The sequence below is a fragment of the Streptomyces sp. NPDC000345 genome (assembly GCF_042898825.1).
GTDB lineage: Bacteria > Actinomycetota > Actinomycetes > Streptomycetales > Streptomycetaceae > Streptomyces.
Map to the genome: position 1 here is coordinate 115,344 of NZ_JBIAZE010000013.1, position 56,204 is coordinate 171,547.

The 56,204-nt window shown below is 74.0% G+C and carries 53 protein-coding genes (2 of these 53 cut by a window edge); 28 read left to right on the forward strand and 25 right to left on the reverse strand.

Annotated elements, in window-relative coordinates; translation table 11 throughout:
* Positions 1–375, reverse strand: partial view of a hypothetical protein gene (locus ACFY30_RS28445; RefSeq protein ID WP_390847996.1) — the 5' portion only. 207 nt of this gene lie to the left of the window's left edge; only the first 375 of its 582 coding nucleotides appear in the window; the start codon lies at positions 373–375; the stop codon falls past the left edge of the window.
* Between the two features lie 265 nt (positions 376–640).
* Here ACFY30_RS28445 and ACFY30_RS28450 point away from each other — a divergent pair, with 265 nt between their 5' ends.
* The 5 genes from ACFY30_RS28450 (at position 641) to ACFY30_RS28470 (ending at position 5,200) form a co-directional block, all read left to right on the forward strand.
* Positions 641–1,657, forward strand: coding sequence for an Acg family FMN-binding oxidoreductase (locus tag ACFY30_RS28450; RefSeq protein ID WP_390847997.1), 1,017 nt, complete (start codon positions 641–643; stop codon positions 1,655–1,657).
* A gap of 146 nt (positions 1,658–1,803) precedes the next feature.
* Positions 1,804–2,874, forward strand: coding sequence for a zinc-dependent alcohol dehydrogenase family protein (locus ACFY30_RS28455; RefSeq protein ID WP_390847998.1), 1,071 nt, complete (start codon positions 1,804–1,806; stop codon positions 2,872–2,874).
* Between the two features lie 19 nt (positions 2,875–2,893).
* Positions 2,894–3,568 (forward strand): helix-turn-helix domain-containing protein, encoded by a 675-nt coding sequence (locus ACFY30_RS28460; RefSeq protein ID WP_390847999.1) that lies wholly within the window; start codon positions 2,894–2,896, stop codon positions 3,566–3,568.
* Positions 3,569–3,680: 112 nt separating this feature from the next.
* A complete protein-coding gene (locus tag ACFY30_RS28465) occupies positions 3,681–4,121 on the forward strand; it encodes a pyridoxamine 5'-phosphate oxidase family protein (protein ID WP_390848000.1) in 441 nt (146 codons plus the stop codon).
* Positions 4,122–4,369: 248 nt separating this feature from the next.
* Complete coding sequence (locus ACFY30_RS28470; RefSeq protein ID WP_390848001.1) at positions 4,370–5,200, forward strand: universal stress protein; 831 nt, start codon at positions 4,370–4,372, stop codon at positions 5,198–5,200.
* A 167-nt stretch (positions 5,201–5,367) separates the two neighbouring features.
* Here the strand turns inward: ACFY30_RS28470 and ACFY30_RS28475 are convergent, their stop codons facing one another.
* The 6 genes from ACFY30_RS28475 to ppdK all read right to left on the reverse strand — a co-directional run bounded on the left by ACFY30_RS28475 (position 5,368) and on the right by ppdK (position 15,611).
* The gene (locus ACFY30_RS28475; RefSeq protein WP_390848002.1) at positions 5,368–6,939 is read right to left on the reverse strand and encodes an oleate hydratase; all 1,572 of its coding nucleotides are present in this window, start codon (positions 6,937–6,939) and stop codon (positions 5,368–5,370) included.
* Between the two features lie 710 nt (positions 6,940–7,649).
* Positions 7,650–8,063, reverse strand: coding sequence for a hypothetical protein (locus ACFY30_RS28480; protein WP_390848003.1), 414 nt, complete (start codon positions 8,061–8,063; stop codon positions 7,650–7,652).
* A gap of 43 nt (positions 8,064–8,106) precedes the next feature.
* Positions 8,107–9,321 carry a globin domain-containing protein gene (locus tag ACFY30_RS28485; protein ID WP_390848004.1) on the reverse strand — a complete coding sequence of 405 codons (1,215 nt, stop codon included), beginning with the start codon at positions 9,319–9,321 and terminating at the stop codon, positions 8,107–8,109.
* Between the two features lie 80 nt (positions 9,322–9,401).
* Complete coding sequence (gene adhE, locus ACFY30_RS28490) at positions 9,402–12,089, reverse strand: bifunctional acetaldehyde-CoA/alcohol dehydrogenase (RefSeq protein ID WP_390848005.1); 2,688 nt, start codon at positions 12,087–12,089, stop codon at positions 9,402–9,404.
* A gap of 107 nt (positions 12,090–12,196) precedes the next feature.
* A complete protein-coding gene (locus ACFY30_RS28495) occupies positions 12,197–12,910 on the reverse strand; it encodes a CBS domain-containing protein (protein WP_390848006.1) in 714 nt (237 codons plus the stop codon).
* Positions 12,911–12,926: 16 nt separating this feature from the next.
* Positions 12,927–15,611, reverse strand: a complete 2,685-nt coding sequence (gene ppdK, locus ACFY30_RS28500) for a pyruvate, phosphate dikinase (RefSeq protein WP_390848007.1) — start codon at positions 15,609–15,611, stop codon at positions 12,927–12,929.
* A 220-nt stretch (positions 15,612–15,831) separates the two neighbouring features.
* Between ppdK and ACFY30_RS28505 the strand changes: the two genes are divergently transcribed.
* The 4 genes from ACFY30_RS28505 (at position 15,832) to ACFY30_RS28520 (ending at position 20,008) form a co-directional block, all read left to right on the forward strand.
* Positions 15,832–17,550, forward strand: a complete 1,719-nt coding sequence (locus ACFY30_RS28505; protein WP_390848009.1) for a GAF domain-containing protein — start codon at positions 15,832–15,834, stop codon at positions 17,548–17,550.
* A 608-nt stretch (positions 17,551–18,158) separates the two neighbouring features.
* Positions 18,159–18,878 (forward strand): CBS domain-containing protein, encoded by a 720-nt coding sequence (locus tag ACFY30_RS28510; protein ID WP_390848010.1) that lies wholly within the window; start codon positions 18,159–18,161, stop codon positions 18,876–18,878.
* 31 nt (positions 18,879–18,909) lie between these two features.
* Positions 18,910–19,512 carry a hypothetical protein gene (locus ACFY30_RS28515; protein WP_390848012.1) on the forward strand — a complete coding sequence of 201 codons (603 nt, stop codon included), beginning with the start codon at positions 18,910–18,912 and terminating at the stop codon, positions 19,510–19,512.
* Positions 19,513–19,810: 298 nt separating this feature from the next.
* Positions 19,811–20,008 carry a hypothetical protein gene (locus ACFY30_RS28520; protein WP_390848013.1) on the forward strand — a complete coding sequence of 66 codons (198 nt, stop codon included), beginning with the start codon at positions 19,811–19,813 and terminating at the stop codon, positions 20,006–20,008.
* A gap of 124 nt (positions 20,009–20,132) precedes the next feature.
* Here the strand turns inward: ACFY30_RS28520 and ACFY30_RS28525 are convergent, their stop codons facing one another.
* Positions 20,133–20,354 (reverse strand): hypothetical protein, encoded by a 222-nt coding sequence (locus tag ACFY30_RS28525; protein ID WP_390656713.1) that lies wholly within the window; start codon positions 20,352–20,354, stop codon positions 20,133–20,135.
* A 15-nt stretch (positions 20,355–20,369) separates the two neighbouring features.
* Complete coding sequence (locus ACFY30_RS28530) at positions 20,370–21,098, reverse strand: CBS domain-containing protein (RefSeq protein ID WP_390848014.1); 729 nt, start codon at positions 21,096–21,098, stop codon at positions 20,370–20,372.
* Between the two features lie 280 nt (positions 21,099–21,378).
* On the opposite strand from ACFY30_RS28530, the gene ACFY30_RS28535 reads away from it, so the two are divergent.
* The 5 genes from ACFY30_RS28535 to ACFY30_RS28555 all read left to right on the forward strand — a co-directional run bounded on the left by ACFY30_RS28535 (position 21,379) and on the right by ACFY30_RS28555 (position 27,964).
* Positions 21,379–22,254, forward strand: coding sequence for a universal stress protein (locus ACFY30_RS28535; RefSeq protein ID WP_390848015.1), 876 nt, complete (start codon positions 21,379–21,381; stop codon positions 22,252–22,254).
* A gap of 88 nt (positions 22,255–22,342) precedes the next feature.
* Positions 22,343–24,712 carry a glycoside hydrolase family 65 protein gene (locus ACFY30_RS28540; protein WP_390848017.1) on the forward strand — a complete coding sequence of 790 codons (2,370 nt, stop codon included), beginning with the start codon at positions 22,343–22,345 and terminating at the stop codon, positions 24,710–24,712.
* Positions 24,713–25,012: 300 nt separating this feature from the next.
* Complete coding sequence (locus tag ACFY30_RS28545; protein ID WP_390848018.1) at positions 25,013–25,915, forward strand: universal stress protein; 903 nt, start codon at positions 25,013–25,015, stop codon at positions 25,913–25,915.
* Between the two features lie 76 nt (positions 25,916–25,991).
* Positions 25,992–26,888 carry a universal stress protein gene (locus ACFY30_RS28550; RefSeq protein ID WP_390848019.1) on the forward strand — a complete coding sequence of 299 codons (897 nt, stop codon included), beginning with the start codon at positions 25,992–25,994 and terminating at the stop codon, positions 26,886–26,888.
* A 59-nt stretch (positions 26,889–26,947) separates the two neighbouring features.
* Positions 26,948–27,964, forward strand: coding sequence for an Acg family FMN-binding oxidoreductase (locus ACFY30_RS28555; RefSeq protein ID WP_390848020.1), 1,017 nt, complete (start codon positions 26,948–26,950; stop codon positions 27,962–27,964).
* 324 nt (positions 27,965–28,288) lie between these two features.
* On the opposite strand, the gene ACFY30_RS28560 is transcribed toward ACFY30_RS28555, so the two are convergent.
* On the reverse strand, positions 28,289–29,164 hold the full coding sequence (locus tag ACFY30_RS28560; protein ID WP_390848021.1) for a universal stress protein: 876 nt from the start codon (positions 29,162–29,164) through the stop codon (positions 28,289–28,291).
* Positions 29,165–29,457: 293 nt separating this feature from the next.
* Here ACFY30_RS28560 and ACFY30_RS28565 point away from each other — a divergent pair, with 293 nt between their 5' ends.
* The 9 genes from ACFY30_RS28565 (at position 29,458) to ACFY30_RS28605 (ending at position 37,818) form a co-directional block, all read left to right on the forward strand.
* Positions 29,458–30,282 carry a universal stress protein gene (locus ACFY30_RS28565; RefSeq protein ID WP_390848022.1) on the forward strand — a complete coding sequence of 275 codons (825 nt, stop codon included), beginning with the start codon at positions 29,458–29,460 and terminating at the stop codon, positions 30,280–30,282.
* On the forward strand, positions 30,279–30,458 hold the full coding sequence (locus ACFY30_RS28570; RefSeq protein WP_390848024.1) for a hypothetical protein: 180 nt from the start codon (positions 30,279–30,281) through the stop codon (positions 30,456–30,458). Before ACFY30_RS28565 ends, ACFY30_RS28570 begins: the two co-directional genes overlap by 4 nt.
* 116 nt (positions 30,459–30,574) lie before the next feature.
* The gene (locus tag ACFY30_RS28575) at positions 30,575–31,900 is read left to right on the forward strand and encodes a transcriptional regulator (protein WP_390848025.1); all 1,326 of its coding nucleotides are present in this window, start codon (positions 30,575–30,577) and stop codon (positions 31,898–31,900) included.
* A gap of 56 nt (positions 31,901–31,956) precedes the next feature.
* On the forward strand, positions 31,957–33,477 hold the full coding sequence (locus tag ACFY30_RS28580; protein ID WP_390848026.1) for an aldehyde dehydrogenase family protein: 1,521 nt from the start codon (positions 31,957–31,959) through the stop codon (positions 33,475–33,477).
* A gap of 16 nt (positions 33,478–33,493) precedes the next feature.
* Positions 33,494–33,862, forward strand: coding sequence for a DUF779 domain-containing protein (locus ACFY30_RS28585; protein ID WP_390848027.1), 369 nt, complete (start codon positions 33,494–33,496; stop codon positions 33,860–33,862).
* A gap of 10 nt (positions 33,863–33,872) precedes the next feature.
* The gene (locus ACFY30_RS28590) at positions 33,873–34,886 is read left to right on the forward strand and encodes a zinc-dependent alcohol dehydrogenase (RefSeq protein ID WP_390848028.1); all 1,014 of its coding nucleotides are present in this window, start codon (positions 33,873–33,875) and stop codon (positions 34,884–34,886) included.
* 66 nt (positions 34,887–34,952) lie between these two features.
* Positions 34,953–36,068, forward strand: coding sequence for an NAD(P) transhydrogenase subunit alpha (locus tag ACFY30_RS28595; RefSeq protein ID WP_390848029.1), 1,116 nt, complete (start codon positions 34,953–34,955; stop codon positions 36,066–36,068).
* Complete coding sequence (locus tag ACFY30_RS28600) at positions 36,065–36,394, forward strand: NAD(P) transhydrogenase subunit alpha (RefSeq protein ID WP_390848030.1); 330 nt, start codon at positions 36,065–36,067, stop codon at positions 36,392–36,394. Before ACFY30_RS28595 ends, ACFY30_RS28600 begins: the two co-directional genes overlap by 4 nt.
* A 5-nt stretch (positions 36,395–36,399) precedes the next feature.
* The gene (locus ACFY30_RS28605; protein ID WP_390848031.1) at positions 36,400–37,818 is read left to right on the forward strand and encodes an NAD(P)(+) transhydrogenase (Re/Si-specific) subunit beta; all 1,419 of its coding nucleotides are present in this window, start codon (positions 36,400–36,402) and stop codon (positions 37,816–37,818) included.
* Positions 37,819–37,872: 54 nt separating this feature from the next.
* Here ACFY30_RS28605 and ACFY30_RS28610 read toward each other — a convergent pair whose 3' ends face one another.
* The 5 genes from ACFY30_RS28610 to ACFY30_RS28630 form a co-directional block, all read right to left on the reverse strand.
* Complete coding sequence (locus tag ACFY30_RS28610) at positions 37,873–38,121, reverse strand: TOBE domain-containing protein (protein ID WP_390848032.1); 249 nt, start codon at positions 38,119–38,121, stop codon at positions 37,873–37,875.
* Between the two features lie 650 nt (positions 38,122–38,771).
* Entirely contained in the window at positions 38,772–39,770 is a 999-nt protein-coding gene (locus ACFY30_RS28615; RefSeq protein ID WP_390848033.1) for an Acg family FMN-binding oxidoreductase, read from the reverse strand.
* 110 nt (positions 39,771–39,880) lie between these two features.
* Positions 39,881–40,162 (reverse strand): SHOCT domain-containing protein, encoded by a 282-nt coding sequence (locus ACFY30_RS28620; RefSeq protein ID WP_390848110.1) that lies wholly within the window; start codon positions 40,160–40,162, stop codon positions 39,881–39,883.
* Positions 40,163–40,342: 180 nt separating this feature from the next.
* Positions 40,343–40,693, reverse strand: coding sequence for an OsmC family peroxiredoxin (locus ACFY30_RS28625; RefSeq protein ID WP_390848034.1), 351 nt, complete (start codon positions 40,691–40,693; stop codon positions 40,343–40,345).
* A gap of 239 nt (positions 40,694–40,932) precedes the next feature.
* Positions 40,933–41,805, reverse strand: a complete 873-nt coding sequence (locus ACFY30_RS28630; protein ID WP_390848035.1) for a universal stress protein — start codon at positions 41,803–41,805, stop codon at positions 40,933–40,935.
* Between the two features lie 169 nt (positions 41,806–41,974).
* On the opposite strand from ACFY30_RS28630, the gene ACFY30_RS28635 reads away from it, so the two are divergent.
* The 4 genes from ACFY30_RS28635 to ACFY30_RS28650 all read left to right on the forward strand — a co-directional run bounded on the left by ACFY30_RS28635 (position 41,975) and on the right by ACFY30_RS28650 (position 45,090).
* Positions 41,975–42,790 (forward strand): universal stress protein, encoded by an 816-nt coding sequence (locus ACFY30_RS28635; RefSeq protein WP_390848036.1) that lies wholly within the window; start codon positions 41,975–41,977, stop codon positions 42,788–42,790.
* A gap of 94 nt (positions 42,791–42,884) precedes the next feature.
* The gene (locus ACFY30_RS28640) at positions 42,885–43,190 is read left to right on the forward strand and encodes a DUF1876 domain-containing protein (protein ID WP_390848037.1); all 306 of its coding nucleotides are present in this window, start codon (positions 42,885–42,887) and stop codon (positions 43,188–43,190) included.
* 47 nt (positions 43,191–43,237) lie between these two features.
* The gene (locus tag ACFY30_RS28645; protein ID WP_390848038.1) at positions 43,238–44,137 is read left to right on the forward strand and encodes a DUF1918 domain-containing protein; all 900 of its coding nucleotides are present in this window, start codon (positions 43,238–43,240) and stop codon (positions 44,135–44,137) included.
* A gap of 95 nt (positions 44,138–44,232) precedes the next feature.
* On the forward strand, positions 44,233–45,090 hold the full coding sequence (locus tag ACFY30_RS28650) for a universal stress protein (RefSeq protein WP_390848111.1): 858 nt from the start codon (positions 44,233–44,235) through the stop codon (positions 45,088–45,090).
* Positions 45,091–45,117: 27 nt separating this feature from the next.
* Here the strand turns inward: ACFY30_RS28650 and ACFY30_RS28655 are convergent, their stop codons facing one another.
* The 7 genes from ACFY30_RS28655 to ACFY30_RS28685 all read right to left on the reverse strand — a co-directional run bounded on the left by ACFY30_RS28655 (position 45,118) and on the right by ACFY30_RS28685 (position 51,839).
* On the reverse strand, positions 45,118–45,783 hold the full coding sequence (locus ACFY30_RS28655) for a DUF4389 domain-containing protein (RefSeq protein WP_390848040.1): 666 nt from the start codon (positions 45,781–45,783) through the stop codon (positions 45,118–45,120).
* A gap of 21 nt (positions 45,784–45,804) precedes the next feature.
* A complete protein-coding gene (locus tag ACFY30_RS28660) occupies positions 45,805–46,506 on the reverse strand; it encodes a CBS domain-containing protein (protein WP_390848041.1) in 702 nt (233 codons plus the stop codon).
* Positions 46,507–46,789: 283 nt separating this feature from the next.
* Positions 46,790–47,653, reverse strand: a complete 864-nt coding sequence (locus tag ACFY30_RS28665; protein WP_390848042.1) for an oxaloacetate decarboxylase — start codon at positions 47,651–47,653, stop codon at positions 46,790–46,792.
* Positions 47,654–47,819: 166 nt separating this feature from the next.
* Positions 47,820–48,692 carry a potassium channel family protein gene (locus ACFY30_RS28670; RefSeq protein ID WP_390848043.1) on the reverse strand — a complete coding sequence of 291 codons (873 nt, stop codon included), beginning with the start codon at positions 48,690–48,692 and terminating at the stop codon, positions 47,820–47,822.
* A gap of 111 nt (positions 48,693–48,803) precedes the next feature.
* Positions 48,804–49,781, reverse strand: coding sequence for a pyridoxamine 5'-phosphate oxidase family protein (locus ACFY30_RS28675; protein WP_390848044.1), 978 nt, complete (start codon positions 49,779–49,781; stop codon positions 48,804–48,806).
* 15 nt (positions 49,782–49,796) lie between these two features.
* The gene (locus tag ACFY30_RS28680; protein WP_390848045.1) at positions 49,797–51,209 is read right to left on the reverse strand and encodes a nicotinate phosphoribosyltransferase; all 1,413 of its coding nucleotides are present in this window, start codon (positions 51,207–51,209) and stop codon (positions 49,797–49,799) included.
* A gap of 36 nt (positions 51,210–51,245) precedes the next feature.
* Positions 51,246–51,839 carry a hypothetical protein gene (locus ACFY30_RS28685; protein WP_390848046.1) on the reverse strand — a complete coding sequence of 198 codons (594 nt, stop codon included), beginning with the start codon at positions 51,837–51,839 and terminating at the stop codon, positions 51,246–51,248.
* 374 nt (positions 51,840–52,213) lie between these two features.
* On the opposite strand from ACFY30_RS28685, the gene ACFY30_RS28690 reads away from it, so the two are divergent.
* Complete coding sequence (locus ACFY30_RS28690) at positions 52,214–53,755, forward strand: AAA family ATPase (protein ID WP_390848047.1); 1,542 nt, start codon at positions 52,214–52,216, stop codon at positions 53,753–53,755.
* Between the two features lie 112 nt (positions 53,756–53,867).
* On the opposite strand, the gene ACFY30_RS28695 is transcribed toward ACFY30_RS28690, so the two are convergent.
* The 3 genes in view from ACFY30_RS28695 to ACFY30_RS28705 are tightly spaced (each overlapping or abutting the next) and all read right to left on the reverse strand, a layout consistent with a single transcriptional unit that may run on beyond the window.
* Positions 53,868–54,524, reverse strand: coding sequence for a potassium channel family protein (locus ACFY30_RS28695; protein ID WP_390848048.1), 657 nt, complete (start codon positions 54,522–54,524; stop codon positions 53,868–53,870).
* On the reverse strand, positions 54,521–55,180 hold the full coding sequence (locus ACFY30_RS28700) for a potassium channel family protein (protein WP_390848049.1): 660 nt from the start codon (positions 55,178–55,180) through the stop codon (positions 54,521–54,523). Before ACFY30_RS28700 ends, ACFY30_RS28695 begins: the two co-directional genes overlap by 4 nt.
* Positions 55,177–56,204: the 3' portion of a cation-translocating P-type ATPase gene (locus ACFY30_RS28705; protein ID WP_390848050.1), read on the reverse strand. Its footprint extends 1,768 nt past the window's final position; 1,028 of the gene's 2,796 nt are visible here — the last part of the coding sequence; the start codon falls outside the window, past its right edge; the stop codon is at positions 55,177–55,179. Before ACFY30_RS28705 ends, ACFY30_RS28700 begins: the two co-directional genes overlap by 4 nt.

Genomic DNA, 56,204 nt, shown 5'->3' on the forward strand with positions numbered 1-56,204 from the left:
GGCGTCCTGCCAGACGGTGACCCGGGATCCGGCGTCGAGGCCGGCGTCCACCAGCGTCCGGCCCGTGCGGGTCGAGCCGTCGGACGCCGTCCAGCGCACCTTCGTCATCCGGCGGTCGGACGTCCCGCCGAGCGTGGCGGTGCCGAGCGGGACGTCGGTCAGGAGCACGGCCCGGACCGGCTGACGTTCGGCTCGCTGCTGTGCGAACACCTCGTCGGCGGCGTGAGCGGTCACCAGTCCGGCGGCGGTGCCGCCCACGGCGAAGACCGTCCACACGGCCAGCACGATCCAGGACTCGACGACGTCGTCGCGCCGCCGCAGCGGGTTGCTTCGCCACCGCCACAGCCGTTTCCTCGCGCACTTGCCTGCGGGCATCGGTCCGCACCTCCTCCTCGTCGTCGTGACAGTTTTGAAGGTGACAGCCGCAGCCGTGCCGGGACATGGGCCGACCAGGGGTGCGAGCAGGGCCGCCCGGGACCGACTCCACCGCCGCGAAGGGCCGTTCAGCCCAGGAGAGCGCGTGGGCCGCCGGGCACCCCGCCCGGGACCTTCGACCCCTGCCGGGGGCGGGACGGGGCGCCCATGCTCGGAGGAGAGAAGGACAACCGGCCGTCCGACGCCCACGCGCGAGGAGGGCATCATGGAGAGCACATCGTTCGGCGCCGCGCTCCTGGAGACCTGTGTCTCCGCCGCGGTGGCCGCGCCCTCGGTCCACAACACCCAGCCCTGGCGGTTCGCACTGGACCCCGAGACGGTGACGTTCGAGGTGCGTGCCGACCCCGGACGGGGCATGCGGCACATGGACCCCACGGGCCGGGCCCTGCTCCTGTCCGTCGGGGCCTGTGTGTTCAACCTCCGGGTCGCGCTCGCCCACTTCGGTTGGTCACCGGTCACCCGTCTGCTGCCCAGCCCCCGTGACCCCGCCCTGCTCGCCACCGTGCGGCCGGCGGGGCTCACGGCCCGGCGGACGGGGGAGCGGGACGCGGACCTCTACGAGGCGATCTGGCGCCGGCACAGCAGCCGCTTCCCCTTCACCAGCCGGCCGCTGCCCGCCGCGGTGCGCCGGGAACTCGCCGCGGCGGCCCTCGCGGAAGGCGCCTCGCTGCGCTTCACCGAGGGGGCGGACACGCTGCGTCTGCTGCGGCTGACCGCCGAGGCCGAACAACGCAACCGCCTCGACGCGGACCGGGCGGCCGAGGCCCGCCACTGGGTGCACCGGGACCTGGAACCGGCGCCCGACACGGGTCTGCCGCGCACGGCACTGGGACCGCAGGACGCCCGGGAGAGGATCCCGCTGCGGGACTTCACCGCCCAGCGCCACCGTGAACGGCTGACCGCACGGCCCTTCGAGGCGGCCCCGGTCGTCGCCGTGCTGACCACCGGCCACGACCGCCGGGTCGACTGGCTGTGCGCCGGACAGGCCCTGGAGCGGGTGTGGCTCGTCGCGACGGCCCACGGACTGCGCGCGTCGGTGATGCACCAGGCCGTCGAGTGGGCCGACCTGCGCGACGCCCTGGTCGCCGTCCCCGACGGCACCGCGCATCCGCAGCTGCTCCTGCGCCTCGGCTACGGACCGGAGGGGCCGGCCACCCCGCGCCGTACGGCGGGCCGGGAGCTGCGGCCCGTCACCCGGACGCCGGTCTCACCGGCGTACTGACCGGGTGCGGTCCCCCTCCGCGGCGGCGGTGAGGCCCGAGCGGCCGCCGAGGGGGGCCGGACGGCCCAAGCGGATCCGGCGAACAACGGACAAGCTGTATGTATCGGGCCATATCTGCAGTCGCGCAGAGGACGGTGAGGAGTGTCATGAAAGGCTTCGTCTTCCACGGCCCCGGGCAGTCCGCCTGGGAAGAGGTCCCGGACCCCGCAGTCAAGGAACCCACCGACGCCATCGTCCGGGTCGGCGCCGTCACCATCTGCGGGACGGACCTGCACATCCTCAAGGGCGACGTGCCCGAGGTCCGCCCGGGCACGGTCCTGGGACACGAGGCCGTCGGCGAGATCGTCGAGGTCGGCGCCGACGTCCGGACCGTACGTCCGGGCGACCGCGTGCTGGTCTCCTGCATCAGCGCGTGCGGACGCTGCCGCTACTGCCGCGAGGCCGCCTACGGCCAGTGCCGCGGCGGCGGGGGCTGGATCCTCGGCCACCTGATCGACGGGACCCAGGCCGAGTACGTCCGTGTCCCCTTCGCCGACCTGTCCGTGCACGCGCTGCCCAGCGCGGTCGAGAGCAAGGACGCCGTCCTGCTGGCGGACATCTTCCCGACCTCCTACGAGGTCGGCGTGCTCAACGGGCGGGTGCGCCCGGGCGACACCGTCGCCGTCGTCGGGGCCGGCCCCATCGGCCTCGCGGCGATCGCCACCGCCCGCCTGTTCGCGCCCGAACGCATCGTCGCCGTCGACCTGGCCGCGTCCCGGCTGGAGGCCGCCAAGCGGCTCGGCGCCGACGCCGTGGCCGACGCCCGCGAGGACCCCGAGCAACTGATCGCCGACCTCACCGACGGGCTCGGCGCGGACGTGGTCATCGAGGCGGTCGGCGTGCCGGAGAGCTTCGAGCTGTGCACCCGCATGGTGCGCCCCGGCGGCCACGTCGCCAACGTCGGCGTCCACGGCAGGCCCGCCACGCTGCACCTCGAGGACCTGTGGATCAAGAACGTGACCATCACCACCGGTCTCGTGGACACCCACTCCACACCCACCCTGCTGCGCATGGCCGCCGCCGGCCGGCTGCCCACCGCGCAGCTGGTCACCCACACCTTCCCGCTGGAACAGATGGAGGAGGCGTACGACGTCTTCTCCCGGGCCGCCGACACCGGCGCCCTCAAGGTGGTGCTCGGCGAGCAGCCGCACGACGAGGTCGCCGTCCGGGCGGTCTGACGAGAGGACGTGAGGGGCCATGGCCGAACAGACACGGGCGAACGTGACGGGCGGCGCGCCCTCGGGCGACCTGGGCCGCCGGCTCGCCGCACGCCGCGTCCAGCTCGGGCTGACACGGGAGGAGGCGGCCGCCCGGGCGGGCATGGCCCCCAGCTATCTGGCGCACCTGGAACAGCACCCCGACGCCGCGCCCGGCCGCGGCGCGCTGCTCACGCTGGCGGCGGCGCTGCAGACCACGGTCTCGGCGCTCACCGGAGGCGACACCGATCTGCCGCCCGGTCGTGAACAGGCCGGGCGCGCACCCGAGTTCACCGAGCTGAGCAAGGCCGAGTGCGCCGTCCTGCTGTCGTCGCACGGTGTCGGAAGGATCGCGGTGCCCACCGCCCTCGGGCCGGTGATCGTCCCCGTCAACTACACCGTCGTCGACGACACGATCGTCTTCAGGACCGCTCGCGGCGCCACGCCGTCCCTGGCGTCCGGCTGCCCGGTCGCCTTCGAGGTGGACCGCATCGACGACGCCTTCAGCGAGGGCTGGAGCGTCCTGGTGCGCGGGTACGGGCGCACGGTGACCGACCTCGCCGAGGAGCGCCGGCTCGCCGAACAGGCGTACAGCGCGCCGTGGACCGGCGGCCGGCGCGACGTGTGGGTGCGCATCGAACCGTACGCCGTCACCGGGCGCCGCATCGCGGCCTGAGCGGGGTCTCTCTCAGGAAGCCGGGGACCGATGGTCCCTGGCCGGGGGCGTCCCCGTCACCTGACGATGGACCGTGAGACACCGCTCTGTCACGTGAGAGACGAGAAGGCCGATGGACGCCAACGACGGATTCCGCGCACTCGACCGGCACGAGTGCCTGCGCCTGATGGCCGGGGTGCCGGTGGGACGCATCGTGTACACACGGCAGGCGTTGCCCGCCGTCCTGCCGGTCAACTTCCGCCTGGACCACGACGGCGCGGTGCTGGTGCGCACCTCGGCCTCCTCGGAACTCGTGAGCGCCGTCGACGGAGCGGTGGTCGCCTTCGAGGCCGACCAGGTCGACGCCGCCACCCACTCCGGCTGGAGCGTCGTGGTCACCGGGCCGGCCGGCCTGGTGACCGACCCCGCCGAACACGCACGGCTGCTGCGGACCGGTCCGCGTTCCTGGGTGCCGGCCCCGCGGGAGGCCTTCGTGCGCATCGAGCCGGAGCTGGTCACCGGCCGCGCACTCGTCGGCGGACGCACCCTGTACGGCGTGCGGCTCCCCTCCTGACCCGCGCCGAGAGCCGCCCGGCCGACCCGGCGACCCGCGCCCACCCCGCCCCTCGGGAGGATCACCCCCGTCCCGCACTGGTCCGAACGGCCCTTGAACCAAGGGCCGTTCGGCGTTTCCGGGGGTTCTCCCGGCTTCTGCCCGGGGCGACGGCACACGAGGACCATCGTCCGGGGAGGCCGGTGCGCCCGTCGGGCGCCGCCTCCGTCGAACGGCCGACTCGAACCACAGAAGGGACAGGTACGGCCATGACCTTGCACCACGTAGTCGTCGGAGTGGACGGCTCATTGATCTCCGTGCGGGCGCTGGACCGGGCCGCGGCCGAGGCCGCACGGCGTGGCCGCGCTCTGCGCGTGCTGTACGCGGTTCCCGACCGTGACGAGGCCGCACCGGTCCTCGGCGCCGCCGAGGCGCGCGTCCGCGCACGGCATCCGGGGCTGCCCGTGGAGACCGTCGCGGCGGAGGGCGGCGCGGTGCGCGCACTGGCGCGCGAGAGCGCCGGCGCGGACCTCACCGTCGTCGGCACCCGCGGTCTGGGCGCGGTGAGCGGACCGGCGCTGGGCTCGGTGAGCCTGCGGCTGGCCGCCCTCGCGCAGAGCCCGCTCCTGGTCGTCCGCGGGGACCACCCGTGCGACGACGGCGGGGACGTACTGCTGGGCCTCGCGGACGACCGGGACGCGCGGGCAGCGGCGTACGCCTTCCAGGAGGCCGAACGGCGCGGTGCGGGGCTCCGGGTCCTGCACAGCTGGAGCCACCGGCACATCACCCCCGAACTTCCCTCCCTCGTCCCGACGCGCAGCCCGGGTCAGGAACGGCTGGCCGGCACCGCCCGGGCCGAGGAGGCCGTACCGCGCTACGCCCTCACCCGGCTGCGGGACCGGCACCCCGGCGTCGTCGTGGAGACCCGCACGGTCCGTGCCGCTCCCGCGGACGAGCTGCTGGCGGCGACCCGGGAGGCGGCGGTGGTCGTCATCGGCGCCCAGCACCGGACGAGCGTGCTCGGCCCGCGGCTGGGTCCCGTCGCCCACACCCTGCTGCACCGGGCGCACTGCCCGGTGGTCCTCGTCCCGCGAGGATGACCGGCCACCCCGTTCCGCGCCGGGCGGGGCCGTACGCGACGGAGCGACACCGCGGGGGATCGGTGCCGCTCCTGTCTTCACTGTCCCTCGCGCCACGCCGCTCCCACCAGTGCCGATGGTCCCGGGCGAGGGGGGCCGGACGTCCCCCTCGGGCCTCGGTGCCTGTCCTACCTGCGGTGCATGGTCTCCAGGGCGGCGGCCAGCACGTGCGGGTCGTGGTGGCCCTTGTAGACCTCCGGCGGGTGCTTCTCCAGGCCCAGCAGCTGCGCCACCGCCGTCCAGGCGGTGCGGACGGAGTACTCGACGGTGAAGACGACGTCGTCGGGCACCTCGGCGAACTGCCCGATGAAGGCGAGGTTGACCGACCCCTGCGGCACCACCTTCGGCCGGTCGTCGCGACGGCGCGCCAGGAACTGGCTGGTGATGTACGGCATCACGCAGGGCACGACGGTGGAGGTCTCCAGGATCCGCGCCGCCGTCCGCTCGTCGAACGGGAGGTGGTGCAGCACCTCCTCGAGGATCTCCCGGCCGCTGCACATCGTCATCGGCTTGGGCGTGTGGTTGCCGGCCCGGCCGGGGTGCAGCCCGTAGCCCCACCAGACGGTCACGCCCTCGGGCTGGTCGCGGTAGACCGGCTGACGGTTGGCGACGACGGTGAGCAGCCAGTTGGACGCGGTGAAGGTCATCAGGCCGCCCTTGCCGGCCGGACGCCCGCTGAACTCCTCGAGCGCCTTCTCGAACGCGGGGTCCTTCGTGGTGACCGTGAACGACTCCCAGCGGGACTCCTTGATCCGCTTGTCGAAGACGGACGGGTTGCCGAAGTTCTCCCGGCCACGGGCCAGCCGGTGCCACAGCAGCCACGCGTCCGAGCTGTGCGGAGCCGGCGGGGGCGCGGAGGTGTGCGAGCCGAGGCTGGAGGCGTCGGTCATCGAGCCGTTGGTGACGAAGACGAGGTCGTCGGGGGCGACGGCGATCTTCTCGTCGTCGCCGTCCCGGCTCAGGTGGAGGGTGTCGACCGTGCCGCTGTGGATGCCGGGGGTGAAGCCGAGGTCGGTGACCCGGCAGCGGGTGTGGACGGTCACCCCCTGCTCGTGGAGCCAGGCCGTCAACGGCCGCACGATGGAGTCGTACTGGTTGTAGCGGGTCCGGTGGATGCCCTTCATCGTGGCGAACCCGGGGAACAGGTGGATGAAGCGCCTGAGGTAGCGGCGGAACTCGATCGCGCTGTGCCAGGGCTGGAAGGCGAACGTGGTGCACCACATGAACCAGAAGCTGGTGGTGAAGAAGTGCTCGCCGAAGCAGTCGGTGATCCGCTTGCCGTCCAGGTGACCCTCGGGAGTGGCCAGACAGCGCACCAGCTCCAGCCGGTCGCGCTCGGAGAATCCCATCGAGGTCGTGTCGACGATCTTGCCGTCCCCGTCGACCAGCCGGGCGATGTCGTCCCAGGCGAAGTCCTCGTGGCCGGCCAGGATCTCCTCCGTGACGGAGACCCCCGGGTCGTCGAGGGTGGGGATCCGGGACAACAGGTCGTACGTGCAGCGGAACTCGGCCTCGAACATGCGGCCGCCGCGCATGGTGTAGCCGGCGTCCGGTGTGCCGCCCGCGTCCAGGCTGCCGCCGAGGGTCCGCTGCTCCTCGAAGAGGTGGATGTCGGATCCCTCGAAGCCGCCGTCGCGGATCAGGTACGTCGCAGCGGCCAGTGCCGCGATCCCGCTGCCCACCAGATATGCCTTCGCCATCACACAACTCCTCATGCTCTCCCGCCGATCGGGAACCGCGGTCCCAGCCTCGCCGCAGCCGGTGCCTCCCGTCAGGGGGCCGTTGGTCACCATGTGGGCCCGGACGTCCCTCCCGTCCCCCCGGGCCGCCCCACCCACCGCCCGCCGGGTGAGGAACGGGGCCGGTGCCTGCCACGCGGGGCAGGCGAACGGGGCTCGCCCGCAGTGTGGTGGGCCGGGGGCAGCGCCTGCCGAAAGGGGCGGCAGGGGAGGGGTGCTCGCCCACCGGGTGGTGGGCCGGCCGGTGTCCGCACAACGGACGGGAGACGAGCAAGGGCTCGACCGCGAGGCGCCGCCGGGCTGGAGGTCGGCCTGCCGGGTGGTGGCGGCTTGCCGAGTGCGGGCGGGCCGGTGTCCGCCAACTGGGTGGCGGGCGGCGGATGCTGGCCCGCCGGGTGGTGGTCAGGCGGTGGTCGACCGCGCCGAGCGCCGGCCTGACGGGGGCCGACCCGCGGGCAACGGACGGGCCGGTGGTGGGCCGGCTGGTGTGGGCCAACTGGGTGGCACCGGGCGGGGGGCTTGCCTGCCGGGTGGGGGTCAGGCCGGTGGGTGGTCGGGCCGGGTGGCGGACTGACGAGGGTTCGCCCGGCGGGCGAGCGGGGGTGCTTGCCCGCCGGGTGGGGTCCCGGGCGGGTGGGTGTCGGCCGGCCGGGACCCGGGGCACCGCGGGTTCATGCTGAGCGGGGGGTGTCCTCCGGCGTGGCGGGGTGGGACGGGCCGCTTTCGCGGCGCCAGGGCGGGGTTGTCGTCCGGTGTCCGCCGTCGCGGGCCCCGTGGGCGGCCCTGTCGGTCTGGCGGCGCAGCCGGTCCTGGAGCCGGTCGACGACCTCCGTGCCCGTCGGCTCCTCGGCCGCCGCGACCACCTGGTGACCGCCGATGCGCAGGTCGGCCGTGGCCGACCACGGGTGGTCGCCGTGGTGGGCCGCCGCTCGCACGATGCGCACCTCGCCGGTGACGACCGGCAGGCCCGGCCGGTCCGTCACGGCGTCGATCTTCGCGCGGGCGTACGCCAGGGTCGCCTCGTCCACGGCGCCGTCGGAGCGCAGCAGAACCTTGGGCGTCTCCTGGGCGTTGTCGCGGGTCATGCGGGTTCCTTCCCTCGGTGCGTCAGAGCGGTTGGGGGGCGGCTCAGGCCGCGGTGCCGGGCAGCCACAGGTCGGGTCCGAAGACCTCGTAGCGGATGTTGCGCGCGGGAACCCCGGCGCCGAGCAGCTGGGCGCGCACCTCGCGCATGAAGGGCAGCGGACCGCACAGGAACACCGTCGCGCCGTCGGGGAGTTCGGTGCCGCTCAGGTCCATCAGGCCGGTGCGGGCGTCGGGTTCCCCGGCTCCGGGGCGCTCGTACCAGTAGACGGCCCGGGCGTCCGGCAGCCGGCCGACGAGGTCGTTCGTCTCGGCGCGCAGGGCGTGGTCCTCGGGGGAGCGGTCGGCGTGCAGGACCAGGACCGGCCGGGTGGAGCCGAGGGCGGCGAGATGGGCCAGGATGCCGGTCATGGGCGTGACCCCGATGCCGGCCGAGACCAGCACGACCGGCGCGGAGGCGTCCGCCGGCTCGTCGAGGAAGACGTCGCCGAACGGCGCCGACAGCAGCAGTTCGTCCCCGGCGCGGACCTCGTCGTGCAGCAGGGTGGAGACCTCACCGGCCGGCGCGTCGGCTTCCTGCGTGACCCGCTTCACGGTGATCCGCCGCAGCTCTCCGCCCGGGTCCGAGGACAGGCTGTACTGGCGCAGCTGGTGCACCCCGTCGGCCATGCGCACGCGGACGCTCACGTACTGGCCCGCCCGGGCGCGCGGCGCCGGTTCGCCGTCCGCCGGACGGAGCAGGAACGACACGACGTCGGGGGTCTCCGTACGGCGTTCCACGACCGTCCAGGGCCGCCAGATCCCGCCGGGCTGGACCCCCGCGTCCTGGTAGAGCAGGGCCTCCCGGCTGATCAGGGCGCCCGCCATCAGCCAGTAGACCTCGTCCCAGGCGGCCGCCACCTCCGGGGTGACCGCGTCGCCGAGCACCTCGGCTATCGCGCCGAACAGGTACTTGTGCACGATCGTGTACTGGTCGTCGGTGACACCGACGGCGGCGTGCTTGTGGGCGATCCGGGACAGCAGCTCGTCCGGGCGCGCCTCGGGGTTCGCCAGCAGGGCGGAGGCGAATCCGGCGATCGAGCCGGCCAGCGCGCGCCGCTGGGCCCCGCTGGCCTGGTTGCCGCGGTTGAACATGCCGTCGAGCAGTTCCGGCCGGTCGTGGAACATCGTGGCGTAGAAGCGGGTGGTGATCTCGTCGAGCGCTCCGCCCACGGCGGGCAGGGTGGCCTGTACGAGGGCGGCGGATTCCGCGGACAGCATGAAGACTCCTGGGAGGTGCGGGTGAAGGGAGAGGGAAAGGCGAGGAAGGGAGGGGGAAGCGGGCGGGGCGGCGGCCCCGGTCAGTTCGCCGGGACCGCGCCGTCGGCGCTCACGTCACGCCCGTAGTAGGCGGTGCGCATGAGCCCGCGCATGTCGTCGAGCATGGGCATCCGCGGGTTGGCGGGGGCGCACTGGTCCTCGTAGGCGTTGAGCGCCTGCTGCGGCAGCGCCTCGAGGAAGGCGCGCTCGTCGACGCCGAGGGCCTGGAACGTCGGCTCGATGCCCACGGCCTCACGCAGCCGCTCCACCGCCGAGGCGAGCGACTCGACGCCCTCGGCCGGGGTGGCGGCGGGCAGACCGAGCGTGCGGGCGATGTCCTGGAAGCGTTCGGGGGCGCGGTAGTTCTCGTACTTGGGCCAGCCGGTCAGCTTCGTGGGGACGGTGCCGTTGTAGCGGATGACGTGCGGCAGCAGCACCGCGTTGGTCCGCCCGTGCGCGATGTGGAAGGTGGCGCCGAGGGTGTGCGACATGGCGTGGACGATGCCGAGGAAGGCGTTGCCGAAGGCCATGCCCGCGATGGTGCCGGCGTTGTGCATCTTCTCCCGGGCCTGCGGCCGGGCCGCGCGGTCGTTGACCGCCGCCTCGATGTTCTCGAAGATCATCCGGATCGCGTGCAGGGCGAGACCGTCGGTGAAGTCGTTGGCGTAGACGGACACGTACGCCTCGATGGCGTGGGTGAGGGCGTCGAAGCCGCTGTCGGCGGCCAGCGCGCGGGGCAGCGCGGTGGTGAGCAGCGGGTCGACGATCGCCACGCTGGGGGTCAGCGCGTAGTCGGCCAGCGGGTACTTCTTGCCGGTGGCGGGGTCGGAGATGACGGCGAACGGGGTCACCTCGGCGCCGGTGCCCGAGGTCGTGGGGATGCACACGAGACGGGCCAGCTTGCCGAGGACGGGGAAGCGGAAGGCCCGCTTGCGGATGTCGGAGAACTTGTGCCGCATGTCGGCGAAGTCGACGTCCTTGCCCTCGGCCTGCTGCTCGTACAGCAGCCACATCACCTTGGCCGCGTCCATGGGGGAGCCGCCGCCCAGGGCGATGATGGTGTCCGGCCGGAAGTCGCCCATGAGCCGGGCGCCGCGCCGGACGGAGTCGATGGTGGGCTCCGGCTCGACGTTGTCGATGACCTGGATGGTGACCGGCTCACGGCGCCGGCGCAGCACCCGCTCGATCCGGTCGACGAGCCCGAGGCGGGTCATGGTGGCGTCGGTGACGACCGTGACGCGGTGGACGTCCGGCATCGAGGCGAGGTAGCGGATGGACTGCGGCTCGAAGTAGATCTTCGGCGGGACCTTGAACCACTGCAGGTTGTTGCGACGCACCGAGACCCTCTTGACGTTCAGCAGCTGGGCGGCGGAGACGTTGTTGGACACCGAGGTGCTGCCCCAGGAGCCGCAGCCCAGGGTCAGCGACGGCAGCAGGCTGTTGTAGATGCCGCCGATGGCGCCCTGCGAGGACGGGGCGTTGACGATGATGCGCACGGTCTTGATGCGCTTGCCGTACGCCTCCGCGAGCTCCATGTCCTCGGTGTGGATGACGGCGCTGTGGCCCTGCCCGTGGAAGGCGACCATGTCGGCGGCCAGGTCGAAGCCCTGCTGCTCGGAGCCGGCGCGCAGGACGGCGAGGACCGGGCAGAGCTTCTCGCGGGTGAGGGGCTCCTGCGGGCCGACGAGGTCGGTCTCGACCAGGATGAGCGAGGTGTCCGCCGGTACCGAGAATCCGGCCTGCTCGGCGATCCACGCCGGGCTCTGCCCGACGGCCGCGGCGTTGACCTTGGGCTCGCAGCCCGCGCCGGCGGCGCCGACGGGGAACAGGAACGTCTCCAGCTTCGCCTTCTCCTCGGCGGTGGCCAGGTGGGCGTGCAGGGTGCGGAACTCGGCGAGGACCGCGTCGTAGATCTCCTCGTCGAGGATGACGGCCTGTTCGGAGGCGCAGATCATGCCGTTGTCGAACGACTTCGACAGCACCAGGTCGTTGACGGCGCGTCGGACGTCGGCGCTCCGGTGGACGTAGGCGGGCACGTTGCCTGCGCCCACGCCCAGGGCGGGCTTGCCGGCCGAGTACGCGGCCTTGACCATGGCGTTGCCGCCGGTGGCCAGGATCAGGGAGACACCCGGGTGGCGCATCAGGGCGCCGGTCGCCTCGACGGACGGGGTCTCGATCCACTGCACGCAGTGCTCCGGCGCACCCGCCGCCACCGCCGCGTCACGCACGATGCGGGCCGCCTGCGCGCTGCAGCGCTGCGCGGAGGGGTGGAACGCGAACACGACCGGGTTGCGGGTCTTCAGCGCCATCAGCGCCTTGAAGACGGTGGTGGAGGTCGGGTTGGTGACGGGGGTGATCGCGCACACCACGCCGACCGGCTCGGCCACCTCGGTCATGTCGTCGATGTCGTCGCGGGCGATGACGCCGACCGTCTTCATCGGGCCCATGCTGTGGGTGACGTACTCGCAGGCGAACATGTTCTTGGCCGCCTTGTCCTCGAACACGCCGCGCCCGGTCTCCTCCACCGCGAGCCGCGCGAGCTCGGTGTGCTGGTCCAGGGCGGCGACCGAGGCCTTCTTCACGATGTGGTCGACCTGCTCCTGATCGAGCGCCTCGTAGTCGGTGAGCGCCTTGAGCCCGTTCGTCACCAGGCGGTCCACCGCGATGGCGATGTCGGACGGCGCGCCGGCGGGGTCGGTGGTCGCACTGCGGTCGTCGTGGCGGGTCATGGGGGCGAGCCTCCGTGGTCGAGGGGGCGCCGCACGGGCGGCGGCGCGGGGTGGGAGCGGCACCGGCGGGTTTGCCGCGGTACCGCTTCCACCAGCAGCGTCTTACGTCAGCGGTGCTCCGGCCCAGGACCCGAAGGTCCCTTCGCGGGACCGACCGGCCCCGACGCGACACGGACCGTCAGCCTGTTGACCACGCCGACCACGCCGTCCACCCGGTACGTCAGCCGGATCGCGAGCGGGATGTCGTCGAGGTGCTCCAGGTGTCCTCCCAGCGTGACCACGCCGTCCCGGACCGAGAGGGTCACGCCGTGGGCCGAGGGGCCCAGGGCGCGGGTCAGCACCTCGTCGTGGACCTCCCGGCGGATCTCGTCGTCCGTGCGCAGGAACACCCGCAGCAGGTCGCGCCGGGTGGCGATGCCGATCAGCCGGTCCTCCTCGTCCACGACGGGCAGCCGCTCGACGCCGTGCCGCTCCATCACACGCGCGGCGTCCGCGATCCGTTGTTCCGGGTGCACGGTGACCGCGGGGGTCGACATCAGTTCCCCGGCCGTGCCGGCGCGAGCGGCCGCGGCGGCACGGCGGGCGGACCGGCCCAGCGGGGGCAGCCGCAGCCGCCGGGTCAGGCGGCCCGTGGACCGGGCCGCCTGACGGCGGATCAGATCGGTCTCGGAGATCACTCCCACGACCTTGTCGTCGTCGTCCACGACGGGCAGCCCGCTGATCCGGTACCGGTCCAGCAGCCGTACGACGTCCTTGAACGACATCTCCCGGCGGGCCTCGACGACCTCACGGGTCATCACCTCACCGACGATGCGGGCCATGTCGGCCACCTCCTTGTCACCTGCTGTCACTCGTTTCCGTCCCGGCGAGCGCGGCCCGTCCGGCCTCCAGCCGGGCGACCGGGACGCGGAACGGCGAGCAGGAGACGTAGTCCAGCCCGGCCGCGTGGAAGAAGTGGACGGACTCGGGGTCCCCGCCGTGCTCACCGCAGACGCCGATCTTCAGGTCGGGCCGGGTGGCGCGGCCCTCGTCGACCGCGATCCGGACCAGCCGGCCCACCCCGTCACGGTCGAGGGTCTCGAACGGCGAGGTGGCGAAGATGCCCTTGTCGAGGTAGGCGGAGAAGAAGGCCGCCTCGACGTCGTCGCGGGAGAAGCCCCAGGTGGTCTGGGTGAGGTCGTTGGTGCCGAAGGAGAAGAACTCCGCCTCCTCGGCGATCCGGCCGGCGGTGAGCGCGGCCCGGGGCAGCTCGATCATGGTGCCGACCGGGCAGCGCACGGGGACGCCGGTCTCCTCCGAGACCTCGGCCAGCACGCGCGCCACCTCGGCCCGCTCGATGCGCAGTTCCTCCACGGCGCCGACCAGCGGCACCATGATCTCCGCCCTGGGGGAGCCTCCGGCCCGCGTGCGCTCCACGACCGCCTCGGCGATCGCCCGCACCTGCATGGCGACCAGTCCCGGCACGACCAGGCCCAGACGCACCCCGCGCAGGCCGAGCATCGGGTTCTCCTCGTGCATGCGGTTGACCGCGTCGAGCAGCTCGGTGTCGTGCGGCTCGGGGACCGCGCCCCGGGCCTCGGCGGCGGCGATGCGCACGGCGAGTTCGGTGCGGTCGGGCAGGAACTCGTGCAGGGGCGGGTCGATGAGCCGGATGGTGACCGGCAGACCGTCCATCGCCTCCAGGATGCCGACGAAGTCCTCCCGCTGGAGCGGCAGCAGCGCGGCCAGCGCCTTCTCGCGCCGGCTCTCGTCGCCGGCCAGGATCATCGCCTCGACCAGCTTGCGGCGCTCTCCGAGGAACATGTGCTCGGTACGGCACAGACCGACGCCCTGCGCGCCGAACCGCCGGGCGCGGGCGGCGTCCTCGGGGGTGTCGGCGTTCGCCCGCACCTCCAGCCGCCGCACGCCGTCCGCCCGGTCCATCGCGCGGGCCACGGCCTCCACCAGCCCGGCGGAGCGCTCACCCGTCTCGAAGTACCGCATCACGGCGGAGTCGACCAGCGGGGCGGCGCCCAGGTACACGGCGCCCCTCGACCCGTCCACGGAGACGACCGTGCCCTCCTCGACGGTCGTGCCGCCCACCGTGAAGCGACGGGCCTCGGTGTCCACGGTGATCTCCTCGGCACCGCACACGCACACCCGGCCCATGCCGCGCGCGACCACGGCCGCGTGGCTGGTCTTGCCGCCGCGGCTGGTGAGCACCGCCTGGGCGGCGATCATGCCCGGCAGGTCGTCGGGAGTGGTCTCCTGGCGCACCAGGACGACCTTCTCGCCCGCGGCGGCCCGGCGGACCGCTTCGGCCGAGTCGAACACCGCCGCGCCCACGGCCGCTCCCGGCGAGGCCGGCAGGCCGTGCGCGAGCGCGTCGCCGACGGCCGAGGTGTCGAACCGGGGGAACATCAGCCGGGCGAGTCCCTCCCCGCTGACGCGGGCCAGGCTCTCGTCCGGGGTGATCACGTCCTCGTCGGCCAGCTCCGCGGCGATGGCGAACGCGGCCTCGGCGGTGCGCTTGCCGACCCGGGTCTGCAGCATCCACAGCCGGCCGCGCTCGATGGTGAACTCGATGTCGCACAGATCCCGGTAGTGCGCCTCCAGCGTCCGCATGTGACCGAGCAACTGGTCGTACGAGACCGGGTCCAGCTCCTGCAGGGCGGTCAGCGGGACGGTGTTGCGGATGCCCGCGACGACGTCCTCGCCCTGCGCGTTCGCCAGGTAGTCGCCGTACAGGCCGGGCCGGCCCGTGGCCGGGTCGCGGGTGAAGGCGACGCCGCTGCCGGAGTCGCGGCCGAGGTTGCCGAAGACCATGGTCTGCACGTTGACCGCGGTGCCCAGGTCGTCGGCGATGTGCTCACGGCGGCGGTACACGCGGGCGCGCTCGCCCCGCCAGGACTCGAAGACGGCGAGGACCGCCCGGTGCAGCTGCTCGGCCGGCGACTGCGGGAAGTCCTCGCCGGTCTCCCGCCGGATCAGGTCCTTGTACGTGCCGACGAGCCCGGCCAGGTCCGCCGCGTCCAGACCCAGGTCGTTCGCGGCGCCCCGGGCCCGCTTGAGGTCGGCCATGGCCTTCTCGAAGCGGGAACCGTCGACTCCCATGACGGTGCTGCCGAACATCTGTACGAGACGACGGTAGGAGTCCCAGGCGAACCGCTCGTTCCCGGAGACCTTCGCCAGGCCGAGGACGGAGTCGTCGTTGAGGCCGATGTCGAGGATCGTCTCCATCATGCCGGGCATGGAGAACCGTGCCCCGGAACGGACGGACAGCAGCAGCGGGTCGTCGGGCCGCCCCAGGCGCCGTCCGGCGGCCTGTTCCAGGGCGGTCAGGTGCCCGGAGATCTCCTCGGCCAGGCCGTCCGGCTCGCTACCGGTGGCGAGGAAGGCCCGGCAGGCCTCGGTGGTCACCGTGAAGCCCGGCGGGACCGGCAGGCCCAGCCGGGTCATCTCGGCCAGGTTCGCGCCCTTGCCGCCGAGCAGGTCGGCCTGGTCACGGCCGCCCTCTGTGAAGTCGTACACGTAACGGACCATGGCGCCGGTCTCCTCCGTCGGGCTTCGGGCTGGATACTCCTCCAGCGTCCGGCCGCCGGGACCGCGGGGGCAGGTGCTGCAGGTCCCCTCCACTGGGCCGACCGGCCCAGACGCGCAACCACCGAGAACTCGGCCCGATCCGCTACCGCGACCTCCGGCCGACCATTACCGTGGCACATGATCGGACCGGTGGGTGTCCGTGTGGACCGGAGGAGTGCAGGTGGGAAGCCCCGAGGAGGCTCGCGTACGGCTGCCTCAGCTGCGACTGGACGAGCTGCTGGAGGAGTTGCAGGCTCGGCTGGACGCGGCTCGTGGCACCCGCGACCGGGTGCACAGCCTGCTGGAGGCGGTGCTGTCGGTCGGCAGGGAGCTGGACCTGGAGCAGGCCCTGCACAGCATCGTGGAGGCCGCCGCCGTGCTGGTCGACGCGGAGTACGCGGCGCTCGGTGTGATCGGCCCGGACGGCAAGCGGCTGTCGGCCTTCCACACGGTCGGCGTCACCGAGGAGCAGATCGCCCGGATCGGCCCGTACCCGGAGGGCCACGGCATCCTCGGCGAGCTGATCCGCCACCCCGAGCCGCTGCGCCTGGCGAAGATCTCCGAGCACCCGGCCTCGTACGGCTTCCCGCCGCACCACCCGCCGATGAACACCTTCCTCGGCGTCCCCATCCGGGTGCGCGACCAGGTCTTCGGCAACCTGTACCTGACCGAGAAGCGGGGCGGGGGCCAGTTCGACGAGGAAGACGTGTCCGTGACGCTGACCCTGGCCGTCGCCGCCGGTGTCGCCATCGACAACGCCCGGCTCTACGAGGAGTCCCGGCTGCGGGAACGCTGGCTGCGGGCGAACGCGGCGATCACCCACAGCCTGATGTCCGGCGGCGCGCGCGGCGAGGTCCTCGCCCTGATCGCCGAGCAGGCCGGTGAGATCACCGGGTCCGCGCTGGCGGCGGTCGCGCTGCCCATGGAGGACACCGGGTCGCTCGCCGTGGAGGTCGCCGTCGGGATGAACGCCGAGGCCCACCGGGGGCTCGTCCTGCCGATGGACAGGAGCCTGATGGGGCTGGCCTTCTCCGAAGCGGCCCCGGTCACCAGCGACGACGTCACCCACGACGACCGCGTCTCGCTGGAACCCCCGCGGTTCGGCGGGCTCGGCCCCGCGGTGGCCGTGCCCATCGGCACCGGCGAAGCCGGTCTGCGGGGCGTGGTCCTGCTGGCGCGCGAGACCGGCCGGCCGGCGTTCTCGGCGACGGAGACCGAGACCCTGCAGGCCTTCGCCGGGCAGGCCGCCCTCGCGATGGAGCTGGCGGAACGCCGTCAGGACGCCGAGGAGGTCGCGGTGCTCAAGGACCGCGACCGCATCGCGCGTGACCTGCACGACCTGGCGATCCAGCGGCTGTTCGCCACCGGCATGACCCTGCAGAGCGCGGGCCGTTTCATCGAGCACGAGCAGGCGGCGGAGCGGGTGGTGCGCGCGGTCGACGACCTGGACGAGACCATCAAGATCATCAGGTCCACCATCTTCGGGCTGCGCACCCGCGAGGGCGCCGGCGAGGCGGGGCTGCGGGCGCGTGCCGTACGCGTGGTCGGGGAGGCGGCGCCGGTCCTCGGGTTCGCCCCCAGCGTGCGCATGGAGGGCCTGCTGGACACCGACGTGCCGAAGGAGATCGCCGACCATGTGGTGGCGGTGCTGTCCGAGGCCCTGACCAACATCGCCCGCCACGCGCGCGCGGACCGGGCCGACGTCCTGCTCGCCACGGACGGCCGGGAGGTCCGGCTGTCGGTCACCGACAACGGCGTGGGCATCCCGCAGGACGGCCGCCGCAGCGGGCTGCGCAACATGGCCGAGCGCGCCGAGCAGCTGGGCGGCCGGCTGGAGCTGGGCACCCCCGAGGGTGGCGGCACCACGCTGGTGTGGCGGGTCCCGTCGCGCAAGCCGTAGGGGGCCGGTGGGCCCCCCGCCGGTCCCGGGCCACCACGTCGCCGGTCTCGGGCGACCGTCCGTGGATCCCGGGGTGGGCCGTCCGTGGGTCCCGGGCCACCACGTCGCCGGTCTCGGGCGACCGTCCGTGGATCCCGGGGTGGGCCGTCCGTGGGTCCCGGGCCACCACGTCGCCGGTCCCGGGCGACCGTCCGTGGGCCCCGGGCCACCACGTCGCCGGTCCCGGGCGACCGTCCGTGGGCCCCGGGGTGGGCCGTCCGTCGGTACTGGTCGACCGCCCCGCGGTACCGGGGCGACCGCCGGTCAGTGACGGGGCGAGCACCCGGCAGTGCTGGCCGACCGCCGCCGGTACCGGGGCACCCCCCCCGGCCAGTGCCTGGGCGTCCCCCGTCGGTGCCTGGGCGACCGCTCGTCGGGTCCGGCAGGCGACCGCCCGTCGGTGCCTGGGCGACCGCCGGTCGGTACCGGCGGACCGGAGCAGGGAGCGGCAACCCGTGAGTAGAGGCTTCCGGACCTCGGGAACAGGGCCATGGGGCCCATGTCCTCGCGGGCCCGGCGGCGGAGGCTGGAAGTGACGCAGGACGGCATCCCAGCACTTGGAGGACGTCATGCCCTACCTCGTGAGTGACGTGATGACCCGCACCGTGGTCGCGCTGCGGGAGGGTGCGGCCTTCAAGGACGTCGCCCGGACCATGCGCCGCTGGAACGTCAGCGCCCTGCCCGTCCTGGACGGCGGCCACCGGGTCATCGGGGTCGTGTCCGAGGCCGATCTCCTGCCCAAGGAGATCCTCCGCGACCCCGACGCAGACCCGGACCGCCACGGGCGCTCGTCCGGCGCCTTCGGCCTGGCCAAGGCCGACGCGGTGTCCGCCGAGGACCTGATGAACGCTCCGGCCGTCACCGTGCGCGCCGACGAGACCGTGGCCCGGGCCGCGCGCGTCATGGCGCGGCACCACCTCAAGCGGCTGCCGGTCGTCGACGGCGAGGGTGTGCTGCAGGGCATCGTCAGCCGCACCGACCTGCTCAGGGTGTTCCTCAGGGACGACGCCGACATCGCCGAAGAGGTGCGCCGGGACGTCGTCGCCCGGCTCTTCGCCGCGCCGGCCGAGCCGATCCGGGTGGAGGTGCGCGACGGGGTCGTGACGCTCACCGGCCGGGTCCGCGACACCTCGCTCGTCCCCGTCGTCACGCGCAGGGTGCGGACGGTGGAAGGCGTGGTGGACGTCGACTGCGCCCTGTCCGGGCCGCCCCGCCGCCCGGACCTCGACCCGGATCTCCCCGACGACGCCCGGACCGCCCGGTCCGGCGGCGCCGGGACCGTGGTGTGACCTTGACGGCACATGGGGAGGTGTCAGGTTCATGGCTGGGACGCGGCGGACGACGACGACCGGGGTGCGCTTGTGGCGGTGGCGGCGCAATCCGCTGCGCCGCCGCAGCGATGTCGTGGAAGCCAGGATCGTGCTCGCCACCTGGACGCTGGCCCTCCTGGGCGGGGCGTTCGCGGGCCAGGCGGCCGCGACGGCGGTCGACCGGGACATCGCCGCACGGCGGGCGGACGTGCACCCCGTCGCCGCGGTGCTGCTGGAGGACGCCGCGAAGATACCGCCGACCACGACCGGTTTCGACGACGGCAGGGTGTGGGCCAGGGTCCGCTGGACGACCGCCGACGGCGTCACGCACACGGTGCGGACGAAGGTCGATCCCGATGCCGCGGCGGGCACCCGTGTGACGGCCTGGTTGGACAGCGCAGGCGATCCGGTCTCCGGGCCGCCCACGGCGGCACGGCGGACGGTGGAGGTGACGGGGGCCGGTGTGCTGGCCGCGTCCGGTGCCGGACTCGCGGTCCTCGCCGGCGGACGGCTGATACGCGGGCGGCTGCTGCGCCGGCGTCTGCAGGAGTGGGCCGCGGAGTGGGAGCGCGTCGGCCCGCAGTGGCGGAATCTCAGCGGAGGCAAGGGCTGACGGACCTCCTGCCCCGGGTGCCGGGGCACCGAAGGGGCGGGAAGGACACCACCCGCTTCTCGCGGATCCTGATTGCGCGGTGCGCGGCCTTGCGACGGCCGCTTCTCCGCGTCTCTCTGCCGGGTCCTTCCCGCCGCCTCCAGCACACCATGGCGACCCCACGGCCACCAGGGCCGACCGGCCCGCGAACGAGGGCCGTTCCGGGCCTTCGCCGGGCCCCCTCGGCTCAAGCGCGCCGTCCCGCCGCGGAGTTGGCTGGGAGCAGGGAGAACGACGCCGACCAGGGAGGGCGAGGACAGTGGGTACCAGTCTCACACCGGAGTTCTGGGAACGGTTCGCGATGCTGCTCGTGCTGGCGGCGGGCCTGACGTGTGTCCTCACCGCGGCCTTCGACGGTCTGGCCGTCCGGTTGCTGCGCCGCCGGACACCCAGGACGCCTCCGCCCGCGCCGTACGGGCCGGAGCGGACCGAGCACCGCGTGTCGGTGCACTCCTGACGCGCCGCGGGCATCGCTCTCGTGGGCCGGGGACATGATCCCCGGCCCACGCCTTCGTCTTTCACCGGCAGGGTTCCCGGGCGCCGGCTCACCGGCGCCGTTCCCGTGTGCCGGCCGGCGGCCGTCACTTCCGGAACTCCCGGTGGTCGTCGTTCTTGCCGAAGTAGTGCCGTTCCTCGACGAACTCCCGCTCACCGGGGCGCAGCACGGCGCCCGGCGTCGACAGGAAGGCGATGAGCCCCAGGACGCCGACCACCATCAGTGCGAAGCCGACGACGAACGAGCTGTAGCCGAACACCAGACAGGCGCCCAGCACCGTGGCGACGATCAGAAGGACGGGGATCATCTCTGTCACCTTCGTTCAGAGTGAGCGCAGCCAGTCGTCGGCGACGCCGTGCACGGCCAGGCCGGCGGGCTGCTCGGGCTTGTCGTCGATGCGGTAGGTGAGGTGGTCGACGACGTCCACGACGCCGTCCAGCCGCCGCGTCATGGCGACGGCGACGCGGATCTCACTGCGCCGTTCCAGTCGGCCGGTGAGCGTGACCACACCGCCCCGCACGGTCGTCTCGACGGTGTGCGGTGCCAGCCAGAGCGTGTTCAGCAGGACCTCCTGCTGCACGTCCCGCCGGATCTCGTCGTCGGTGCGCAGGAACACCCGGAGCAGGTCCCGGCGCGTGACGATGCCGACGAGGGTGCCCTCCTCGTCCACCACGGGCAGCCGCTCGACGCGGTGCTCCGTCATCAGCCGGGCGGCCTCGGCGACCGTGGTGCCGGCGCGCACGGTGACGGCGGGCGCCGTCATCACCCCGCGGGCCGTCCGCGCGACGCTCTTGGCCGCCGTGTGCCGGGCGCGGCCGCTCAGCAGACGCCGGCAGCGCGCCCGGACGCCGGTGGACCCCGGCTCGCGCACCTGACGCAGCACGAGATCGGACTCGGAGATCACACCGATGACCTTGCGGTCCTCGTCGATCACCGGGAGGCCGCTGATGCGGTGCTCCTCGAGCAGGCGCACCACGTCCTTGAACGGCGTGTCGCACCGAGCGGTGACGACGTCGCCGACCATGACGGCGCCTGTCCTCGTGGGCTTCATGGCCGAGCCTCGCTTTCCTGGGTACCGGTGTCACGAACTCCCCCTGAAGGAGCTCGACTTCAGCGTGCGCCCGAGGGCGCGCCGACCCCATGGGCTGGGCGGGCACGGCGGCGGGCCGAGTGGCACTCGACACACCTCACCCGCCCCTGGCCCGCCCCGGCGCAGGAGGACACAGGGGCCGGACGACCCCCGTGAGGGGCCGGTCCGCCCCTCGTCCGGACCGCCGACCGGTGCGACGGTAGGAGAGGGCCCTTGTGCGGTACGGAAGGCGGTGGGGACGATGACCCTTCCCCTGGTGGTGGGAATCGACGGATCCGACGCCGGCCTGACGGCGTTGGACTGGGCGGTGGACGAGGCCGCCCGGCACGGTCTCGCGCTGCGGCTGGTGTACGCCTCGCGCTGGGAGCGGTACGAGCGGGCCGTCCCGTCCACCACCCTCGGCCGCCCCTCGGAGCGTGTGTTCGCGGAGAACCTCGTCGCCACCGCCGCCGAGCGCGCCGGGCGGCGCAACCCCGATGTGAAGGTCACCACCGACATCGTCCCCGACGACGCCGCCGACGCCCTCCTGCGCGAGGAGGAGGACGCCTTCGCCCTGGTGACGGGGGCACGCGGCCGCGGCGGACTGAAGGGACTGCTCCTCGGCTCGGTCGGCCTGGCCGTGGCGGCCCGCGCGCAGTGCCCGGTGATCGTCGTGCGGGGCGACCGGGCGGGCCTGGCCGGCTCCCACGAACGGATCCTGCTGGGCGCGGGCGAACCCGTGACCGCAGCGGGCGCCGTGCGCTTCGCCTTCCGCGAGGCCGAGGCACGCGGATGCACCCTGGACGTCGTACGGGCCTGGCGCTGCCCCGCGCACGCCGGCGACGACGATCCCGCCCCCGGGGAGGAGCCGATGCGCCGGCACGAGGAGCGGGCCTCCGCCCTGATCGACACGCTGCTGCGGGACGCCGGCGCCGACCATCCGGCCGTCAGGGTGCGGCGGGTCACGGTGGAGGGACCGGCCCACCGGGTCCTCGCGCGCCGCTCGGCCGCTGCCGATCTGGTGGTCGTCGGAGCCCGGCGCAGGCACGGCCGTCCCGGGCTCCAGCTGGGCCGGGTGAGCCACACCCTGCTCCATCACGCGGACTGCCCGGTGGCGGTCGTGCCGCAGACGGTGTGAACGTGGTGGACACGGGCCGAGCGGCTCCGCCGGCAGGCGCCGGGGCCGGACCCGGCCTCGGCGAACCGCTCGACGAGGGGGTACCGCAGTGACGGGCTGGACCTGGGAGTACGACGACTACGATCCCGCGGACGAGCGCCTGCGCGAGTCGCTGTGCACGCTGGGCAACGGCTACTTCGCCACCCGCGGGGCCCTGCCCGAGTGCGCCGCGGACGAGGTGCACTATCCCGGCACCTACGTGGCCGGCTGCTACGACCGGCTCACCACCGACGTCGCGGGCCGCCGGGTGGAGAACGAGGACATGGTCAACGTCCCGAACTGGCTGCCGCTGCGGTTCCGCCTCGCCGGGCAGCCGTGGCTGACCCCGGACACCGCGACCGTGCTGGAGCACCGGCAGGTGCTGCACCTGGCCTCCGGGCTGCTGGAACGCCGGACGCGGTACGCGCTCGGCGACGGCCGGGTGCTGGCGGTGCGGCAACAGCGGGTCGTGCACATGGCCGATCCCCATCTCGCGGCCCTGCGCACCGAGTTCACCGCCGAGGGCTTCGCCGGCGACCTCGACGTGGAGGCGGCGCTGGACGCCGGGGTCACCAACTCCGGGGTCGCGCGCTACCGGGAGCTGGACGGCCGTCACCTCACCAAGGTGCACACCGGATCCGCCGGGCCGGACACGGTGTGGCTGCACTGCCGTACCCGCACCTCCGACGTCCGCGTCGGCATGGTGGCCAGGCTGGACGCCGACGACCCCGGCACCGCACGGCACGAGGAGACCCGCGTCGGCCGGCGGGTGCGCCTGAGCCTGCTGCCCGGACGCACCGTCACCGTCGACAAGATCGTCGCCCTGCACACCTCCCGCGATCCCGCGATCAGCGACCCGCTGGACGCGGCGCTCGACCGGGTCGGCGCGGCGCCCGGCTTCGACGACCTGCTCGAAGGGCATCTGACCGCCTGGGACCAGCTGTGGCGGCGGGCCGAACTGGACGTCGCCGGCGAAGCCGGGGACATCCTGCGGCTGCACCTCTTCCACGTCCTGCAGACCCTCTCCCCGCACACGGCGGACCTGGACGTCGGCGTGCCCGCCCGCGGGCTGCACGGGGAGGCGTACCGCGGCCACGTCTTCTGGGACGAGCTGTTCGTGCTGCCGTACCTCAACCTGCACTTCCCGGAGGTCTCCCGCGCCCTGCTCCGCTACCGCCACCGCCGCCTCGAGCGGGCCCGGGCCGCCGCCAGCGCGATCGGCCGGCGCGGCGCGCTGTACCCCTGGCAGAGCGGCAGCGACGGGCGCGAGGAGACGCAGGAGCTGCACCTCAACCCCCGCTCCGGCCGCTGGCTGCCGGACCACTCGCGGCTCCAGCGGCATGTGGGCTCGGCGGTGGCGTACAACGTCTGGCAGTACTGCGAGGCCAGCGGGGACGCCGAGTTCCTGCACACCAAGGGTGCCGAGATGCTGCTGCAGATCGCCCGCTTCTGGGCGGACTCGGCGACCTGGGACGAGCAGCTGGGCCGGCACCGCATCCGGGGCGTGATGGGCCCCGACGAGTACCACGACGCCTATCCCGGCGCGCCGCGGCCCGGCCTCGACGACAACGCGTACACCAACGTCACCGCCGCCTGGGTGCTCGCCCGCGCCCTGGAGGTGCTGCGCACCCTGCCGGAACCGCGGCGGCGCGAACTCACCGAGCGCACCGGCCTCGACGGCGGCGAGCTCGAACAGTGGGAGGACGTCTCGCGCACCCTGCACGTCCCCTTCCACGACGGCATCATCAGCCAGTTCGAGGGCTACGGCGACCTCGCCGAGCTCGACTGGGAGGGCTACCGGCGGCGCTACGGCGACATCCGGCGCCTGGACCGGATCCTGGAGGCGGAGGGCGACACGGTCAACCGCTACAAGGCGTCCAAACAGGCCGACGTCCTGATGCTCGGCTATCTCTTCTCGCCCGGCGAACTCCGGGACCTCTTCGCACGGTTGGGCCACCGGCTGGACGACGACACCTGGTGCCGGACGGTCGACCACTACCTCCTGCGCACCAGCCACGGTTCCACCCTCAGCGGCCTGGTCCACGGCTGGGTCCTGGCCCGCGCCCGGCGGGCCGAGGCATGGACGTACTGCCAGGAGGCCCTGCGCGGCGACATCGCCGACCTGCAGGGCGGCACCACGGCCGAGGGAATCCACCTCGGCGCCATGGCCGGCACCCTGGACCTCGTCCAGCGGGGACTGACCGGCATGGAGACCCGCGAGGGCGCCCTGTGGCTCGACCCGGTGCCGCTGCCGGAGCTGTCGGCCTACGGCTTCTCCCTGCGCTACCAGGGGCACTGGGGTGTCCGGCTGCGCCTGGAGCGCGGTGGCCTGGAGGTGACGGTGCCGCCGTCCGACCGCTCGCCGATCGACATCCGGCTGCCGGACCGGGCGGTGAGCGTGCAGCCGGGCGAGAAGTGCCACCTCCTCCTCGCGGACTGACGCCCGCGCCGGCTTCCGGACTCACTTCCGGCCTGACTGCTGGACCGAGTGCCGGACCGGCTTTCGGCCTGACTGCCGGGCCAACTGCCAGACTGACTGCCGGACCGGCTTCCGAACCCACTGCCGACCGACCTCCGGACCGGCTCCGTACCCACGGCGGGCAGGGCTGCCGGTCGACCGCCGTGTCTTCGCACAGAGGGGCCGGACGGCCCCCGGTGAGGACCGGGCAGCCTCTGCCCCCGCACCGGCCGCGGCGCGACGCTGGTAGCGGATGACAGACCGAGCGCTGGAGGTGCCGACATGCTTTCCCCCGTTGTCGCCGGAGTCGACGGATCCGCCGAGAGCCTGGCCGCCGCGTCATGGGCGGCCCGTGAGGCCGAGCGGCGGCACCGGCCGCTGCACCTGGTGCACGCCTGGGACTGGCACCCCCGCCAGCAGGAGCGCGAGATCGCCGGCGCCGCGCAGCGGCACCTGGCCCGGCGTGCGCTGCGGCGGGCGGAGGAACACGTCCGCGCCGAGAGCCCCGACGTCCGCCTCACCGACGAGCAGATGGAGGGCCCGGCCGTCGCCGCCCTGCTGAAGGCGGCCGACCAGGCCGACCTGCTGGTCCTCGGCTCGCGCGGCCTGAGCGGCTTCACCGGGTTCCTCGTCGGTTCCGTCGCGCTCGGCGTGGTCGCGAAGGCCACCCGTCCCGTCGTGCTCGTCCGGGCGGGCGAGGACGCGGCCGACGAACACCTGCCGGCGGGCGACGGAAGCGCCGCGACGGACACCGGCTACCGGGACGTCGTGGTCGCGATCGACGTCGACGACGCATGCGACGAGGTCATCGAGTTCGCCTTCGAGGCCGCCCGGCTGCGGCACGCCCGGCTGCGCGCCGTGCACGCCTGGCACACGGTCGGCCCGATCGGCCTCGGATCCGGCGACGTCGGCCTGGTGAACGACCCGGAGCAGGGCGAGGAGTGGCTGGGCTTCCTCCAGGCCGTGCTGCAGGTGTGGCGGGACAAGTACCCCGACGTGGAGGTCCTGGCGACGGTGGTGGAGGACAGGCCCTCGACCGCGCTCGTGCGGGCCTCGACCGGGGCGAGTCTCCTCGTCGTCGGCCACCGCCTCACCGAACGCCCGGTCGGCCCGCGCACCGGTCCCGTCACCCACGCCGCGATCCACCACGTCGGCTGCCCGGTGGCCGTCGTCCCCCACCTGTAGAGGAGCCCCGGACCGCGCTGGGCGGGCCCTTCGCCGAAGGACCCGCGAGCGCGGGTGGACGAAGGAGGTGACGGTCATGACGAGGCCAGTCGTGGCCGGTCTGGACGGTTCGAAGGAAAGCCTCGCCGCGGCCGACTGGGCGGCGAGGGAAGCCCTCCGCCGAGGACTGCCGCTCCGTCTGGTGCACGCCTGGGAGGGCCTGCCGGACGACGACACCGACGCGGGCCTGCCCGAGGTCCGGGTACCGCAGTACCGCGCGCGGCGGGTGCTCCGCGGCGCCCTCGAACTGCTGCACGAGCGCTATCCGCGGCTGTACATCGCCGCCGAGCAGGTGCGCAGGCAGCCGGGGCCCGCACTCCTCGCCGAGTCGGAGAACGCGGAGCTGCTGGTCATCGGGAGTCAGGGAGCGGGCGGTGTCGGAGGGTTCATGTCGGGTTCGGTCGCCCTGGCCACCGCGGCGCACGCCGGCCGGCCCGTCGTCCTCGTCCGGGCGGGCGAGACGGCGACCGGCGAACACCTTCCCGACGGCTCGGGAAGGCCGTCGACCACCACTCCCTGCCGTGAGGTCGCGGTCGCCGTCGACATCGGCGGGCCCTGCGACGACGTCCTCGACTTCGCGTTCCGCGAGGCCGCACTCCGCAAGGCGCCGCTGCGCGCCGTGCACGCCTGGCACGCGCCGCTCACCAGCGGCGTCCCGGGCGCCGAGGAGCGTGCGCGGCTCCGGCGGAAGGCGGAGCGCGACCTCACCGAACTGCTCGAACCCTGGCGCGCGAAGTACCCCGAGGTGGTCGTGCGCGAGAACCTCCACGAGGGCCGCGCGGCCCACGTCCTCGCACACGCCGCGGCCGGGGCCGGACTGCTGGTGGTGGGCCGCCGCCGGCGGCGTACCGCGGTCGGCCCGCACACCGGCCCGGTGGCCCACGCGCTGCTCCACCACGTGCGCCGGCCCGTCGCGCTGGTTCCGCACGACTGACGCAGGCCCGGCTCCGGCGGCCCGCCCGCCGGAGCCGGGCCCGAGAAAGGGTGTTCCCGATGATGTCCGACGTCCGTGCAGAACCCTGCCACGCCGCCGCCTACCTGGTGCGGGCCGCCGTCACCGCCCCGTCCCCGTACAACACGCAGCCCTGGATCTTCGTCGCGGAGGACGAGGACCGGGGCGTCGAGCTGCACGCGGACAGCGCCCGGCGACTTCCCCTCACCGACCCCAGCGGCAGGGAAATGGTCATCAGCTGCGGAGCCGCCCTTCTCAACATCCGGCTCGCCGTCCGCCACCTGGGCTTCAACCCGGTCGTCGAGCACTTCCCGCGCCCGTCGGACCCGGCGTTCCTGGCCCGGGTGACCTGGGGCGCCTACCACCGGCCCGCACCCGAGGACGAGCGCCTGTTCGGCGCCGTGCGGCGCCGCCACACCGTGCAGGGGCCGTTCCTGGCGGAGCCGCTCCCGCCGTCGCTGGCCGAGGCCCTGCGCGAGCACGCGCACGAGGCGGGCGCGACCCTGGACTTCGTCACCGACCGCGCGGGCAGACGGCACCTCGCCGAGCTGGTGCGCAGGGCCGAGGACGCCCGCCGCTCCCGTCCGGAGTACGCCGCCGAGCAGCGGCGGTGGACCTGGTGGCCCGGCGAGCCGAGGTACGACGGCGTCCCCGGCGGCGCCGACCGGACGCACCCGGACGTCACGGCCTTCGCCGGACGGGACTACGTCGGCCTCACACGGATGTTCCCGGCGCCCCCGCAGCGCCGGCCCTCGCGCACCGGGCCCGTCGCGATCCTCAGCACGGACCGTGACGACCCGGCGGCCTGGCTGCGGGCCGGAGAGGCCCTCCAGCGGGTCCTCCTCGAAGCGGCGGACCAGGGGGTCATGGCGGCCTTCCACACCCAGCCGCTGGAGGTCCCGTCCCTGCGGACGAGGATCCGCCAGACGCTCAGCGGCGGGGCCTTCCCGCAGATGATCTTCCGGCTGGGGTATCCGCCGTGCGTACGGCCGCTGCCCCGGCGCCCGGTCGCCGAGGTCCTCAAAGTCACCGGCGCGGCCACCTCGACCCCCACGTGAGCCGTGCACCGGGGGCGCGGTGAGGTGAGGCCCGGCCGCACGGCTCCCGGTCGTCCGCCGCCGACCGAGCGGGCGTCACGTCCGGCCGTCATGCCGTATCTGTGTCGTCCGGCCGTCATGCCGTACCTGTGTCCGGTCGTCCTGGCGTACGGGTGCGGGGCGACCGCCGCCGGTCGCCCTGCCCGAGGGGGCGTCGCGATCGGCCGTCCTGCCGCACGGCTCCCGGTCGACCGGCGTCGGCCGACCCGCCCAGCACGCTCGCCGCGGGCTGCGCCCGTCGCGGAGGGCGGGGGCCACGGTCTTCGCGACCGGAGCCGCCCCCGGTCAGCCGTGCGGGACGACGGCGACGGGGCACGGGGCGTGGTGCAGCACCGCGTGCGCGACGGGGCCGAGTCTCCAGGTCATGTGGGACGGCCGGCGGCGGCGGCCCACCACGGCGAGCCGGCTGCGCGTGGCGGCGGACAGCAGTGCGGGTGCGGCCGCTTCCGTGACGACCTGCGCCACGACGGGCACGTCCGGGAACATCTCGCGCCACATGACCAGCGTGGTGGTGAGCCGGGCGCGTTCCTCGGCCTCCAGACGGGCCTCCCCGTCGTCGGGGGACGTCAGATGCGGGTGACGGGGTAGGGCCCGCACCACGCGCACCCCGACGCCATAGGACTCCGCGGCGGCGAAGGCGAACTCCAGCAGCGGGTCGCTCGCCGCCCCCGCGTCCGACAGGCCGACCACCACCTCGTCGCGGTCCACCGCGGCGGGGTGTCCCCAGCCGGCCTCGACAGCGGGATCGCCGGCCCGGACGGTGACCGCCGGGCACCGGGCGAGGCCCAGCACGTGCAGGCTGATGGACCCGAGCAGGAAGCTCGCCATCGAACCGTATCCGCGCGACCCGAGCACCAGCAGGGACGCGCCCCTGCTGCGGGCGAGGAGGGCCTGGGCGGCGGGCTCCGCCACCAGTTCCGTCGTCGGCTTCAGATCGCCGTAGCGGTGCAGCAGTTCGGCCTCCGTGCGGTGCAGCAGATCCTGCCCGTACCGCTGCTTGCTCCCGGCCTCCTGGGGGATCGGCACGTCGAGTGGCTGCGTGGTCCACGAATGGAGCAGGACCAGCGGCAACCCCCTGCGGACCGCCTCGTCGGCGGCCCACCACGCGGCCGTCACGCTCCCGGGTGAGCCGTCGAGTCCGACGACGACGGGGCCGGTCATGACGCACCTCCCGTGTCCGGCGCGGCAGGTCACCGAAGGTCCGGCGACCGCGCGCGGTTCCCCTCCACCCTCTCGATTCTCCGCAACCGCCGCCTGCCGGGACAGGGCCGGACGGTGCGCTTCGGGGCCCGACCGGCCTCTGCCGGGGCGCCCCGCACCCCGAGAGCGTGGGGTCGGGAAGCGGGACTGGGCCGTCGGACCCGAGGGTCCGGCGGCACCGGGCCGTCCGCCGGCGCGCCGGGGAGCATCACCGCTTCCGTCCCGGCGCCGTGCGAAGGAAGGGGGGAGCCGACATGAGCGGCCCCGTACTGGTGGGAGTGGACGGCTCGGCGACGAGCATGGCCGCGGTGGAGGCCGCCGCCCGGGAGGCCGGCCGGCTGGGGGTGGACCTCCGGCTGGCGCACGCCTTCGAGTGGCCCGCCGCGCAGGTGCCGCCGGGGGTGCCTCCGTGGGATCCGGAGAGCGCCGGGGAGCACGGCACGGGCGGCGGCGCGCTGGCGGAGGCCGAGCGCCGGGCCCGGGGTGCCGTGCCCGGTCTGCGCGTGACGCACACGGTCCTCATGGGTGAACCCGCGTCGGTGCTGGAGACGGAGTCCCGCGGGGCGTCGCTCACCGTCGTCGGCAGCCGGCCGGCGAGCCGGTCCGGCGCTCCGCGACGCGGCTCGGTCGCCGCCAGGCTGGCCGCCGGCGCGGGCTCCGCGGTGCTGCTGGTCCGCGGCCGGCCGGACCCGGCCGGCCCCGTCGTGCTCGCCTGCGACCACGGACCCGCCGGTCGGCGGGCCGCCGAGTTCGCCTTCGCGCAGGCGTCGGCCCGGGGAACGGACGTGGTGGTGCTGGACGGGTCCGCGACGCGCGCCGGCCGGTTGGGCGAGCAGTCCGTCGCCCTGCCGCCCGCGCTGCGGAAGAAGTACCCCGACCTGACCGTGCGCCGTGCCCGCGTCCGGGGCGGGACACGCCGGGCGGTGATCGAGGCGAGCACCCGCGCTCAGCTCGTCGTGATCGGCACGCGTCGCCGGGGCGGCTGGACCGCCGCCCGCCCGGCCGGCGTCAGCCGGGCGGCCCTGCGGTACGCCGGCTGCCCCGTCGCGGTGATCCGTGAGGAGGGCGGGAACCCGTGACCGGGCCGGCGACGACCGAGGACCCGCGCCACCCGGACGCCGTCGAGCGGTCCTCCGCGACGGCGGACGCCCACCGGCTCGACCCGGGACGGGTGGCGGCCTCGCCCGGCGTCGATTCGAACGGGCGGCCCGCCGCCGGGGAAAGGCCCCGCCGGCCCGGAACGGCCTCCCGGTGAGGAGGCCCGCACCGCCCTATGTCCCCGGGATTCGGGACGTTCGGCCCCTGCGGGCCGCCCCGGTGCGGGGGCGAGGCTGGTGCCGCCGGTCCGGCAGCAGGCACGAGGGAGGTGCCATGGACGTTTCGAGCGCCTCGGTCGCCGCGCTGCGCGCCGCCCACGAGCGGTACGCGACCACGTCGCGCCGGGAGCCGGGCGTGCGCGGCCTCGTCGCCGACTCCTGGCAGCGCTGCGCGGCAGGCGGCGTACGGCCCGACGGCAGCCGCCCGCCACCGCGACGCTGGGCGTCCGAAGAGCTGGACGCCTATCGCCGCGCCCACCCCCTCGCCTCCGTACTGCCCCTGTTCCGCGCACTGCTGGGCGCCGGCGCCGCCGACGACGGGCATGTGTTCGCGGTCGGCGACGCCGACGGCGCCCTGCTCTGGGTCGAGGGCGACACCGGGGCCATGGGACGCGCCGAGCGCATGCACTTCGTCGAGGGAGCGGTGTGGTCGGAGCGGCAGGCCGGCACCAACGCCCCCGGCACGGCACTGGAGTTGGGCCGCCCCGTGCAGATCGTGACGGGCGAGCACTACAGCGCCTCCGTGCACGCCTGGTCCTGTGCCGCCGCCCCGGTGCACGACCCCGCCACCGGACGGGTGCTGGGCGTGGTCGACCTGTCCGGCGGCGCCTCCATCGCCACACCGCCCGCCCTGGCCGCGGTGCGTGGCGCCGCGCTGGCGGCCGAGGCGCAGCTCCTCCGGCAGCCGTCGGCGCCCCTCCTCGGGCCGGACGGGCGGGTCCGACGCGGCGGGGAGATCCCGCCCTTCGCCGGGGTCCGTCTGTGGGCGCTGGGCCGCGACGGCGTCCTGCTGGAGGACGCGGACCGGGTGCGTCATCTCAGTCCGCGGCACAGCGAGATCGTGCTGGCGCTGGTCCTGGCCGGCCGGGGCGTGCCCGGGGACCGGCTGGCCGTGGACCTCTCGGAGCACGAGGTGCCCGCCTCGACGCTGCGCGCCGAACTGACCCGGCTGCGCGCCGTACTGGGACCCGACCTGCTCGGCTCCCGCCCGTACGCGCTGCTGCGGCCCGTGCGCACGGACTTCGGCGACGTGTCCCGGCTGCTGGCCGAAGGCCGGGTCCGCGAGGCGCTCGCCCGCTACCGCGGCCCGCTGCTGCCGCGCTCCGAGGCACCGGCCGTCGTGGCCCACCGCTGTTGCCTGGAGCAGCAGGTGCGCGGGGCCGTCCTCGGCGGCGGTGACGCCGCGCTGCTGCGCCGCTGGGTGGAGGCGGCCTGGGGCACCGAGGACCCGGGCGCCTGGGCCGCGCTGGCCCGGACACTGCCGGCCGGCTCGCCGCAGCGCGCCGCGGCCGCCGCGCGGGCCCGCGCGCTGGACCTGGAGACGGCCGTGTACCCGCAGGTCCGGCGGCATGCAGCGGTGTTGCAGCGTGCCCGCTCCTAGCGTTCTGAGCATCGCCCCGATCGTCGTGATCGGACGTCATCCGAGAGGAGACGGTCATGAAGTACGAGCCTCCGGGTGCGCCGGGCAGCCCCGTCGACGTCGCACCCCGCTACGAGAACTTCATCGGAGGCAAGTGGCAGGCGCCCACCACGGGTCAGTACACGACCGACCTGTGCCCCGCCACCGCCCGGCCCATCTGCGAGATCCCGAAGTCCGGGGCCGAGGACATCGAACACGCCCTGGACGCCGCGCACTCCGCCAAGGACGCGTGGGGCGAGGCCTCCACGGCACAGCGCGCCGCCGTCCTGAACAGGATGGCCGACGCCATCGACGCCCACCGTGAGGAACTCGCCGTCGCGGAGAGCTGGGAGAACGGCAAGCCGGTCCGCGAGACCCTGGCCGCCGACATCCCGCTCGCCGCCGACCACTTCCGGTACTTCGCGGCCGCGATCCGCGCCGAGGAGAGCCGGATCACCGAGATCGACAAGGAGACCGTCGCCTACCACTTCCACGAGCCGCTGGGCGTGGTCGGGCAGATCATCCCGTTCAACTTCCCGCTGCTGATGGCCGCGTGGAAGCTGGCGCCGGCGCTCGCCGCCGGCAACGCCACGGTGATCAAGCCCGCCTCCCCGACCCCGTGGTCGATCCTGAAGCTGATGGAGGTCGTCGGCGACATCGTGCCGCCCGGCGTCCTCAACGTGGTCAACGGACCCGGCGCCGAGATCGGCAAGGCGCTCGCGACCAACAAGCGCATCGCCAAGGTCGCCTTCACCGGCGAGACCACCACGGGCCGTCTGATCATGCAGTACGCGTCCCAGAACATCATCCCGGTCACCCTGGAGCTGGGCGGCAAGTCGCCCAACATCTTCTTCGACGACGTGGCCGCGGCCGACGACGACTTCCTGAGCAAGGCCGTCGAGGGACTCGTGCTGTACGCGTTCAACAAGGGCGAGGTGTGCACCTGCCCCTCCCGCGCGCTCATCCAGGAGGACATCTACGAGGAGTTCATGGGCCGCTGCCTGGAGCGCATCCGGGCCGTCAAACAGGGCGACCCGCTCGACACCGCGACCATGATCGGCCCCCAGGTGTCGAAGCAGCAGGTCGAGAAGATCGCCTCGTACGTCGAGATCGGCCTGAAGGAGGGCGCCGAACTGCTCGCCGGCGGCCACCGGCCCACCCTCGACGGCCCGTTCGCGGACGGCTACTTCTACGAGCCGACCGTCCTCAAGGGCCACAACAGGATGCGGGTCTTCCAGGAGGAGATCTTCGGCCCCGTCCTCGCGGTCACCACGTTCAAGGACGAGGCCGAGGCCCTCGAGCTCGCCAACGACACTCTGTACGGCCTCGGCGCCGGCGTGTGGAGCCGTGACGGCGCCCGCGCCTACCGCATGGGCCGCGCCATCAAGGCCGGCCGGGTCTGGACGAACTGCTACCACCAGTACCCCGCCGGTGCCGCGTTCGGCGGCTACAAGGTCTCCGGCATCGGCCGCGAGACGCACCAGATGATGCTCGAGCACTACAGCCAGACCAAGAACCTCCTGGTCAGCTACGGCACCAAGCCGCTCGGGCTGTTCTAGGAAGGAGCACGGCGACATGTCCCCGAAGGTCGTGAACGGCACCGCGGGACGCGTCACCCTCACCCGGGCGGCCCGCAAGGCCATCGAGGCCCTGCGCGCCGCCCAGGGCCGGCCGGTGATGTTCGTCCAGTCGGGCGGCCGCTGCGGCGGCGGCGACCCGATGTGCTTCCCCGGCGGCGCATGCGTCCTGGGAGAAGCCGACATGCTCGTCGGCGTGGTGCACGGCTGCACCTTCCACATGAACGCCGACCACTACGAGGCACTCGGCCGCCCGCTCCTCGTCCTGGACGTCGAACCGGGCACCCCGGGCGGCTTCTCCCTCCCCGCCGGAGACGGACTGCGCTTCGTCACCCGGATCAAGGCGCCCCCGCGCCACAGCAGTTGAGGAGCAGGTCATGAAGGCAGCAGTGGTCACCGACTTCGGCAAGGCCCTGGAGATCCAGGACCTGCCGGTCCCCGAGCCCGGCCCCGGACAGGTACTCGTCCGCATGGAGGCCTCCGGGCTCTGCCACACCGACATCCACGCGGCCCGCGGCGACTGGCCGGTCAAGCCGCGGCCTCCGTTCGTCCCCGGCCACGAGGGCATCGGCCCCGTCCGGGCCGTCGGCGCCGGCGTCCCCGAGGACCTGGTCGGCAAGCGGGTCGCCGTCCCGTGGCTCGGCTCGTCCTGCGGCACCTGCCGCTACTGCGTCTCCGGCTGGGAGACACTGTGCCGGTCGCAGGTCAACTCCGGCTACTCCGTGGACGGTTGCTACGCCGAGTACACCGTCGCGAACGCGGGCGCGGTCGTCCGCGTGCCCGACGCCGTGCCGTCGCTCGACGCGGCACCGCTGACCTGCGCCGGCGTCACCACGTACAAGGCCGTCAAGGTCGCCCACGTGGTCCCGGCCGAACGGGTCGCCGTGTTCGGCATCGGCGGACTCGGCCACCTCGCGGTGCAGTACGCGCGCCTGGTCGGAGGTCTGGTCACCGCCGTCGACCTCGAACCGGACAAGCTGGGCCTGGCCCACCGGCTCGGCGCCGACGAACTCGTCAACGCCCGCACCCACGACCCCGTCGAGGAGATCAGGAAGGCCGGCGGAGCGGACGTGGCGATCGTCCTCGCCGCCGCGCCCAAGGCCTTCGAACAGGCCTACAAGTCGCTCAACCCCGGCGGACGTCTCGTCATGGTCGCGCTGCCCGCCGACAACGCGGCGATCGACGTGCCGATCTTCGAGACCGTCATCGGCGGCATCTCGGTCATCGGCTCCATCGTCGGCACCCGCCAGGACCTGACAGAGGTGTTCGCGCTGCACGCGGCAGGACGCACCCGGGTCATCGCCGAGACCCGCCGCCTGGAGGACGTCAACGACTCCTTCGAAGAGGTCCTCGGCGGGCGGGCCGAGGCACGGCTCGTCTTCGAGTTCTGAGAGGCCCGAGAGCCCCGAGAGTTCTGTGGCCCGGCACCCACCGGCCACAGGGAGAGGCAGCACACCATGGCCACCGTCACCGTAGGCGCCGTACGGGAGCGGGCGCCCGGCGAACGCCGGGTCGCCGTCGTCCCCGAGACCGTCACCCTTCTGCGCCGGGCCGGGCTCGACGTCCTCATCGAGACCGGGGCGGGCTCCGCAGCCTGGTTCACCGACGCCGACTACACCGCCGCGGGCGCGGCCGTCGTGTCCCCGGCGGAGCTGTACGCACGGGCCGGACTCGTCCTGTGCGTGGCGGCGCCCGACCCGGAGACCGCCGCGGCCCTGCGCGCCGGGCAGACCCTGATCGGCCTGCTCGAACCGCTGCGGCACCCCGCCCTGGTGCAGGACCTGCACCGACGCGGCGTGCGCACGGTGAGCCTCGACCTGCTGCCGCGCACCCTCAGCCGCGCCCAGTCGATGGACGCGCTGACCTCCCAGGCCGGCGTCGCCGGCTACAAGGCGGCCCTGCTCGCCGCCGACTCCTACGACCGCTTCTTCCCGATGCTGACCACCGCGGCGGGCACCATGCGCCCGGCGCAGTTCCTGGTCCTCGGCGCCGGAGTGGCCGGACTGCAGGCCATCGCCACGGCCCGCCGCCTCGGCGCCGTCGTCTCGGCGTACGACGTACGCCCCGCGTCACGAGGGGAGGTGGAGTCGCTCGGTGCCCGGTTCCTCGACGTCCAGCGCCCGCCGGACGAGGAACCGGGCACCGGACGGGGAGGCTACGCGAGGGAGTTGACGGAAGCCGAGCAGCAGGCCCAGCGCGCCGCCCTGGACACGCACATCGCCCGCTCCGACATCGTCGTCACGACCGCCCAGGTCCCCGGCCGCAGGCCGCCGCTGCTGGTGACCGCGTCCGTGCTGGAGCGGATGCGGCCCGGCTCGGTCGTCGTCGACCTCGCCGCGAGCGACCTCGGCGGCAACGTCGAGAACTCCGCACCCGACAAGACCGCCGTCCTGGACAACGGGGTCACCGTCATCGGCGCCGGACGCCTGCCGTCCGCGATGGCCACCGCCGCGTCCACGGCCTACGCCCGCAACCTCGTCGCCCTGCTGCGCCACTTGGTGCGGGACGGCGAACTCGTCCTCGACCCGTCCGACGAGATCACGGGTGCCCTCATGGGAGGTGAAACGTCATGAACGACCTCGACCTCCTCACCGCGATCACCGTGTTCGTGCTGAGCGTGCTGGTCGGCATCGAGGTCATCAGCAAGGTCCCCGCGACCCTGCACACCCCGCTGATGTCCGGCTCCAACTCGGTGCACGGCATCGTCGTCGTCGGCGCCATGCTGATCGCGGCGGAGTCGCACACCTGGCTCGGTTACGTCCTGGCCTTCGTGGCCATGGTCTTCGGCGCGATGAACGTCGTCGGCGGATACGTCGTCACGGACCGGATGCTGGAGATGTTCAAGGCCAGGCCGCGGACCCACGACGAGGCGCGGACCCACGACAGGGCGGAGGTGTGAGCGCCATGGACACCGTCTCCCAAGCCGTCCACTACGTCTTCCTGGGCGCGGCCGCCTGCTTCGTGCTCGGCCTGCACCTGATGAACCATCCGCGCACCGCCCGCCGCGGCAACACCCTCTCCGCCGGCGCGATGGCCGTCGCGATCGGGGCCACCGTGTGGCTGGTGGCCGACGAAGGCGTCATCAGCGGCACCGGCTGGCTGGTGCTCGGCTCCGGCGGGCTCGTCGGCGGAGCACTCGGCCTGTGGGCCGCGCGCGAGGTGCGCATGACCGCCATGCCCCAACTGGTCAGTCTCTTCAACGCCGTCGGCGGCGGCGCGGCCGCGCTCATCGCCGTCAACGACCTGCTCCAGGCCGACGACCCGGCGGCACTCGGCGCCAGGGTCTCCCTGCCGGGCGCGCTGGACATCGTCATCGGCGCGGTCACCTTCTCCGGCTCGCTGATCGCGGCCGGCAAGCTCCAGGGGACCGTCTCCGGGGCGCCCGTCGTCTTCCCCGGGGCACGGCTGCTGAACGTGCTGCTGCCGGCCTCCTTCGTCGCCGGCACGGTCTGGCTGGTGCTGGCACCGGACTCCCGTACCGCGCTGTACGGACTGACCGCCGTGGCCCTGCTGTTCGGTGTGACCATGGTGCTGCCCATCGGCGGCGCCGACATGCCGGTCGTCATCGCCCTGCTGAACGCCTTCACCGGATCCGCGGTCGCGATGGCCGGCTTCGTCCTCGACGAGACCGCCCTCATCATCGCGGGCATGCTCGTCAGCTCCTCGGGCGGCATCCTCACCAAGCTGATGGCCGACGCCATGAACCGCTCCATCGCCAACATCGTCATCGGCGGCTTCGGCACCGCCGACGGCGCCCGGGCGGCGACCGGCGCGGGCGGTGCCCCGGCCCAGGTGCGGTCGGTCTCCGCGGACGACGTCGCGATCCAGCTGGCGTACGCGAGGAAGGTCGTCTTCGTCCCCGGCTACGGTCTCGCCGCCGCCCAGGCCCAGCACGAACTCGGCGGCCTGGCCGAACTGCTCACCGACCACGGCATCGACGTCAGCTACGCCGTGCACCCGGTCGCGGGCCGTATGCCCGGCCACATGAACGTGCTCCTGGCGGAGGCGAACGTGCCGTACCCGAGGCTGAAGGAGATGGACGAGGCCAACTCGGAGTTCCCCCAGGCCGACGTCGCCCTCGTCGTCGGTGCCAACGACGTCACCAACCCCATGGCGCGGCGGCCCGGCAACGCGGTCTCCGGGATGCCGATCCTCGACGTCGACAAGGCGAAGAGCGTCGTGGTCATCAAGCGGTCGATGGGCCACGGCTACGCGGGCATCGACAACGAGCTCTACACCGACCCCAGGACCGGGATGTTCTTCACCGACGCGAAGAAGGGGCTGAGCGAACTGAAGGCGGCCGTCGCGGAGTTCGTCGGCTGAGTGCCCAGGCGGTGATGAGCCCCCGCCCGCGCGGCGGGGGCTCACCCCTGGACGTCAGCCGTCGGCCCCCGGCAGCCGCCGCTCCGTCAGCGCGGAGAAGAGGTGACAGTCGTCCGGCCGGACGGTGACCCGCAACTGCTCCCCCTTGCCGTGCCGTTGCCGCTCCGGGGCGCGGACGACGACCTCCGCGCTCTCCGCGCCGACCTTGGCGGTCGTGTGGAGGTAGGTGACGGCCCCGGTGTCCTCCACGGCCTCCACCACCAGCTCCAGGGCCGGCGTCTCCAGGTCCTCGCCGGACAGCACGGTGAAGGACTCCGGCCGGACCCCGAGCAGGACCTCGGCCGGCCCTCCTCGGACGCGGCCCGCCGCACCGCCGGACCCAGCGGCACGAGAAGCCCGCCCAGCTCGGCGCCCTCCCCGACGAGAGGCAGACGGAAGAGGTTCATGGCGGGGGAGCCGATGAAGCCGCCGACGAAGGCGTTGGCCGGGCGTGCGAACACCTCCCTGGGGGACCCCACCTGCTGGAGCACCCCGTCCTTGAAGACGGCCATGCGGTCGCCCATCGTCATCGCCTCGACCTGGTCGTGGATGACGTACACGGTGGTGGTGCCCAGCCGCCGCTGCAGCGAGGCGATCTGCGTCCGGGTCTGGGTACGCAGCTCGGCGTGGCCTTGTCGAAGGTGACGGATGCCATGACCTCCCCTCCCTGTCGGCCCCCGCGGGTGCCTCGTACGAGGGCACGCGGTACGCGGGGGCGGGGGGCGCCTCGCCCGGCGCCGCCGCACCTTCAGCCGCCCGGCCCGCAGGCGTTCGGCGGCAGGCACCCGACGGCCCTGTCACGGCGGCGCCGAGGCCCGAAGCGCGGGCCGCACAGCCCGTCGCCGGGGCCCTTCGGCCCGTTCCGCGGGAGGAGAGCCGCCTGCCGCCCGGGGGAGAGGAATCGGCGGGCGGGCTCAGCCGAGGTCGAGCACCTCGTGCACGGGGCGGCGCGGGGTGCCGGGGCCCGCGGGGCCGTATCCGAGGCGGATGACCATCTGGATGAAGCCCAACGGCGACTGCGGGTCGCGCACGGTCCAGCGGAGTTCGGGCCATTCGAGGGCCTGCGAGGTGAGGGAGGTGGCGAGCCCGTCGAGGGTGGCCTGGAGCAGGACGCGCTCCATGGCCTGGCCCGCCAGCAGCCAGTCCTTCGGCCGGTCGCCGGTGGTACCGAGGACGGCGAGCTGGGGCGCGCTCTCGAACGCGGCGGTCTCACGGCCCGGCACCGGCAGCCTGGCGGCGAAGTCCCGCACGGGCGCCCGGTTGCGCCGGCGGGGCCCGAAGGCGTACTCGGGCACTCCGTCGCTCGCCGTCTCCACCGCCGCGGTGCCCGTACGGGTCCACTGCCGCAGTTCCTCGGCGGCGGCCGTGTCCAGGGCGTCACGCCCCTCGGCGTCCTGGACCAGGTCCAGCAGGGTCCGCACATGCCATGATCCGGGGAAGACCAGCCGAGCCCCCTCCAGCAGGGCGGCGGCGCTCAGCGCGTCCTTCAGGGGCTCGGGGATCGGCTCGTCCGTGAACGGCTGACGGCTGGTGTGCCGGCGGCGGATCGCCGGATACAGCGGCACCAGGTCGTGCTCGACGCCGTGCCCGGGAAGCGCGGGACCGCTCAGCCGTACCGACGCGAGCAGGCGCGGGTTCGCGGGGTCGGGCACCAGTTCGGTGGCCGTCGCCCAGCCCGCGTGGGCGGCGGAGACCCGCAGGTTGAACAGGGCGGCGGCGCACCCCAGGTGCAGCGCGCGCGTGGTGGGATCGGCCCGTGGCATGGCGCGGTCGAGATCCGCGTACACCTCGACGGTGCCGTCACCGCGCAGGAAGCGGAATCGCCACGGCTGCGCGTTGTGCATCGACGGAGCGGCTGTGGCGTCTTCGACCAGGGCTGTCACGGTCGTCGTGTCGAGTTCACGTACGCTCACCGGAGCTGCCTCCCTCCAGGGCCGACCGGCCGTTCACGAAAGCGCGTCCCGTCTCCTCCACTATTCCACGGCGGTCGCGGTCGCGGACGCGTGCGGCCGTGGCCGCGCGATCAGTTCTTGCCGGGCCGGGGTTCGCCGCCGGCCCGCAGAACGGTCAGGCGGCGGCGGTACTCGTCCTCGTCGATCTCCCCGCGGGCGAAACGTTCGGCGAGGAGCTGTTCGGGGGTGGTCCTGGGCGGCGGCGCGCCGGTCGTCGCCCCCGGGCCGGCCGGCCGGGACAGGGCCCGGAACAGCAGGACGCCGCAGGCGATCAGCGCGGCCCAGAAGAGGACCATGCCGACCGACATGGTGAACCAGCCCCACCCACCGGGATCATGGCCGTACCAGAGCATCACGGTCACCCACTTCCTCACGGTCGCCGGACGCGGGCCTCACACCCGTGATCCCGGCGCCCGTCTTCACGGTCGCTCTCCGTCCACTCGCCCGTCATGGGCCGAAGAGCCCCGAACCGCCGGGCCTTGGGCCCTGGTACCGCGGGCCGGTCGGCGCACGGCGGCACGAGGGCGGCCTCCTCAGGCCTCCGGCCCGATGCCGGTCACCGGAGGATCGTGCGGGGTGTGATGCACCGTGCAGTGCGCGGCGACCGCGAGCAGGGCCGCACGGCGCCGGGCGGACAGCTCGGGCGGCGGCACCAGGACCACGCGCACGGATCCGAGGCGGGCGGGCCGGTCCGCGGCCGTGGTGAACCGCACGGACCCGCAGTCCGGTGCGTGGCAGTCCGTGGCGCTGCAGACGGCGGCCGCGTAGAAGGCGACGCAGATGGCCGTCGACGCGGCGGACAACGCGACCGGAGTCGGCGCGGTGTCCGTACCGCCCGCGTCCAGGGGCCGGACGGCCTGGAGCCGGTGGCCCCGGACGTCCACCGCGTACGCGTCACCGTCGACGTGGGTGAAGGGTGACCTCCAGCCGGTGCACCTCCGGCGCCTCGCGCGGCCCGCCGGCCGTCGCGTCCGGTGCCGTGCTCGTCATGACCGGCCTCCCTCGCCGTTGCGGGCCGAGGGGCCGATCGGGTGAGAAAGGGACGGTTCGGCCCGATGCCGTCCCGCGCGGCGGCGGGACCCTCCCCCGCCGGCCACCGTCGAGACGGTCCTCCCGGGCCGTTTCAGTCGTGCGGGACCACGGCGACGGGGCAGCGGGCGTGGTGCGCGGCGGCCTGGGCGACGGGCCCCAGGCGCGGCCCCGCTCCGGCCGGGTGCCTGCGCCGGCCCACGACGAGCAGGTCGGCACCCTCGGCGGCCTTCACGACGGCCCTGGCGGGGCTCTCCAGTCGGGGCACGTCCGTCACGACGACTCCGGGGAACTTCTCCCGCCAGGGGCGCAGGACCTGGTCGAGCCCCTTCTGCACGTCGTGCGCGATCTCCTGGGTCACACCGTGGTCCGAGCCCCAGGGGGCGTACGCGTGCAGCGGGACGCCCCGGCCGTGGACGGCGCGCAGCGGCACGCCCCGGGCGGCGGCGGTGGTGAAGGCGAACTCGAGCAGGTCCTCGCACGGGCCGTGGAGCTTCAGCGCCACCACCACGCCGCCCGCCGCCGGGGCGGGCCGTCCCGCCTCCCCGGGCTGCTGGGCCCGCACCAGCACCACGGGCCGCTCCGAGCGGGCCACGACGGGCATGCTGATGTCGCCCAGGAAGTAGCTCTCCCAGGGCGTCAGTCCGCGCGAGCCGAGGACGAGCATCTCGGATTCCGACGCCGCCTGGAGCAGGGCGTTCTGCGCGTCGTCGGCGACCAGATTGCCGACGACGGTGAGTCCGGGGTGGCCGGCCTGGAGCTCCGCCTGGGCGTTGTGCACGAGCTTCTTCGCCCAGTAGTTCTGGTCGATCTCGGAGGGGGCGTTCGTCGGCTCCGGCACCAGCAGGGGCCACGCGTGCAACAGGCGCAGGGTGAGACGGCGCCGCTCGGCCTCGTCGGCGGCCCAGTGGGCGGCCGCGTGGCTCTCGGGTGAGCCGTCGAGACCCACGGTCAGGGCTGGTTCCATGGCGACTGCCTCCGTCTCGTACGAAGCTGGAAGGACGGTGAGCGTCGGCGCCGACCGGCAGAGCACGGCGCTTCTACAACGAGGACTACCCCAGATCTCCCCGCGCCGCATGTGGTCCCCGGCCCGACGGCGCCGGTGTTCGAAGTCCGCAACGACGGAGGTGGCGGCGGTGACGCTTCCCCTGGTGGCCGGCATCGACGGGTCCGAGGCGAGCCTCGAGGCGGTGGACTGGGCCGCCGAGGAGTCGCTCCGGCACGGCGTGCCGCTCCATCTCGTGCACGCGGCCGTGGCCGGCCACGAGGCGCCGGACCTGATCGACGTCGCCTGGGACCGCGCCCGGCGCGGCACACCGGCCGTACGGCTGTCGAGCGAGGTGGTGCACGAGGACGCGGCTGCCGCCCTGGTCGGCCGCGGGCGCAACGCCTTCGGGCTGGTCCTCGGGTCCCGGGGCCTCGGAGACCTCGCCGGGCTGCTGCTGGGCTCGGTCAGCCTCGCCGTGGCCGCCCACGCGACGTGCCCGGTGGTCGTCGTACGCGGCGGAGCCAAGCACCGTCAGGGCCGGTTCGGCAGCGTCGTCGTGGGCGTCGAGGACGGGGAGGGCAGCGACACCGCGGTGCGGTTCGCGTTCCGTGAGGCCCGCGCGCGGCACTGCCGGCTGGTGGCGGTGCACGCCTGGAGCGCCCCGGTCCCCGGACCGCCGGGCCCGTCCGGGCCCGCGCTCCGGACCCGCCGGCGCCCGCCCGCGCGCGTGCTCGCCGAGGTGCTGGCCGGCCCCTTCGAGCACTACCGGGGGGAGGTCGAGGTGAGCAGTGAGACGGTCGAGGGTCCGGCACGGCGCGCCCTCCTGGACGAGGCGTCCCACGCCGACCTGCTCATCGTCGGAGCACGCCGGCGCCGCGGGCACGTCGGTCTGCAACTGGGCCTCGTCAACCACGCGGTGCTCCACCACGCGCCGTGCCCGGTCATGGTCGTGCCGAGGATATGAACGGCCCCGCGCAGGCAGACGAGGGACACCCCGGCGCCCCGCTGCCGGACCCCCGACGAACCGCACCCGACGTACCGACGTGAGGAGCACAACGATGCCGCATACCGTGGAGTGGACGGTGCGTCTCTTCCTCTTCGAGGAGGACGACGACACCAAGGCACGCGTGGTGCTGAACACCGGCACCACGGAACTCACCGGCCACGGCGCCGCGCACCGCAACCCCGCCGACCCGGACGTCCCGGAGATCGGCGACGAACTGGCGGCGGGCCGCGCCCTGCACGACCTCGGCCGGCAACTCGTGGAGGTCGCCGGCCGTGACATAGAAGCGATCAACCCGCCCGCGAACGGGCGCACCGCCGGTCCGGGCACCGGCTGGCCGATGCCGGAGCAGACACCGTGAGCATGAGCGCCCACACGCCGGCGGCATCCTGAGGAACGGTGGCGATCATGCGAGCTCAACTCGGCGACCGGCTCGTGGTCGAGCGCCCGGGCACCGGTGCCCCCAGGCGCGACGGCGAGATCGTGGGGCTCCATCACCCGGACGGTTCCCCGCCCTACGACGTGCGCTGGTCGGACACGGACGAGGTGACGCTCGTCTTCCCCGGGCCGGACGCGCACATCCGTCATCCCGCTCACGAGGCCCCCGGCACCCCCGGGGACCAGGGCGGCACCGGGGCCCACGGCACCCTGACCGGCCGGACCCCCAACCCCGGCGACGTCGGCCGGCGCGTCGCCGCCGAGCGCGCCCGCCGCGGGCTGTCCCGGGAGGAGACGGCCCGCCGCGCCGGAATGGCACCGGAATATCTCGCCTACCTCGAGGAACAGCCCTCGGACCCCACGGTGGCCACCCTCATCAAGCTGTCCGACGCGCTGGGCACCAGCGTCACGGCCCTGCGCGGGGGCGGCGGCGATCTGCCGCCCGGCCAGGGCACGGCCCTCCTGCGCCCGCGCCTGCGCGACCTCGGTCCCGAGGAGTGCCGGGCCCGCCTCGGCACGCACGGGGTCGGACGCGTCGCCGTCTCGGCACCGGACGGCCCGGCGGTCGTCCCGGTCAACTACGACGTCGTCGACGACGCGGTCGTCTTCAGGACGGCCCCCGACTCGGCCCCCGCCTCGGCCGTCGGGACGGAGGTCGCCTTCGAGGTCGACCATGTGGACGAGACCATGCGCCAGGGCTGGAGCGTCCTCGTCGTCGGCCCGGCCCGCGCGGTCACCGAACCCGACGCGGTGCGGGAACTGGCCGCCCGCGCCCACACCAGCCCGTGGGCCGGGGGCGAACGGGACCTGTGGGTGTCGATCCGGCCGACGCGCGTCACGGGGCGCCGCGTCCTGCCGGCGGAGGACTAGAACGGGGCCGGCGCACGTGTCGCGAGCGACCAGGGACGGTGCGACGGTAAGGACAGGCAAGTCTCGTGGTGCCGACCAGGAAGGCGGTGGCGACGATGGAACTCCCGCTGGTCGTGGGCGTCGACGGATCGGATTCCAGCTTCGAGGCGGTGGACTGGGCGGCGGACGAGGCGGCGCGCCACGGGCTGCCCCTGCGGCTGCTGTACGCCTCCCTGTGGGAGCGCTACGAGGGCGTCCGCCCGTCCTTCTCCACCGGCCGTCCGTCCGAGGAGGTCATGGCGGAGAACATCGTCGCCTCGTGCGTGGAACGCGCCCGGCGGCGCACCCCGGAGCTGAAGGTGTCGGGCGAGGTCCTGCCCGACGACGCCGTGTCCGTGCTGCTGAACGCGGGCCACGCGTCCTTCGCCCTGGTCACGGGTTCCCGTGGCCGTGGCGAGCTCGCCGGACTGCTGCTGGGGTCGGTCGGCCTCACGGTGGCCGGCCGCGCCGTGTGCCCGGTCGTCGTCGTCCGGGGCGGGCAGCGCAACCGGCAGGGCTCCTACGGCCGTGTCGTGGTCGGCGTCGGCGACTCGCCCGAGGGCTCCGAGGCGGTCCGGTTCGCCTTCGACGAGGCGCGCACGCGCGGCTGCGCCCTGCACGCCGTACGGGCCTGGCGCCGCCCCGCCCGCGCACGCGCCGGTGACGCCGCGGGCGCCGACGAGGAGAGCGCCTCCGCCCTCCTCACCGACTCGCTGCGCGACGCCGTCCGGGACCACCCGGAGGCCGAACTGCACCGCCAGGTGGTCGAGGGCACCGCCCACCGGGTCCTCCTCGACGCCTCGACGGCCGCCGATCTGATCGTCGTCGGCGCCGAGAGGCGGCACGGCCACTTCGGTCTGCAGCTCGGCAGGGCCGCACACACGCTGCTGCACCACGCCGAGTGCCCGGTGGCGGTGGTTCCGCAGCGGGACTGAGCGGACGGCGTCCCGTCGCGGGAGCGGTCAGGGCACCAGCGGGCGGTCGTCCGGCTCGGTGCCGCCCATGTCGAGGCGGAACGGCGGATAGACGTCCGTCATCAGGGAGGTGTAGGCGGCGACCCGCAGCACCCATCGGTTCAGGCCCGTGACCAGGTCGAACAGGTCCCGGGGGTACTTCTCGGTGAACGTCAGGATCACGGCGGCGATCACCGTCAGCACGGCCACCAGCCCGCCGTCCCACCAGCCGAGGTGCCAGCCGCCGACGAAGAAGCCGACGACGATGTAGTGCGGGATGGCCAGCAGCCACCACTTCACCAGGACCAGGCCCCGGGAGAGCCGCTCGGGGTAGGCGATGTCCAGCCGGGCCGGGTAGTCGGGCTCCTCACCCAGGCTGAACGGCGGGTAGCGGTCGGTGGCCAGGGTGCCGTACGAGTAGAAGGCGACCCGCCAGCTCCAGCGCAGCACTCCCAGGTTGAAGTCGAACAGGGCGCGCGGGTAGCGCTCGGTGAACAGGATCGCGAAGAAGGCGATCACGGAGACGACGGTGAAGGCGATCCACAGGAAGAACAGCACGATGCAGTGCGGGATGATCAGGATCCACTTCACCAGCCACAGCCAGCGGGACAGCGGGGCGTCGAGCCGCGCGGTGACCCGGACCGGGCGGTCGGGCAGGGGGGTCGGAGGCGTCATGGCGCTCAGCTCCACTCTCGCTCAGGTGGCCAGTCCGGCGCGGCGTGCCGTGTCGTCGCCCGGCGCCGCGGAGGTGTCGTCCATCCGGTGGTCCAGCCGGGCGGACACGTCGACGACGCCGTCCACCCCCTGGCACAGCCGGACGACGATCGGAACGAGGGACTTGCGCTCGACGGTGCCCGTCAGCGAGACCCGCCCGTCGACGACCCGCACCGTGACCGCGCCGGGGCTGATCCCGAGCGTGCGCAGCAGGACCTCCCCGGTGATCTCCTCGCGCAGGGCGCTGTCTCCCCGCAGGAACACGCGGAGCAGGTCGGCCCTGCTGACCACGCCGACCAGCCTGTCGGTCTCGTCGACCACCGGCAGCCGTTTGACGTGGTGGCGCTCCATGACCTGGGCGGCCTCCACCACGCTCCACTGCGGCCTGGCCGTCACGGCCGGACTGTTCATCAGCCCTTCGGCGGTCGTGGCCGCCGCCTTGGCGCCGGCGGACGGCTCGGGCCGCAGCCCCGGCGGCAGACCGGCCGGATCCAGCTGGGCGGCCTCCTTGCGCAGCAGGTCGGCTTCGGAGACCACGCCCACGACGTGTTCGTCGTCGTCCACGACCGGTACGGCGGTGACGTCGTACTCGGCGAGCAGCTTGGCGATCTCCTTGAAACCGGTGTCCCGGTGCACCCGGACGACCGTGGTGGTCATGAGGTCGCTCACCATCCGGTGCCACATGGTCCCGCCTCCTGATGTCGTGGGCGTTCCTCCTCCTTCCACTCTCCGCCCGGCGCTCGGCGCCCGCATGGGCCGGCCGGCCCCGAACAGGTCCGTTCCGAGGGGGGCCGGACGGCTCCGCGGCTCCCTGACCTCGGGCCATCCGGTCCGCCGAGGAGGACGCGGCGGAGCGGCCCGGTGTCCCCCGAACGGGCCTACGCGCCGCCGCACCGGTCCCGGCGGTGCGGCGGGACCGGGCCTCGGCGGCGGTCGGGGCGACGGACCGGGCCGAGGCGGAGGCAGCTCACAGGCCCACCCGTTCGGGTTCGGCACGCAGGCGCGCGATGTTGCGTTCCAGCAGGGCGGTCGCGGCGCGCACCCCCACACCGCGGGCCCCGTCGATCTCGGGCAGGCGGCCGTCGGCCCGCTTGAGGCCGGCCAGCGCGGAGTCGATCGCCTCGTGCGCCGCGAACAGACACGGGGTGCTGTAGACCGCCACGTCGACGCCGAGTTCGGTCAGCTCGCCCAGCGACAGCCGGGGTGACTTGCCTCCGGCGATCTGGTTGAACAGCAGCGGTTTGTCGCCGACGACGGCACGGATCCGGCGGATCCACTCGACGCTGCGCACCCCGTCGACGAGGACCACGTCCGCGTCGGTGGCGGCCAGCGTCCCGGCACGGTGCAGGATGTCGTGCTCGTCGGTGGCGTCGGTGCGGGCCACGACGACCAGGTCGCGCCGGGTGCGCAGCACCATCTCCAGCTTGGCGAGGTACTCGTCCAGCGGCAGCACCTGCTTGCCGTCGGCGTGGCCGCAGCGGCGCGGCCGCTTCTGGTCCTCCAGGATCACGCCCGAGGCCCCGATCCGCTCCAGGCCCTCCACCACGTGGCAGGCGACCTCCGGATCGACGTACCCGTCGTCGATGTCCACCAGCAGGTGGTGCCGCGGGAAGGCGCCGCGCAGGCGCTGGACGAACGCCACCATGTCCGGCCAGGCGATGAACCCGATGTCCGGCAGTCCGTAGTACGAGGCCGCGAATCCGAACCCGGAGACGAACAACCCGTCGTAGTGCTCGGCCGCGATCGACGCCGAGTACATGTCGTGGACGCCGATCAGCGGGGTCGTCCCCGGGCTGACGATCTGTTCCCGCAGCTTGTTGCCGTGGCTCAACGTCCTGCTCCTCCCCTGAGGCCTGGGCTTGGACACCGTGCGCGGGAACGCCGTGCCGACACGGGGGACCTGCGCCGGGACAAGAGGATTTCGCTGCCGGGACACGGCTTTCTCCCCGCGCCCGCCTCCCTCACTCCAATGGCGCAGCCGGTTCACCGCAGAAACGTCACTGGCCGTCGCGGCCGTGGTCGGCGGCGTACGCGGCGAACACCTCCGCGGGCGCGCCGTCCGTGTGGAGGAACCGCTGGTCGAGGATGGTGGCCAGGTCCTTCAGCGCGCCGTCGAGCAGCGCACCCGCCAGCCGCACCTCGGGCCGCTCCGCCTCCTGCCCGCGCCGGGCGAGCACGGTGGCGTAGCCGACCATGGCCGCCAGCGACGAGTGGTCCTCCCCGTCATGGAAGTAGTACGCCTCCGCGTACTGGGTGAAGTCGATGCGCACGCGTGCGACGTCGGTCGCCAGGCCGTCCAGCAGCAGGGCCCCCGCGGTGCAGTCGATCTGGCGCGTCGTCGGATTCGCGTCGCGCAGCAGCGCCAGCCGGATCGCCAGGACCCTCCTGCGGGTCAGCGCCGGATAGATCTCCAGCACCCAGGAGACGGTGGCCGTCAGGAGCGCGAAGCCGATGAGGGCCTCCAGCGGTGAGACCAGTCGGAGCCAGCCCTCGTCGGGCGCGATGTCGCCCAGCCCCAGGGTGGCCACGGTGACGAGCGACAGATACAGGGAGTCGAGCAGCGCCGGCTCCTGCGCCGCCTTGGAGCCGGGGGAGAAGGTGAACGCTCCCGGCATGTGGGGCCAGTACACGATCGCCCAGCCGAGGACGACCGTGACGGTCCACATGCCCACGACCGTGACCATGGCGAGCGGCCCGACGAGCCCGACCACCCGCCCGGGCGCACGGAAACGCCGCGCGAGTCGCCACAGCGCCGTCATCACCAGGCGGCTCAGACCGCCGTGGCGGGTGGGGTGCCAGAGCGTGTGGAACAGGTCCCGCAGGGTGATCATGACAAGCCCGGCACCGACCAGCGAGACCAGCCACTTCATCCACGTCTCCCACGGCCTGTCGCGTGCAAGGGAACCCGCTTCCGGAGCCCAGGCCCCGTGCGGCCCGGCGGCGGGAACGGGGGCGGTGGGAACGGGTGGCGGCCGCCGGTGTCATTCGTCCGCCGGGGAGATGCGGCGGCCCGTGAGGTGGGCGGGCCGGATCGCCACCCACATCTCCCGTGCTCCGCCCGCCCAGGGCGTGGTGTGGGCCCGTTCGGTGAGCCTGCGTACGGCGTCCGGCTCCGTCACGGCGCTCGCGGGGCCGACGGCCAGGACACTCCAGCCCTGACTCGACGCCTCGTCCAGGTGGTCGACCTCGAAGGCGACCTCGGATCCGACCGCTGCCGAGGGCGTGGAGCCCGGCGCGGTCCGGAACACGATCGCGTCGTCGACGACCTCGTAGTTGACCGGGACGACCGCCGGCCGGCCGTCGGCCGCGGACACCGCGACCCGCCCCACGCCGTGGGTGGAGAGCAGGGCGCGGCACTCCTGCGGGCCGAGGTCCCGCAGCCGGGGACGCCGAAGCGCCCGGCCCTGGCCGGGCGGCACGTCCGCTCCGCCTCCGCGCAGGGCGGTGACGGTGGTGCCCAGCGCGTCGGCGAGCCTGACGAGGGTCGCCGCACTCGGGTCGGCGGGCCGTTCCTCCAGGTACGCGAGGTAGCCGGCGGACATCCGCGCCCGGTGGGCCGTCTCCTCACGGCTGAGGCCCAGCCTGTGGCGTTCGGCGGCCACCCGGCGGCCGATGTCACCGTGGCGGAGCGTCCCGGGCGTCGCGGGCGTCCCGGATGCCGCGGGTGTCCCGGATGCGGCGGGTGTCCCGGGCGGCTGTGCGGCCGTGGGCCCGGTCCCCGCCGTGTGCCCGCCCGCCGCCGAAGGGTCGTGCGCGGTCCCGGCGTGCCCGTGTTCGAGATGGCGGATGTGCGCGTCGGGCCCGGGGAACACGAGCGTCACCTCGTCCGTGTCCGACCAGCGCACGTCGTAAGGAGGCGTTCCGTCCTCGTGATGGAGCCCGACGATCTCCCCGTCGCGCCTGGCGGCGTCGGTCTTCGTGCTTTCGATGACGAGTTGATCGCCGAGGTGAGCTCGCATGACGCCTCCCGCTCCTCAGGGTGGTGCTGTATCCAACGTGCCACGCGCGACCGGCGGCCGCACGGGGCCGCCGTCCGGCGGGGCCGGGGACGGTGCGGCGCGGTCCGGCAGCCGCTCCTCGATACGGCGCCGGACACGGGCGGTGAGCGCGCTCAGCCGCTCCGAGGACGTCGCACGGGGCGCGACGGGCGCGCGGATCCTGCGGGCGGCCGGGGGCAGCAGGTCCAGGTCCGAGGCGAGTCTCTCCCGGCACTCGGCGAGCGTGGCCCGGGGGCGGGTGCGCCGCCCGTCGCGCATCACCGTCTCCAGGAGCGGAACCCCGTCCTCGGGGGGCCGCTCGGTCAGGAGACCGATCACGTCGGCGCAGCCGGGGCGGCGGAACACCTGTTTGCGGCCGGGCGCCGTCACCTTCGCCGACGAGAGCTTCATCACCGGGTGGCCGTCGAACTCCACCAGCTTGTACGCGGAGTCCAGGTAGGGCGCGTCGGCCGACACCCCGACGCGGGTGCCCACGGCGTACGTGTCGATCGGCGCCCCGGAGCGGACCAGGTCGTCCACGGCGTACTCGTCGAGACCGCCGCTGGCGACGATCCGCACGTCCGGCAGTCCCGCGTCGTCGAGGATCGCGCGCGCCCGTGCCGCCAGGTCGCCGAGGTCGCCGCTGTCCAGCCGTACGGCGGAGCCGGGCCCGCGGTCCAGGTCCCGCAGGACGCGTGCCGCGACCCGCACGCCCTCCTCCGTGTCGTAGGTGTCCACCAGCAGGGTCACCGGTCCGGGGTGGGACCGGGCGAACGCGCGGAACGCGTCCTCCTCCGTGGCGAACACCTCCACGAAGGAGTGGGCCATCGTGCCGACGGCGGGGATGCCCTCGGCGGTGGCCGCCGCCACGTTGCTGGTCCCGGCGAAGCCGGCCATCGCCCCCAGACGGGCCGCCTGGAAGCCCGCCTGCGGGCCGTGGGTACGCCGCAGGGCGAAGTCGACGACCGGGTGACCGGCCGCCGCGAGCACGCAGCGCACGGCCTTGGAGGCGATCGTCGTCTGGTGGCTGAGCCGGTTGAGCACGTACGTCTCGGCCAACTGGGCCTGCGGAAGCGGTGCGGTCACCTCCAGCAGCGGCTCACCCGCGAGCACGATCCGCCCCTCCGGTACCGCGCGCACCTGGCCGGTGAACGTCAGGCCGAGCAGGGGTTCCAGGTCCCCTGACGGCCGGTGCAGCGCGGAGGCGAAGGCGTCGACGTCCTCCGGGCCGACCTGGAGACCGTCCAGGTAGTCGAGTGCCGACTCGAGACCCGCCGCCACCAGGAAGCCGCGTTCGGGCGGCAGGTCGCGGACGAAGAGGCTGAACGTCGCCGGGCCGGTCGTGCCCTCCCGCAGGTAGCACAGGGCCATCGTGACCTCGTACAGGTCGGTGGTCATGGCGTCCGACATCGGTGTCACCTCCCGGTTTGCGGCCGGTCCTGTCCGTCACCGGTGGAAGCGGGCCGACCACTGGGGCTCGACCAGCTCCCACTCGGCGTCCCACCGCGCGTACCGTCTCCGGTCCAGGGCCAGGCGCGTGCCCGCCCAGGCCGCGTAGGCCCCGGCGGCCACGCCGAACGCCGCCATGCCGCCCACCAGCCAGCCGGTGGTCGTCGCGTTGAGCGTGCTCACCGGCGCGGTGGTGACGGTTCCGTCCCGGTCCACCCACACCCGCACCGCGGTGCCCGCGGGGGTGCCCGGCTTCACCAGGGCCGCTCCGGTGCGCACGGTGCCGTCGGTGTCGGTCCAGCGGACCTGCGCCGGCTGCTTCGCCCAGTCTCCGTCGCTCTTGACGCCCGAGGCCAGCCGGGCCGTGACCTGGTGGCGCTCCGCCGCCTGGGCCCGCACGGTGCGCATCGACGCCCCGTACGCCGCAAGCCCCGCACCGACCGCGGCGGCCGGCAGACCGAGGACCACAACGACGATCAGGACGCGGCGGAACCAGCGTTCGAACCGGTCGGACGGGCGCCGCAGGGAGGCCACGCCCGAGCCGCGCCCCGGCGGCGGACCGGATGTGTACGGCGAACCGTGCGCGCTCATGAATCGGCCTCCAGAGACTCGTCGGCCGTCCCCCGCCGTCTTCTGCTCCCACCGTCGAACGGCAGCGGACCGGAGCACAGGGCCGAAGGTCCCGGCCGGTCCGACTTCCGGCCCGGATCCACGAGGGGACCCCACCCGACCCCTTCCTCCGCGCATGCGCCGAGGAAGGGAATGGGGTACTCCTCGAAGGAGGGAAGCACCGCGCCCGGCATGCCGGCGACGTCCGGACCAGGCAGGTCATCGGACTCGTCACCGTCATCCGCCGTCGCGTCGGGCTTCGTACGAGACGGAGGCCGCCGCCATGGCATCTCACCTCGGTCCTGTCAGCCGGGCCGCCATCCACCACGGACGCCGCCCCGGCGCCCTCGTCCCCCATGACTGAGCCCGGCCACGACGGAGGGCAGCCGCCGCGCGCGGAGGTGTGCGAGACCCATTCCGCGATCGTGTTCTTCGTCGGAGACCGGGCCTACAAGGTCAAGAAGCCGGTGGACCTGGGATTCCTGGACTACACCACACCGGCCGGACGCCGGGCCGCGTGCGCGCGCGAAGTCGCTCTCAACCGCCGCTTCGCCCCCGACGTGTACCTCGGCCTGGGGGAGTTCCGTGGCCCCGGCGCCGAGGCGCCGGAACCCCTCGTGGTGATGCGGCGCATGCCCGCGAACCGGCGCCTGTCCCGCCTGGTACGCGAAGGGGAGGCCCTGGACGAGGTCCTCAGGTCCGTCGCCCGGCACCTCGCCGCGTGGCACGCCGACGCGCCCCGCGGTCCCGACGCGGACGCGCAGGGCACGCGGGACGCCCTGTCGTCGCGGTGGGAGGCCGGCTTCGCGCAGGTCCACGCGATGGCGCAGGACGGCCCGGTGCCCGACGGCGTGACCGAGACGGAACGGCTCGTGCGGCGCTATCTCGCCGGCCGCGAGGGGTTGTTCGCCGCCCGCATCGCGCAGGGCCGGGTGGTCGACGGCCACGGCGACCTCCTCGCCGAGGACATCTTCTGCCTCGACGACGGCCCCCGCGTCCTGGACTGCCTGGAGTTCGACGACCGGCTGCGCTGTGTCGACGGCCTCGACGACGCCGCCTTCCTCGCCATGGACCTGGAACGACTCGGCGCTCCCGAGGCCGCCGCGTACTTCCTCGCGCGGTACGGCGAATACTCCGGGGACCCCGCGCCCCCGTCCCTGTGGCACCACTACGTCGCCTACCGCGCGTTCGTCCGCGCCAAGGTCTCCCTGATCCAGGCCCGCCAGGGCGCGCCCGGCGCGGAGACCGAGGCACGCCGGCTGGTCTCGACGACGCTGCGCCATCTGCGCACCTCAGCCGTCTGCCTGACCCTGGTCGGCGGGCTGCCGGGCAGCGGGAAGTCCACCCTCTCCGGCGCGCTGGCCGACCGCCTGGGGGTCACCCTGCTCAGCAGCGACCGCCTCCGCAAGGAACTGGCGGGCGTGCCCCCGGAGCGGTCCGCGGCGGCCGGCTACGGCGAGGGGCTGTACACGGCCGAGTGGACGGCGAGGACCTACGCCGCCCTCCTCGACCGGGCTGCCGCCCTGCTGTCCGCGGGCGAGTCCGTCGTCCTGGACGCCACCTGGTCCGACCCCGCGCAGCGTGCGGCGGCACGGCGCGTGGCCGAACGCACCTGCTCGGACCTGGTGGCCCTGCACTGCCACGTGCCCCACGACGTGTCGGCGGCCCGCCTGAGCGCGCGCGCCTCCGCCTCCGGCGCTTCCGCATCCGGCAACTCCGACGCCGACCTCGGCATAGCCACCGCCATGGCGGCCCGGGAACCCCGGTGGCCGGAGGCGGTGGCCGTCGACACCAGCGGCCCGCTGGAGTCCGCGGTCGCCCGCGGACTGGCGGCCGTACGACCCTGGGGAACCGGCCGGGCCCCGGTCTTCCGCCGCCCCTACGGGGAGCCGGACTGACGGCCGGCGCGGCAACGAGCGGTGGGCGGTGGGCGATGGGCGGGTGGCCCGGCGCACCGGGCCGTGGCCGGCACCGGAACCCGTGCACCGGAACCCGTGCACCGGAACCCGTTCACTGGAACGCGGCGTGGATCTCCTGCTCGGTCGCGGTGTGCGAGACGAGCAGGATCTCGTCTCCTGGGCGGAGCCGGACCGCGGGGTCCGGCACGGTCGGCTGCCCGTCACGGACGATCGTGGCGACGACCGTCCCCTCGGGCAGCCGGACGTCGCCCAGGGCCAGGCCCGCCGTCCTGGACCGCGGTGTGATGGCCGTTTCGATGACGTCGACGCCGGCCTTGCTGAGCCGCAGCAGGGCGACCGTGTCGGTGGCCCCGGTGGCCTCCTCGATGAGGGAGATCAGCGGGGTGGCGGCGGGGACGGCGACGTCCACGCCCCAGCGCTCGTCGAACAGCCAGGCGTTGTCGGCGTCGTTGAACCGCGCCGCCACGCGGGGCACCGAGAACTGCCGTTTGGCGAGCAGGCTGATGACGAGGTTGTCCTCGTCCTCCCCGGTGGCGGCGATGACGAGGTCGGCGGTCAGGGCCCCGGCGTGTTCCAGGAGGGCCGGTTCGCAGGCGTCGCCGGCCACCAGCCGCACCGGGACGCGGTTGCGGAGCTCGGCGACGCGGTCGTCGTCGATGTCGATCAGCGTGACCTCGTTGCGGGCCGCGGAGAGCACCTGGGCGATCTGGGTGCCGAGCCGCCCCGCTCCGGCGATGAGCACGTTCACGTCCCCAGCTCCTTGTCGAGAAAGCCGCGCAGCCTGCCGAGCGCGGTGGCGGCGACGGCGAAGGTGACCACGTCGTCCGCCTGGGCGGAGGTGCCGTGCGCCGGGATCAGTGAGCGGCCCGCACGGGTGACCTCGACGACGCGGATCTCCCCGTCGACCTCGAACTCGGCCAGCCGCCGTCCGATGAGGTAGTCGGGTACCTCGGAGCGGACGAGCACCGTCTCCCCGTTGCCGAAACCGAGCTCGGGGCTCAGATGGCGGTGCAGCAGCATCTGGTGGATGCGGTGCACGGTCCAGCGGACGCTGGCGATGGTGGGGATGCCGAGTTCGCGGTAGATGTCGGCACGCCGTGGGTCGTAGATCCGGGCGAGGACGATCGGCACCCGGTAGGTCTCCCGCGCGGTGCGCGCGCTGACGATGTTGCTGTTGTCCCCGGAGGTGACGGCGACGAAGGCGTCCGCGTGCTCGACACCGGCGGCCTCCAGCACGGAGCGGCTGTAGCCGTTGCCCTCGTGGAAACGGATGCGGGGGCTGTCGGGCAGCCGCCGGGCCGCCTTGGGACGCCGGTCGACGACCTGCACGTCGTGCCCTTCGGAGGCGAGCAGACCGGCGAGGGTGGCCCCCACACGTCCGCAGCCGACGACGATCACCTTCACCGTGGGGCTCCTTTCCGGCGGTCGGCGCGGCGGCGCAGCCACCCCTTGCGTACCTCGTCCGCGATCAGGGGGAGGGTTCCGAGCCCGGCAAGCAGCGCCCAGTCGGCGGCGTCGAGCGGGGCGGTGTTGAAGACGGCCTGCAGCAAAGGCACGTAGCTGATCGCCGCCATGAGGGCGACGCCGAAGCCGCCCGCCGCCAGCAGGGCCGGATTGGACAGCAGCCCCACCTTCAGCAGGCTCTGCCGGTCGGTGCGGACCGCGAGCGCGTTGAAGAACTGGCTGAGCACGATCCCCGCCTGGACCATGGTGATCGCCTCCCGGTAGACGGGCGTGTCCTTGGTGAAGTCGTCGAACGGGATGCCCGAGGACCCGATGTGCCAGAAGAAGACGGCGGTGACGCAGAGCGCCTGGATGCCGCCGAGGAACAGGATCCGTCCCACCACGGAGGCTGAGAACAGCCGTTCCCGGCGCGAGCGCGGCGGGCGCTCCATCACGTCGGGCTCCGGGGGTTCGGCCCCGAGGGCCAGGGCGGGCAGTACGTCGGAGCCCAGGTCGATCGCCAGGATCTGCACCGCGCTGATGGGCACCAGCGGGAAACCGGCGAAGGTCGCCGCCAGGATCGGGACCAGCTCCCCGATGTTGTGACTGAACAGGTAGACGAGGAACTTGCGGATGTTCTGGTAGACCGCCCGGCCGAGCCGCACCGCCGCGGCGATCGAGGCGAACGAGTCGTCCAGCAGCACCATCGAGGCCGCCTCCCGGGCCACGTCGGTGCCCGAGGCCCCCATCGCCACCCCGATGTCCGCGTGCTTGAGCGCCGGGGCGTCGTTCGCGCCGTCCCCGGTGACCGCCACCACCTCGCCCCGCCGCTGGAAGGCGGTGACCACGCGCATCTTGTGCTCCGGGCTGACCCGGCACAGCAGCAGCTCGGACGGCTCGGCCAGCAGCGCGTCGAGCGCCTGTTCGTCCATCGCGTCGAGCCGGGCGCCCGTCACCACGACGGGATGCGGCCCGCGTACGATCC

Bases quoted from the DNA above. Each gene is read 5' to 3' on its own strand.
- ACFY30_RS28450 (WP_390847997.1), top strand. From the start codon at position 641: ATGGAGAGCACATCGTTCGGCGCCGCGCTCCTGGAGACCTGTGTCTCC.
- ACFY30_RS28455 (WP_390847998.1), top strand. From the start codon at position 1,804: ATGAAAGGCTTCGTCTTCCACGGCCCCGGGCAGTCCGCCTGGGAAGAG.
- ACFY30_RS28460 (WP_390847999.1), top strand. From the start codon at position 2,894: ATGGCCGAACAGACACGGGCGAACGTGACGGGCGGCGCGCCCTCGGGC.
- ACFY30_RS28465 (WP_390848000.1), top strand. From the start codon at position 3,681: ATGGACGCCAACGACGGATTCCGCGCACTCGACCGGCACGAGTGCCTG.
- ACFY30_RS28470 (WP_390848001.1), top strand. From the start codon at position 4,370: ATGACCTTGCACCACGTAGTCGTCGGAGTGGACGGCTCATTGATCTCC.
- ACFY30_RS28475 (WP_390848002.1), bottom strand. From the start codon at position 6,939: ATGGCGAAGGCATATCTGGTGGGCAGCGGGATCGCGGCACTGGCCGCT.
- ACFY30_RS28480 (WP_390848003.1), bottom strand. From the start codon at position 8,063: ATGACCCGCGACAACGCCCAGGAGACGCCCAAGGTTCTGCTGCGCTCC.
- ACFY30_RS28485 (WP_390848004.1), bottom strand. From the start codon at position 9,321: ATGCTGTCCGCGGAATCCGCCGCCCTCGTACAGGCCACCCTGCCCGCC.
- adhE (WP_390848005.1), bottom strand. From the start codon at position 12,089: ATGACCCGCCACGACGACCGCAGTGCGACCACCGACCCCGCCGGCGCG.
- ACFY30_RS28495 (WP_390848006.1), bottom strand. From the start codon at position 12,910: ATGGCCCGCATCGTCGGTGAGGTGATGACCCGTGAGGTCGTCGAGGCC.
- ppdK (WP_390848007.1), bottom strand. From the start codon at position 15,611: ATGGTCCGTTACGTGTACGACTTCACAGAGGGCGGCCGTGACCAGGCC.
- ACFY30_RS28510 (WP_390848010.1), top strand. From the start codon at position 18,159: ATGCCCTACCTCGTGAGTGACGTGATGACCCGCACCGTGGTCGCGCTG.
- ACFY30_RS28515 (WP_390848012.1), top strand. From the start codon at position 18,910: ATGGCTGGGACGCGGCGGACGACGACGACCGGGGTGCGCTTGTGGCGG.
- ACFY30_RS28525 (WP_390656713.1), bottom strand. From the start codon at position 20,354: ATGATCCCCGTCCTTCTGATCGTCGCCACGGTGCTGGGCGCCTGTCTG.
- ACFY30_RS28530 (WP_390848014.1), bottom strand. From the start codon at position 21,098: ATGAAGCCCACGAGGACAGGCGCCGTCATGGTCGGCGACGTCGTCACC.
- ACFY30_RS28535 (WP_390848015.1), top strand. From the start codon at position 21,379: ATGACCCTTCCCCTGGTGGTGGGAATCGACGGATCCGACGCCGGCCTG.
- ACFY30_RS28545 (WP_390848018.1), top strand. From the start codon at position 25,013: ATGCTTTCCCCCGTTGTCGCCGGAGTCGACGGATCCGCCGAGAGCCTG.
- ACFY30_RS28550 (WP_390848019.1), top strand. From the start codon at position 25,992: ATGACGAGGCCAGTCGTGGCCGGTCTGGACGGTTCGAAGGAAAGCCTC.
- ACFY30_RS28555 (WP_390848020.1), top strand. From the start codon at position 26,948: ATGATGTCCGACGTCCGTGCAGAACCCTGCCACGCCGCCGCCTACCTG.
- ACFY30_RS28560 (WP_390848021.1), bottom strand. From the start codon at position 29,164: ATGACCGGCCCCGTCGTCGTCGGACTCGACGGCTCACCCGGGAGCGTG.
- ACFY30_RS28565 (WP_390848022.1), top strand. From the start codon at position 29,458: ATGAGCGGCCCCGTACTGGTGGGAGTGGACGGCTCGGCGACGAGCATG.
- ACFY30_RS28575 (WP_390848025.1), top strand. From the start codon at position 30,575: ATGGACGTTTCGAGCGCCTCGGTCGCCGCGCTGCGCGCCGCCCACGAG.
- ACFY30_RS28580 (WP_390848026.1), top strand. From the start codon at position 31,957: ATGAAGTACGAGCCTCCGGGTGCGCCGGGCAGCCCCGTCGACGTCGCA.
- ACFY30_RS28585 (WP_390848027.1), top strand. From the start codon at position 33,494: ATGTCCCCGAAGGTCGTGAACGGCACCGCGGGACGCGTCACCCTCACC.
- ACFY30_RS28590 (WP_390848028.1), top strand. From the start codon at position 33,873: ATGAAGGCAGCAGTGGTCACCGACTTCGGCAAGGCCCTGGAGATCCAG.
- ACFY30_RS28595 (WP_390848029.1), top strand. From the start codon at position 34,953: ATGGCCACCGTCACCGTAGGCGCCGTACGGGAGCGGGCGCCCGGCGAA.
- ACFY30_RS28600 (WP_390848030.1), top strand. From the start codon at position 36,065: ATGAACGACCTCGACCTCCTCACCGCGATCACCGTGTTCGTGCTGAGC.
- ACFY30_RS28605 (WP_390848031.1), top strand. From the start codon at position 36,400: ATGGACACCGTCTCCCAAGCCGTCCACTACGTCTTCCTGGGCGCGGCC.
- ACFY30_RS28620 (WP_390848110.1), bottom strand. From the start codon at position 40,162: ATGCTCTGGTACGGCCATGATCCCGGTGGGTGGGGCTGGTTCACCATG.
- ACFY30_RS28630 (WP_390848035.1), bottom strand. From the start codon at position 41,805: ATGGAACCAGCCCTGACCGTGGGTCTCGACGGCTCACCCGAGAGCCAC.
- ACFY30_RS28640 (WP_390848037.1), top strand. From the start codon at position 42,885: ATGCCGCATACCGTGGAGTGGACGGTGCGTCTCTTCCTCTTCGAGGAG.
- ACFY30_RS28645 (WP_390848038.1), top strand. From the start codon at position 43,238: ATGCGAGCTCAACTCGGCGACCGGCTCGTGGTCGAGCGCCCGGGCACC.
- ACFY30_RS28650 (WP_390848111.1), top strand. From the start codon at position 44,233: ATGGAACTCCCGCTGGTCGTGGGCGTCGACGGATCGGATTCCAGCTTC.
- ACFY30_RS28655 (WP_390848040.1), bottom strand. From the start codon at position 45,783: ATGACGCCTCCGACCCCCCTGCCCGACCGCCCGGTCCGGGTCACCGCG.
- ACFY30_RS28660 (WP_390848041.1), bottom strand. From the start codon at position 46,506: ATGTGGCACCGGATGGTGAGCGACCTCATGACCACCACGGTCGTCCGG.
- ACFY30_RS28670 (WP_390848043.1), bottom strand. From the start codon at position 48,692: ATGAAGTGGCTGGTCTCGCTGGTCGGTGCCGGGCTTGTCATGATCACC.
- ACFY30_RS28675 (WP_390848044.1), bottom strand. From the start codon at position 49,781: ATGCGAGCTCACCTCGGCGATCAACTCGTCATCGAAAGCACGAAGACC.
- ACFY30_RS28680 (WP_390848045.1), bottom strand. From the start codon at position 51,209: ATGTCGGACGCCATGACCACCGACCTGTACGAGGTCACGATGGCCCTG.
- ACFY30_RS28685 (WP_390848046.1), bottom strand. From the start codon at position 51,839: ATGAGCGCGCACGGTTCGCCGTACACATCCGGTCCGCCGCCGGGGCGC.
- ACFY30_RS28690 (WP_390848047.1), top strand. From the start codon at position 52,214: ATGACTGAGCCCGGCCACGACGGAGGGCAGCCGCCGCGCGCGGAGGTG.